Source organism: Microbacterium alcoholitolerans (assembly GCF_050408615.1).
In the GTDB taxonomy this organism is placed as follows: Bacteria; Actinomycetota; Actinomycetes; order Actinomycetales; family Microbacteriaceae; genus Microbacterium.
This window is the reverse complement of sequence record NZ_JBNTKD010000001.1, coordinates 1,018,698-1,072,200: the sequence shown is the minus strand read 5'-3', so window position 1 is coordinate 1,072,200 and position 53,503 is coordinate 1,018,698. Positions and strand designations below refer to the sequence as shown.

Genomic DNA, 53,503 nt, shown 5'->3' with positions numbered 1-53,503 from the left:
CGACCTCGGGGACGATCGCGGGTCGCTGCATGCTGGTCTCGACGTCGGCGGCGACGGCCGCCACATCGATCTCGGGTGCTGGGGTGCGCTCGCCGCGTGGCACGCCGAACACGATGATCGCGACGACCGCGACGGTGGCGAGGAGGGCGGCGATCAGGTTTCGGAACGTCTGGCTCGAGCGATAGACGCGGCTGGACTCCGCTTTGCGGTCAGCGGTCTCCTGCGGAGTCTCGGGGCGTCCTAGGCCGGCGACGACCCGTGCCTGCTTGCTCATTCCTCATCTCCAGCGGATGCCGCATCGCGCGCCGCATCCAGACGGCGCTTCGCGCCGAGCAGCCACTCCTCGCAGCGGGCTGCGAGCGCCTCGCCGCGCTCCCAGAGTGCGAGGGAGTGCTCGAGAGTGGGGGAACCCTGTTCGAGTTCGGCGACAACGCGCACGAGTTCGTCGCGCGCGGCCTCGAACGACAGCGATTCGACGGGGGAGTCGTTGGGCGCGGTCACACCCTTCATCCTATCCGGCCTCCGAGATCTCCCCTTCGGAGCGAGCACGCAGCGACCCGCGGTCGAGCGTTACGGTCAGTGCGGTGCCGGCGGGGGCGTCTGCAGCGTCGGCCAGGATCTGTCCGTCGCGATGCACGATGGCGTAGCCGCGGGCGAGCGTCGCGGCGGGGGAGAGGGCACGCAGCGAGGCGCGCAGCTCTGCGGTCGCGCGCTGTGCGGCATCCAGTCCACGGCTCACGGTGTCGCGACCGCGGGATACCAGCAGCCACACCTCCTGCGCGCGCTCGCCGATGATCGGGTCGGGCGAGAGCAGCACGGGTCGGGAGCGCAATTGCTCGAGCTGGGCGATGTCGTGCGCGACGCGCTGGGTGAGCCGGGTGGTGGCCCGAGCCCGCAGCTGTGCGACGATCGCACGCTGCTCGCCGACGTCCGGGACGACGCGCTTCGCAGCATCCGTGGGGGTCGACGCGCGAAGGTCGGCGACGTCGTCGAGCAGGGGGTGGTCGTTCTCGTGGCCGATCGCGCTGACGACGGGCGTGGATGCCGCCGCGACCGCACGGATGAGCCGCTCGTCGCTGAAGCCGAGCAGCGTCTGCGGGTCGCCGCCGCCGCGGGCGATGATGATGACGTCGACCTCGGGATCGGCATCCAGCCGCTGCAGCGCCGCGACCACCTCGGGAACGCACCGGTCGCCCTGCACGGCGACGTGCTCGGTGCGGAAGCGCACCTGGGGCCATCGCAACTCGGCGTTGCGGTGCACGTCCTTCTCGGCATCCGACTTCTCGCCGGTGATCAGGCCGATGCCGTGCGGCAGGAACGGCAGCGGCTTCTTGCGCGCCGCATCGAACAGACCCTCCTGTCTCAGCTGCGCGCGCAGCTTCTCCAGACGCTCGAGCTGATCGCCGAGTCCCACATGTTTCATCGCCGAGACGATGAAGCTGAAGTCGCCGCCCTTGACGAAGTAATCGGCTTTCACTGCTGCGACCACGTGATCGCCGACCGCCAGGTCGCCGGGGATGCGCGGGCGCACACTCGACCACACCCGTATGGCGATGTGGGCGTCGGAGCGGACGTCCTTCAACCGCGCGAAGACGTTGCCGGCGCGCACGTTCCACGACGTGATCTCGCCCTCGACCCAGACCGTGTTCCAGCGGGCGATGAAGTCGCGGATCGTGCCGTTCAAGCGGGCGACCGAGGTGGGGGCGTCGGGTCGCGAATCTCGCGGAGCGACGGAGTCCGCTGGTGGCGGCTCGCCCGGAACGACGGCGGCTTGGAAGACGGTCATGCGTCCATTGTTCCGGATGCCACGGACGGGCGCGTCGGCGCAGCATCCGACCCGGCCCGCTCGCGGCAGCTGCCCGCCCGCTCCCGGCCCCTGAACAGGCAGGCTCGGTAGACTGGAGGGGTGAGTACACCCGCCATCTCGCTTCCCATGCCGCAGATCCCCGCTCGGCGTCGCGCCGTCGTGCGCACGCCCCTGGAGAACCGTCCTGTTGCGGGTGAGAAGCGAGTGCTGCTGGCCGCGCCGCGAGGCTACTGCGCGGGCGTGGACCGCGCGGTGGTCGCCGTCGAGAAGGCGCTGGAGCGCTACGGCGCCCCGGTGTACGTGCGCAAGCAGATCGTGCACAACATCCACGTCGTCACCGAGCTCGAGCAGAAGGGCGCCATCTTCGTCGAGGAGGTCGACGAGGTTCCCGAGGGCGCGCACATCGTCTTCAGCGCGCACGGCGTCTCGCCGGCTGTCGTCGAGGCGGCATCCGACCGCCAGCTGCACGCGATCGACGCGACCTGCCCGCTGGTGACCAAGGTGCACCGCGAAGCCGTCCGGTTCGCGCGGGACGACTTCGAGATCCTGCTGATCGGCCACGACGGCCACGAAGAGGTCGAGGGCACCGCGGGTCATGCACCCGAGCGCGTCACCATCGTGAACTCGCCCGACGAGGCCGACACCGTGCAGGTCAAGGACCCCTCGAAGGTCGTCTGGCTCTCGCAGACGACGCTCTCGGTCGACGAGACCATGGAGACCGTCAACCGGCTGCGCACGCGTTTCCCCGAACTGCACAACCCGCCGTCGGATGACATCTGCTACGCGACGCAGAACCGTCAGGTCGCCATCAAGAAGGTCGCGAAGGACGCCGATCTCGTGATCGTCGTCGGCTCGGCCAACTCGTCCAACAGCGTGCGCCTGGTCGAGGTCGCCCTCGAGTACGGTGCCAAGGCGGCCTACCGGGTCGACTATGCCGAAGAGGTCAAGCAGGAGTGGCTCGACGGCGTCGAGACCGTCGGCGTCACCAGCGGCGCCTCCGTGCCCGAGGTTCTCGTCGAAGAGGTGCTCGAGGCGCTGAGCGAGGCCGGCTATGCGGACGTCGAAGAGGTGCGCACCGCTGAGGAGGACCTGATGTTCTCGCTGCCGAAGGAGCTCCGACAGGATCCGTCCGGCAAGCGTGACGAACGCGCGCTCGGAGGGCGCGCCGCACGCGCATGAGCACTGACAGGCCGCAGTACGGCGAGTACGCGACGCCCGAGGAGCAGCGGGCCCGGGCCGGTCTGCCGCCGTTGGGATCGGATGCTGCGGCATCCGTCCCGCACGACTCGCATGCGAACCCGAGCGCGCACTCGCCCGCGCTCGTTTCGGCGCCGTCCGCACCCGCAGCGCAACCGGCGAACCGGATCGGACGCCTGATCACGGCGGTGCTGCTCGGCATGGGACTGGTGAACGTGCTCATGTCCGTCCCCGGCTTCCTCGACCTGTCGACGACGCTGAGCGCCTCCATGCAGATGTTGGGCGTCGAGGGCGAATTCACGAACTTCGCCGCCGCGCGGACCTGGGGCGTCGTGTCGGCCATCGTCATGATGGTGGGCTACGCGGCGACCGTCTGGCTGGCGTTCCGCCGGATCAGGACCGGACGCTCAGCGTGGTGGATCCCACTGGTCGGATTCGTCGTGACGATGCTGCTCGTCTCGGTGTGCATCTCGGTGCCGATGATGGGCGATCCGGCTTTCACTCAGAGTCTTCTCACACCGCCGGCGGGGTAGCCCGGGTAGCCTCAAGAGGTGTCAGCAGAGCAGATCGCCTTCCAGGTCACGTACGCATCGATCGATTCCGGTGATGGAGCGGATCCGACTGCAGCGGCCGAGCGCATCCTGCGCTCCGAACGCGTGATGGCGGCGCTGCGCGGGTTCGACGGCGACGAGACGGTCGTGCTGATCCCGGTCACCGAGCAGGGCGACATCGTCGCGCTGGACGCCGAAGGCCGCCTGCGCTTCGACCTCAGCTCGGTGCGGCTGCAGGAGCTGTTCGCCGAGGCGGGGCTCAACCTGAACCTCGGACTCGACGACGACGCGCTCGAGACCGTCGATGCCGAGCTCGACGAGCAGTTCGGTGAGGCTTTCGAGCAGTTGGACGACTCGGCCGCATCGCCGGAGGACCTGGCCGGATTCGGGATGCCCGAGGGAGAGCTCGACGAGGACCTGTTCGCCGCCGAACCGGTGAGCGTCGCGGAGTTCTCGCACCGCGGCCCGTGGGCGGCGAGGCTGACCGCCCAGGTGCTGGGCACCGAGGTCGGATATCTCGAGGCGGGCACGTGGTCGCTGTACAGCTACCGCACCGACGAGCCGCACATGGCTGTCTCCGGCGGCCGCGCTGACGGCCCGATCATCGAGATGAACGTGCCCCAGCACGGCGACGCATGGGTCGAGGTCACCTCGCCCGGCGGACGCTCGGCGATGTTCTGGCCGAACTCCGAGCAGCACACCCGCCCGGTGCTCGACATCGACGCGATCGAGGTGCCCGAGAGCGCAGAGGTGTACCGGCGCATGCTGACAGAGGCCGACGGGACGCGTGATGAGCTGTCGTCGCTCGAGATGGCGGATGCCATCGACATGGACGCCGCGCAGCGCGCGTGCATGCCCGAGGCTCTGGGCGGGACCGTCGGCGAAGGGGAGCGACTGCGCGCCTTCGTCGCCGCCTTCGGCGTGCCGACGTCGCTTGTCGATGCCGGGCTCGATGGCCGGGGCCTGGGACGCACGTTCGCTCCTCGCGGCTGGCCGCGCACGGCCGGAGACTTCCTGCTCGGAGGCCTGGTCGAGACGACGCCGCTCACTCGCCGCGACCGGCCGGTGGCGCGATTCGCGCGCGTCTTGCGCAAGCATCCGATGCTCGGCCTCTCGCTCAGCACGGCTGAGCTCACCGCCGGCGTCGCACTCAGCCGCGGCAGGTCCGGGATCGGTCGCGGTGTCGGCATCCTCCTCGTCATCGACGCGACCGCCGACATCGGCATCTGGCTGGTGCGGATGCTGCGGCGTCGCTGAGGGACGCGGGAGGCGCGTGTGCGCCTGCCGCGGAGATGTGCGCCTGCCGCGGACGAACTGCCGCATCGGACCCGCGCGAAGCGCACATTTCCGCGCGAAGCGGCAGCGTCAGAGCACGGCCGCGAGGAAGTCCTTCGTGCGCTGCTCCCGCGGATCGCTGAAGATCTGATCCGGTGAGCCCTCCTCGACGATGCGGCCGCCGTCGAACATCAGCACCCGGTTCGACACGTCGCGCGCGAATTGCATCTCATGCGTGACGATCAGCATCGTCACATCCGTGTCGCGTGCGATGTCGCGCAGGATGTTCAGCACCTCGCCCACCACCTCAGGGTCGAGGGCGCTGGTCACCTCATCGAGCAGCAGGATCTCGGGCTCCATGGCCAGCGCGCGCGCGATCGCGACGCGCTGCTGCTGTCCACCGGAGAGCTGCGTCGGGTGGGCGTCCGCCTTGTCGGGCAGTCCGACCATCTCGAGCAGCTCGTGCGCACGGGCGACGGCCTGCGCCTTCGGCACCTTGAGCACGTGCACGGGAGCTTCGATGATGTTCTCGAGCACGGTCATGTTCGGGAACAGGTTGAACTGCTGGAACACCATGCCGATGCGCTTGCGCATCTCGTTCTTGTGCTTCTCCTTCAGCTCGACGCGCTTGCCATCCTTCTCATAGTGGGTGAGGGGATTGCCGTCGATGAAGATGTAGCCGTCGTTCGCCTCTTCGAGCGTCATCACCAGGCGAAGGATCGTCGTCTTGCCCGAGCCGCTGGGCCCGATCAGGGTGACGCGATCGCCCTTGCGCACGGTGAAGTCGAGGTCGTGCAGCACGACGTGGTCGCCGAAGCGCTTCTCGACCTTCGCGAACCGGATGGCGGGCACCTCGCCGTCGTTCAGCGTGATGGCACCGGTGTGGGTGTCAGGTTGTGTAGGCAAGGCGCTTCTCCAATCGCCCGATGAGCAGTGAGGTCGGGTAGCTGGCGACGAGGAACAGGATCCCCGCCATGGTGATGGCTTCCATGAACCGGAAGTGCGATCCGCCGTACTCCTGCGCGGCGCGCACCATGTCGGTCACGGTGATGACCGCGAGGAACGGCGTCTCCTTGAACATCGAGATGACGTAGTTGCCGAGCGCCGGCAGCGTGGAGCGCAGCGCCTGCGGGATGATGACGGCGGTCCAGGTGCGTCCGCGCGACATCGACAGGGCGGTGGCGGCTTCCCACTGCCCGCGCGGCACCGCATCGATGCCGGCACGGTACACCTCGGCCATGTAGGTGGCGTAGTGGATGCCGAAGATCAGCACGCCCAGGGTGAGGGGAGGCACCGCAGTCAGCGCGTAGTAGGCGAACAGCAGCTGCACGATCAGCGGCGTCATGCGGATGAAGTTCATCACGAACGTCAGCACGGCGGCGATCGGGCGGGGTGTGCTCTTGCGCGCCAGGGCGATGATCAGGCCGAGCACCGCGGCGATGATGCTGCCGAGCACGGTCACGTAGAGGGTGACGGTGAGGAACGCCCACAGCATGTCGGGGAGCGCCGCGAGGGCGTGATCCCAGTTCCAGATCACTCGATCGTCGTTCACGGGACGTCCCCCTCTGCATCGACGGTCGGCGCTGCGACCGCTTCACGCAGTCGGGTGCCCTGACCCAGCCGGTGCTTGGCACGGGCCTCGAGGGCGTTCATGGCGATGGTCAGGATGTAGGCGAGCACGAAGTAGACGACCAGTCCGAGTGAGTAGGCGAAGACCACGTTCGTGTCGATGCGCAGCTTGTTGAGCTCAGCCGTGAGGTCGACGATCGTGATGAGGTAGACCACGGCCGTGCCCTTGAGCAGCTGGATCAGCAGATTGGTCAGCGAGGGGATCATCAGTGCCCATGCCTGGGGGAAGATGACCCGCCACATGCGCTGCGTGCGCGAGAGGCTGAGCGCCGTCGTGGCCTCCCACTGACCGCGCGAGACCGAGTTGATCGATCCACGCACGACTTCGGCGCCGTAGGCGCCGTAGTTGAGCCCCAGACCAAGGATTCCGACGAGCACCGCGGGCAGCTCGACGTTGAACGGCGGGAGCGGCAGCACGAAGAAGAGGAAGAACAGCTGCACCAGCAGCGAGGTGCCGCGGAACACCTCGATCACGGTGCGGGCGAACCCGCGCAGCAGGACGTTGTCGAACCGGGCCAGCAGGCCCAGTGCGATGGCGATGACGAACGCCAGCAGGGCGCCGCCCACCGTGAGCTGAAGGGTCACAAGCAACCCGTCCAGCAGGTAGGGCAGCGCCCCCTGGAGCGCCTCGATATTCTCGGTCACGTCGGGTGAGAGGTGTCAGCCGAGGTCGCCGGAGCAGAGCTGCGCGGTGGTCAGATCTGCGGGCGGCAGGTTCTCGGCGGTGAAGCCGAACGGCTCGACGAGGTCGAGGTACGCCTGCTCGTCTCCCGTGACCTTCGCGAGCTCTTCGTTGTACGCCTCGAGCAGCTCGCTGTCCTGCTTGCGGAAGACGGTCGCGCCGGCGCCGATCTGCTCGACACCGTCGATGACCTGCACGAAAGCGTCGGTGGTCTCGAGTGTGTCGCTGTCCTGCGTCATCCAGTTCAGCGAGACGGCGGTCAGTGCGAAGGCATCCGCGCGGCCGGCTTCGACGGTCTCGAGACCGGCGGTCGCACTGTCGACCTTGATGACGTCGGTGATGCCGAGGTCTTCGGCATAGCCCTCCTCGATCGCACCGGACTGCACAGCGAGGGTGATGCCGCCCTTCTCTGCGATCGAGTCGAGGTCGGTTAGGCCCTCGGGGTTGCCCTTCGGCACGGCGAGGGTCGTGGTGTACATGATCTCGGGGTCGCTGAACGCGGCCTGCTCGCAGCGGTCGGGAAGGATCGACATGCCTGCGCTGATGACGTCCCAGCGGCCGGCGTTCAGGCCGGGGATGAGCGAGTTCCACTCGACCTCTTCGACCTTGACGTCATCGATTCCGAGGTTGCTGAAGATCTCTTCGTGCATGGCGATGGTGGCGCCGGTGGGCTCGCCGCCCTCGACCCACGAGTACGGACGCTCGGATGCCACGGCGAGGGTGATCGTGCCGGACTTCTGCGCCTTCTCCAGCGTGGACTGGGCGTCTCCGCCGCCACCGCCGCCGTCTCCACCGGCGGTGTTGTCACCGGATGCGCAGCCGGCGAGAGCGAGTGTGAGCACCCCCAGAGTGGCGAGTGCGGTTCGGGTCGTGCGCTTGCTCATGATGCTCCTCTTCGTGACTGTCAGTCGCGCCGGAGTGGGCGGCGACCGCGAAACACGATACGGGACATTGTCTACCCACGTACAATCAGACGTGCAGATTGTCGACAATGAGACAGAACCGTTGCCGAGGAGTCGTGACCGCGAAAGCGGCCCGAAGCGCGCGACAATGAAGTGAGACGCGAAGCGTTCCACGGATGAGGAGACCTGTATGCCACGTGACCTGCCCCGATCCGTCGGCCGGGCCTCAGTGCTGCGCGTGCCGCGCCTGTCGACCGTCGACCTGATCGCGATCGAGCTTCGCAAGGCGATCTTCTCGGGTGCGCTCGCCGTCGGAGCGTCGCTCGGCGAGGTCGAGATCGCCTCGCAGCTCGGAGTCAGCCGCAGCCCCTTGCGTGAGGCCGCCCAGCGGCTCGTGCAGGAGGGCATCCTGGTCGCGATTCCCGGCCGGGGCATGAGCGTCGCGGTGATCGAGGGCGATCAGATCGCGGATGTGTACGAGATGCGGCTCGCCATCGAGGCACAGGCCGCGCGGCGCATCGCGCGCGCGGGAGACGCGCAGGCGCTAGGCCGCATCACTGCGGCCTATGAAGAGCTCGTGGCGGTCAGCGAGGGTGAGGATGCCCGTGCCATCGGCGACGCCGATCTGGAGTTCCACCAGATTCTCGTCGACGCCGCGGGAAGCGACCGCATGACCCGCGCGATGGCGACCCTGGTCATGCAGACCCGCATCGTGAGCTTCAGTGTGGCGGAGGGCTACTCCGTCCGCCGCTCGGTGTCGCCCACCTACCGCGCGCTGCTCGACGCGCTCGCCGTCGGCGACGTCGATGCGGCGGTCACAGCGCTCGAGACGCAGTTCTCGGATGCTGTGTCGCGCCTGCGCGGAGACGCGGACGTCGACACGGTCGAGGTCGACGTCGAGGAGGAGGGCCAGGTCTTCCAGCGCATCGACTCCGCAGCCGCCGACTGAGGTTGTCGAAGACTCAATTCAACGCATTTAGTACATAGAAATGGACTCCTGAGGTATATTTCTGTGTACCGAAGGAGGTGAACGGGGTGGCAGAAGCAATCGACTTGCTCCGCGCTGTAGAACGTGCGCCGTTGCGCACGATGCGACTGAAGGACCTTGACGGGTACACAGAACACCCGTGGCGCGTCGTGAACCAACTCGTCGAGCGCGGTGCGCTCGCTCGACTCACTCATGGGATCTACACAGTGCCACCGGACGGCCGTGACGGTCGCACCTGGAAACCGCCCCTCGAACCGGCCGGTTTGGCTGTAGCCGCGGCGCGCTTCGGTCATCGCAACGTCGCGCTCACCGGGATCGGCGCAGCGCGTCATTGGGCCGCGATCCCGCGCGCGATCGCAATCACCCTGGTCGCTGTTCCAGGGCGAAACTATGTCGAGGTCGCACTGGACGCAGGTGGAATCGTTCGCTTCGTGAAGCGCGACATCGAACGCCTGGACCTCGTTCTCGAACGGACGGCCCTCGGACCAGGTCTGGTGACTACTCCCGCACAGACCCTCTACGACCTCTTGATGCGACCAGGTCAGGGAAGGCTGCAGGACGAAGCGGGCGCCGCCGCTGCCAACTTGGGCAGCCGCGTCACTGCTGAGGAGCTGGCGGCAATCGCCGCGACGGCTGGCCGCTCCAATGCCGCGGTACGTCAGATGATCGACCACCTGAGAGGCCGCGATGACGGGAGGTAGTGAGTTCGGCCGGCAGCAACCGATTGCCGGCGTGCTCGCCGAGGACGAGCAGCAGCAGATCGAAACAGAATTCGGTGTCGGTTCCGAGCAGGTCGTGCGCGATCACATCATCTCTCATGCGCTTGCGGCCATCGCAAGTGGCGGCACGGACGACGTCATCTTCTTCGGTGGCACGGCGCTCTCGCGAACCCACCTGACGACACTTCGCCTCTCGGAGGATATCGACCTTATTGCTCTCGGCAACAGGAGGGCGATCGGGGATCGGATCGAGACCGCAATCACCAGGAATCTCCAACGCGCACTCGGCACAGTGACCTTCACGCCGCACCTTCGCGACACGCGTCACGCGGAGCCTTCCGTGATGCAGGTGGCCGATGCGCGAGTTCAGATACAGCTTGTCTCTTCCGACGGGTATCCCGCGTGGCCGACCGAAGTCGTCGAGATTCAGCAAAGGTACGGCGATGCCGCTCCGGCAAGGCTGAGGGTGCTCACTTCGGCTGCGTTCGTCGCCGCCAAACTCTCTTCGTGGGCAGACCGCCATGCCTCCCGCGATCTTTATGACCTATGGGGCATGGGTGAGAAGGGCATGATCGGACGCGCCGCCGTCGAACTCTTCGCGCGCATGGGATCGTACACGAGCGCCGCGCAGATTTCGTTTGAGCGAGTTCCCGCGGATGCTGAGTGGGAAGCAGCTTTAGGGCATCAGTGCGTCATTCGGATTGGACCTCGCGATGCGGCGAACGAGGTCAAGCGCCGACTCACGTCTGCACTGAAGCTCTGACATCAGACCGTCCCCTCCCAGACGGCCCGCGCCCCGGCATCCCCGGTCAGCACGACGAGTACCAGCGTGACGGCGGCGACGATCAGCGCGATCGTCGCGACGACCACGGTGACCCAGCGGGGCCGACGCGAGTCGGCAGACGAGGCGGACTGCGGCGCGCGCCCCATCCACCACACCAGCACGGATGCCGGCAGCAGCGCGATCGCCCACGGCAGCAGCATGATGGCGAGGGATTCGTGTCTTGTCACGGAAGGCGTGCGGCCAACGACATCGGCCAGTGACTGCCCGGCGAGGATCGTCAGCGGCACGAGCACCGCGACGACCAGGGCGGCGATCGGGAGCGCCAGACCCATCCGCCGGGAGGCAGCCGGCCAGAGCGCGGCAACGGCGAGGGCGAGCGCCGTCAATGGTGTGAGCACCACCGTCGCGTGCACGAGCAGGGGATGCAGCGAAAGGCCGGCCCACTCGAAGTCGAACAGATCCATACTGGAGAAACGATCCCGCGCCTCATTCGGTTCAGACTGAACCGCGGGCATGCGGATCTCGTGTCTCCCATGGAGGCTGATGTGACCGCAGACGACGATGAGCGACTCGCCGCGCTGTACGACGTGCACGCCGCTCCCATCCGGCGCTATGTCATCAGCCTCACCGGAGACCGCGGATCGGCCGACGACGTCGTGCAGGAGACCTTGCTTCGAGCCTGGCGCACCCCGCGGATCCTCGAGCAGGAAGCGTCCACGACGCGCGCCTGGTTCTTCACCGTCGCGCGGCACATCGTCATCGACGAGGCGCGCAGCGCTCGCCGACGGCACGAGAACCCGGTGGCAGAGCTGCCGGAGCGCCCGGTTGATGATCAGACCGACCGGCTGTTCGACAAGATGCTGATATCCGACGCGCTCGCCGCGATCAGTGAGGAGCATCGGGCCGTGATCGTCGCGGCGCACTTCGGCGGACACAGCGTCGCCGAGATCGCGGACGAGCTCGGAATCCCGAGCGGCACGGTGAAATCGCGGATGCACTACGCGCTGAGGGCCCTGCGGCTGGCGCTGCAGGAGAGAGGGGTGACCCGGTGAACGATCAGCACGAGGGATTCGCGACGTGGGACGCCGCGTACGCGCTCGGGGCGCTGTCAGCATCCGATCGAGCGCAGTACGAGGCGCACCTCGCCGAGTGTGCGCAGTGCCGGGCGGCGGTGGCCGAACTGACGCCGACCGTCGGCCTGCTGTCTCGGCTGAACGCCGAGGACGTGGCATCCGACCGCGACGACGCCGGGATCGCACTCGCCGGCGCGAAGCTGATCGACATCGCCCGCGCTCGTCGTCGCACCCACCGTCGCCGCACCTGGACGGCCATCGGCGTTGCGGCGGCGATCGCGATCTCCACGCCGGTGGGCGTCGTCACGTTCGCGCCGCGTCCCGCCGTGTCGGTGGCGATGGAGCAGGTCGTTCCCGTGCCGGTGGATGCTGAAGTCGATCTGACCACGGTGGCGTGGGGCACCCGGATCGACATGGCCTGCGATTACGGGGCGGACGCGCCGGATGAGGGCTGGACATACGTCCTCGCGGTGGTCGGGATCGACGGCGCCGAGACCGACCTGTCGACGTGGCGGGTCGAACCCGGCCGCACCGCGCGGCTGTCAGCCGGGACGGCGCTCGCGATCTCCGACATCCGCGCCGTCGAGATCCGCGCGGAGAGCGGTGAGGTGCTGCTGCGCACTGAACTCGGGTGAACCCGGCGCTCAGGCATCTCGTGTCACAGACAGCGCTCCTCCTCGGGGCGCAGAGGAAGGGGCGCGATCATGCGCAGAACACTGGCGGCCGCGGCGCTCGTCCTCGGCCTGATCCTCACCGGCTGCGGGCCGGGCGGTTCGCCGGAGCCGGCATCCGATGACCCCGGCACGAGCGACAGCGGGGGCATGTACGGCGGCGGAAGCGGCACTGCAGCATCCGAACTCAAACTGGCCGACACCGAGCTCGGTGAGGTCGTCGTCACCGGCGACGGCATGACCGCGTACATGTTCGACAACGACACGCAGGGCGGAGATACCAGTTCGTGCACCGGCGCCTGCCTGCAGAACTGGCCGCCGATCATCGCCACGGGCGACGCACCGGCGGGTGAGGGCATCACCGGCGAGCTCGGCACGATCGAGACGCCTGACGGCGAGATGCAGGTCACGCTGAACGGCTGGCCGCTGTATGTGTTCGCCGGCGACAGCGCGGCAGGAGATGTGACCGGCCAAGGCGTCAACGACGTGTGGTGGGTGGTGGACGCCACCGGCGAGCCGGTGCGCGAGTGATGCGTCGAGGCGCCGCCGGACAGCATCCGACGGCGCCTCGATGGTGCCTGATCACTGACGCGCCGGAGCGAGCACGGCGTGTCGGGTCTGCGACACGCCGTGCGGTTGAGACTGCATCAGTGGTTGCGAACGGACGGGACGAGCCCGAACCGCTCTCAGCTCTTCGACTGGCCGTACGAGCCGAGCTGCTTGGTCGACTCGACGACGCGAGCCGCCATGGCGGTCTCGGCGATCTTGCCCCAGGCGCGCGGGTCGTACTGCTTCTTGTTGCCCACCTCGCCGTCGACCTTGAGCACGCCGTCGTAGTTCTTGAACATGTAGTCGGCGATGGCACGCGTGTACGCGTACTGGGTGTCGGTGTCGATGTTCATCTTGATGACGCCGTTGGCGACCGCGAGTGCGATCTCCTCGTCGCTCGAGCCCGATCCGCCGTGGAAGACGAGGTCGAGCGGCTTCGGGCCGGTGCTGTACTTCGCCGCGACCTCGGCCTGGATCTCACCGAGCAGCTCGGGGCGCAGCTTGACTCCACCCGGCTTGTACACGCCGTGCACGTTGCCGAAGGTGAGGGCGGCGATGTAGCGGCCCTGTTCGCCGAGGCCCAGAGCCTGCACGGCCTGGTCGACGTCGGCGAAAGTCGTGTAGAGCGCGTCGTTCGAGCCCTCGTGCTGGACGCCGTCCTCCTCGCCTCCGACGACGCCGATCTCGACCTCGAGAATCGCGTTGATCGCCTTCATGCGGGGCAGCAGCTCCTTGGCGATCTCGATGTTCTCGTCCAGCGGCACGGCCGAGCCGTCCCACATGTGCGACTGGAAGATCGGGTTGCGACCAGCCTTGACCTCTTCTTCAGAAGCCGCGATCAGCGGCTCGACGAAGCCGCCGAGGGCGTCCTTCGGGCAGTGGTCGGTGTGCAGCGCGACGGTTACGGGATAGTTCTTGGCGACCTCGGTCGCGTAGCGTGCGAAAGCAAGTGCACCGGTGGCGCGAGCCTTGACGGTGTGGCCGGCGAAGTAGTCGGCGCCGCCGGTCGTGACCTGGATGATGCCGTCCGAGCCGGCCTCGGTCAGACCCTGCAGGACGGAGTTGATCGTCTGCGAGCTGGAGACGTTGAACGCGGGGTACGCGAAGCCGCCGGCCTTCGCGCGGTCGAGCATGTCGGCGTACTGTTCCGGAGTGGCGATAGGCATGGATTCTCCTGCTTCTGAAGTGCGGGGGTCAGGCTCAACTTTAGCGGCGCAGAGGAGAGATCTTTCGGCTGTTGCAGGTCTCCGCGCATGATTCTTGAGGAGCCGTTAAGAACATCCGTTCCTTCATCGCCGAATGGCGAAAAGTCGGCGATTTCGTTGCATCCGATCGCTATGCTGACCGCATGGTGAGCCTCACAGCCGATCTCAGTCCCCTCCGCCCCGACCGCAACCTCGCACTGGAACTCGTGCGCGCCACCGAGGCTGCGGCGATCCGCGCGGTGCCGTTCATCGGTCGAGGCGACAAGGAAGCGGCCGACGGCGCCGCAGTCGATGCGATGCGCGCCTTCCTCGGCACGGTCGACTTCCAGGGCCGCGTCGTGATCGGCGAGGGCGAGAAGGACAACGCGCCCATGCTGTTCAACGGCGAAGTCGTCGGCACCGGCCGCGGACCGGAGTGCGACATCGCCGTCGACCCGATCGACGGCACGTCGCTCACCGCCGCCGGTCGGCAGAACGCGCTGTCGGTGCTCGCCGTCTCCGACCGCGGCTCGATGCTCGACGCCTCCAGTGTCTTCTACATGGACAAGCTCGTCACCGGCCCCGCCGGCGTCGGCGTCGTCGACATCCGCCTGCCGATCGGCGAGAACATCCGCCGTCTCGCCAAGGCGCTTGAGAAGCCCATCGATGAGATGGTGGTGTCGGTGCTGAACCGCCCGCGTCACGAGCAGCTCATCAAAGAGATCCGGGATGCCGGTGCCGGCACGCGCCTCATGAGCGACGGCGACGTCGCCGGTGGCATCAACGCCGCGCGCCACAACGCCCGCACCGACATGTGCGTCGGCGTCGGAGGCAGCCCTGAGGGCATCGTCACCGCGTGCGCGATCAAGGCGCTGGGCGGCCACATCCAGGGAGTTCTCTGGCCTCGCGACGACGAGGAGCGCCAGCGGGGCATCGATGCCGGACTCGACATCGACAAGGTGTATGAAGCGGACGATCTGGTCACCGGGAACAATACGATCTTCGTCGCCACCGGCGTCACCGACGGGCAGCTGGTGCGCGGGGTGCGGCGCGAGGGTGGCTACCTGTACACCGAGAGCATCGTGCTGCGCGGTGCGTCCGGCACGATGCGCCGCATCACCTCCGACCACCTCGTGTCGAAGTGGCTCTGACCGGCTGAATGCCGCGATTCTCAGCCCGGCCTGGCAGAATGTAGGACGTCCGGCGCGTCAGGTGCGCCGGCATGGCCAGGAACAGGAGAGCTCGGAATGTCGTCGAACGAGCAGTCTGACACGCCGAGTTCCGCAGCGCCCGGCCGGGTGCGGCACGTGACCACCAAGACCGGCCGCATCCTGCGCGTGACCGACGAGCAGCTCGCTGCCGCGGCCGCTCAGCAGGCTGCCGCGGCAGCGCAGCCGACATTCGACCCGGCACGCCGCACTGATGTGCTTTTCCGCGTGCGCCGCGACGAGGGCCACGAGCTCAGCTCGTGGTGGATGATCGGCGCGTTCCTCGTCACCTCCGGTGTCGTGATCGCGCTGCTGTCGTGGGTGCCCGGCGGAGCGTGATCGGCCAGTCAGCCTGATCGGCCCGTCAGCCTGATCGACCCCAGCTCAGTACGAATCGAGCACGGCGCGCATCTCGCTCAGCCCGAACTGGTCGGCGACCTGCTTCGCGGTGTGCGCACCGGCATCCTGATCGGCACCGGCGTCGAGCAGCATCCGCAGCAGCGGTTCGTTGCGTCGGAACACCGCGCACGACACCGCGGTCTGACCGTTCGCGTTCACAGCATCCATGTCGGCGCCGCGTGCCAGCAGGTCGGCGACCGTCTCGTCGTGCTCGGCGTAGGTGGCGACGATGAGCAGGGTGTCCTGTCGCGGATTGCGCACGTCGATGGGCACGCCGGCGTCGATCATCTCGCCCAGAGGTGCGGTGCGGCCCTGGCGGGCCAGGTCGAAGGTTCCCTCGATGACCTCGAGGCTCACGTCGTTCGTCACCTCACCATTGTGACCGACCGAAGCCGATCGCGGAGCGCGACCTCGATCAGGCGACGGCGCGCTGCGGCTCGGATGCCAGCGGTGCGGTCAGCATGACGCCGAGCGCGGCGCCCAGGGCATCCACATCCGCCGTCGCGGTGCGGCGAGCGGCGTCGATGATGATCTGCGCGCATGCGCGGGCATCCGCCAGCGCATCGTGGTGCGCGAATTCGCCGAACCCTGCCGCGGCAGCGGCCTTCGGTAGACGGTACGAGTCGAGGTCGTAAGTCTTTCGAGCAACGGCGAGCGAGCAGAGCGAGCGGTACGGGGGAGCGGCGATGCCGGTCACCTCGCATGAACGGCGCAGCACGTTCAGGTCGAACCCGGCGTTGTGGGCGACGAGGACGTCGGTGCCGGCGAACGCGCACAGCCGGTCGATCTGCTGTGACCAGGTCGCGGCGTCTGCGACCTCATGGGGATGGATGCCGTGGATCTTGATGTTCCACATGTTGAACTCGTCGTGTCCCGCGGGCGGGCGGATCAGCCAGCCGGTCTGCGCGGTGACCTTTCCGTCGCGCACCCGGACCAGTCCGACGGAGCAGGCGGAGGCGGGACTGGAATTCGCCGTCTCGAAGTCGATCGCGGTGAAATCCAAAGGCACGATGCCAGTCTCATTCGACGGGCGCTCGACACGGGTCAGGCGCGCCGTATTGTGAACGCATGAGCGATGCGCGAGCGATGTCCTTCGGTGCGGCGGCAGATCACTACGAGGCAGCACGGCCGGACTATCCGTTCGAGGCGGTCGCCTGGATGCTCGAGAAGCTGCCGCACGGGTCGCGGCGCATCGCCGACGTCGGCGCGGGCACCGGAAAGCTCACGAGGGTGCTCGTGGAGGCGCCGGATGCCGAGGTCGTCGCGATCGATCCGGATGCCGCGATGCTGGCCAAGCTGCGCGAGACGGTGCCCGGCGTGCCGACCTTCGTCGGCACCGCAGAGGCGCTGCCCCTGCCTGATGCCAGTGTCGACGCCATCGTGCTCGGGCAGGCCTGGCACTGGGTGGATGCTGCCGCGGCATCCGCAGAGATCGGGCGCGCCCTGCGCGCCGGCGGCACGCTGGGACTCATCTGGAACACCCGCGACAACCGAGTCGACTGGGTGCGCCGGCTCACCGAGATCATGCACTCGAGCGCCGCAGAGGAGTTGCTGGATCAGGCAGGTCCGGTCGTCACCGAACCGTTCGGCGCGCTCGAGGCGGAACGCTGGGAGTGGGGGCGACCGATGACGCGCGAGCAGCTGCATACGATGGCCGACTCGCGCAGCCACCTGATCGCCGCGGACAAGGGGACGCGCGCCGAGATCGATGCGGGCATGGACGCGCTGTTCGACGAGCTGGGCGTGCACGGCGAAGGGACCATCGATGTTCCCTACGTGACACGCGCGTTCCGAGCACGTCGCGCGGGCTGACATCGACGGTCAGCCCGGCGGGAGGATCTCCTTCTCGAGATCCCTGACCTCGCTGATCGCACCGCCGTCGGCGACGTCGACGCAGCCGTCATCCCGGCTCAGCGCGAGCGTCAGCTCGTCCGCGCCGTGGACTTCGTCGCCGATCTTGAATCCGCCTGTCTTCACATCGAGGGTGAGGCCGTCGCGGCTGAACCTTCCGGACGGCTGGTCGCCGCCGAGGCTGTCCTTCTCCTGCACCCAGCCGCTCGAGGTCAGGCCTTCCGAGAGGCGGGCGTACTGTTCCGCGGGGTCGTCGCCGGTCGCGGTGATCCGCACCTCGTAGGAGAGACCGGGAGCCGGCTCGCTGCGGCAGGTCTCCACGACGCTGCGCGCGCCGGCATCCGTGAATCCCGCCTCGGCGAGGACACCGAACAGCTCATGCGTCGCCTCGTCGATCGCGGCGGCATGCTGCTCGAGCGTCGTCCGCGCGTCGGCAGGAGCAGCTGAGCAGCCGCCGAAGAGCAGTGCGAGAAGTCCCATGACTCCAATGATGAGGGTCTTTCGCATCATCCCACCCCCGTGTCGGAGAGCGACTGCTCGTTCGCGGTGGGCTCGCGGTCCTTCTCGGGGTCGACGGCGAGCCGCCACCAGGGGTCGTGGGAGTGCGCGGCGCCGTTCACATCGTCACCCTGACCGTCGACGATGCGACCGAGATTGTAGAGCGATTCGCTGTCACGGTCGTAGTACTTGCTGTGGTCTTCGATGCTGCGGCCTCCGAACCCGCCGCGATCGGTCGCCTCTGCCTGGAAGCGCTGTGCATCGAAGTCCTCCGACGATGGATCGACGCCCAGACCCGCTTCGAGCCAGTCCTTCCGGGCCCAGCCCTCGTCGCCCAGGAACGCGACCAGGTCGTGGCTGTTCCGTCCGACGTACACATGGTCCCTGCCGACGCTGAAGTCGGAGGCACTGGTCGCGGGGCCGGCCCCCGGACTGCCGATCAGCGCCACGTCGTCGACGGCGAGGTCGTGGTCGGTCGCGGCGTACGCCGTCGTGGTCGACCCGTAGCTGTGGCCGATCGCGGTCATGTGCGCGGGGTCGTCGGCGCGCGAGGCGCGCAGCCCGTCTACTGCTGTCGCGAGGCGCTCGCCGCCGTCTTTCGCCCGCCCCTCGGTCATCGTGTCCCAGTCGACCGGCCCCTCGGGTGTGTCGTAGCCGAGCCAGAACATCGTCGCCACGCTCGACCCGTCCCCGTTGTAGCGCGCGCTCTCATACAGGTCTGCGGCGTCCTGCGCGTATGCGGGAGCATCCGTCATCTCGGTCGTGATGCCGGGGATCTGGATGGACACGTCGGCGGCCGTGTCCAGGTCTCCCACCGCGATCGCCACGCGGCCGTCGCCGCCGAACGCGTCGGGGTCGTAGAGCCAGAGCGTGCCGCCGGGGCGATCGTCGGTGCCCGGCATGACGTAGTCGTCGGCGGTCGTGAGAGCCTGATGCGTGGCTCGGGCGTTCTCGAGCCGCTGCTCGTCATGTGCCATGAGCACGCCGTCCGCCTCCTTCTGCGCCAGTTCGGCGAGATCGCTCTCCAGCAGCTGTCGATTCGCGTCGTCACGTGCCCAGGCGGGCAGCCCGTCCGCGCCGCCGAGCAGATCGGGATAGGCCGCGAGCATCGCGTCCTGCTCGGTCTGCGTCAGTCCCGCCCACCATCTGGACATCGCCGCGGGGCCGTCGGCGACCTTCGGCATCCCGGCGAACGCGACAAGTGCAGCGTCGCCAATGCCGCCGGTGGGCCCGCCGGCCTCGGCCGCGGTGTCTGCGCTGGTGAAGAGCTGTACGAGGAACTCCTCGTTCTCAGCGGTGCGACGCTGGAAGGCCGCGATGGTCTCGAAGATCGCGTCGTGGCGTCCGGTCAGTTCTCGGACGCGCGCCTGGAGCTCGAGCAGGTCGGCGTCGCCGGCATCATTCGCCGCTGCGATGAGTGCGAAGCGCTCACGGGAGTACGAGGTGATCTCGCCATTGATCGTCGTGTGCTCGCTCCGCAGGCCGCGCAGCTGCTCGGCATACACGTCCACGCCCCGCGCGACACGCTTGAGAGTCTCGCCCATCGGATCGTGAGTGCGCGCGAAGCGTGCCGCGTGGGTGGAATACGCGGTCGCGGCGGGTCCCCACCAGAACGGCGTGGGGGCGGAGAGCGCGGCGGCTTCGTCGGCGAATTCAGAGATGCGAGCGGCACCCTGCAGCAGGACGGATGCCAGATATTCGGCGCCGGACGGCTCGCCGTCCGGGCGCTCGATGTGCTCGATGGCGGCAGGGATGCGGATCGTGGTCATGGCATCTCGCTGCCCAGCACGGCCATGCGTCGCGCGATCTCGGCATCGAGGTTCCCGTATGACGCGCCCGTTGCACTGATCTCGTCGCCGTAGACGTCCGCGGCGACGGAGGCCGTGCGGGCCGTGCGCTCCCACAGGTCGAGGAAGCTCCGGGCGGCACCGCGGGCGACAGGCGGAAGACCACTGACGGATGCCGATGCCAGCTGATTCGTCGCGGTGCGCATCTGAGACGCCTGCGTCGTCCAGCGGGGCACGAGAAGGTCGGCGGCGGCCGCGCTGTAGAACACCTCGTCGCTCATGTCCGCCCTCCGGTCAGCTGCTGAGCTCGCGGGACACCGACCGGTATGCCCGCAGACGTGAGGCGCGCGAACAGCCGCCTCGCCTCCGGTGCGTAGCCGATCAGCAGGTGCTCGTCGCCGAGGTCGCCGTCGCTGGCGTCGCCGTCGCGATCCGCGGTGATGCGGGGCATTCCGGTGGGCGGTGCGAACACGCGCCAGCGGTCGGCGATCAGCGGTTCGGGTACTCCGTTCAGATGCTCCAAGCCGGAGGCGCCGTCGACGTCGTCGATGGTGAGCGTGGCCGTGTGGCGCACGGCGTCGCGTGTCGGTCCAGGAATCCACCGGGTGGTGCACTTGGGGGTGCTCTGTGGCATCCGGTGTCCGATGATCTCGGCCCACACGGCGTGAGCCTGGGCGAGGTGCGCCTCGGCGAACGGCTCGGGAGCGCGCAGCGGCCCGCCGGATTCGGCCGGCCGGGGCGGCGCCGGCGGCAGCACGACGATGTCGAGATCCGGATGCCGGCGTCGCACGACCGACCAGAACGGGTCACTGTCGACATGGCCTGACACACGGACTCCTCTGCTCGGACACGCTCATCGTAGGACGCGCCGAGCAGGCAGGTCGAGGGGAGCTCTACCCATGCCCGCGTATCGGTGATCGGCGCTGGGAGCCATGGCGAGGATGACCAGCACGGCAGCCAGGATCGCCATGCCGATCCACCCCAGCGGGTCCAGGCGCTCGCCGACGATGACGACCGCGAGCAGCGTCGCGACCGCCGGCTCGAGCAGGGTCACGGTTGTCGCCGTAGTGGCGGTCACCTTCGTGAGGCCGTATCCGAACAGCACGTATCCGAGGAACATCGGCACCAGTGCCATGTACAGTGCGACAGACACGCTGGCGGGTGATGCGAGCAGCGGCGCGCCGGTGATCAGCAGCACCGGCATCAGGAGCAGTCCGCCCAGGCCGAACACCGCGCCCATCGCCGCGCCGCGCGGCACGTCTCGCCGCATCAGCCGGTGCGCCGCCCAGGAGTACACGGCGTAGGTGGCGCCGGCGACAAGTCCCAGCCCGATGCCGGCGAGCGTCGACAGGACGGTCTCGGTGCCGGCATCCATCGTCGATGCGCACAGCAGCACGCTTCCCGCCACACCGAGGGCGGCGGCCGCCGCCCACCATCGGCTGAGCCGGCGTCGATCTATGAGGCGTTCGAGGACCCCGGATGCCAGGGGAGCGGATGCCAGTGACACGACCGACCCGACGGCGACGCCGGCCAGGTGCATCGAGGTGTAGAAGGCCAGCGGATACAGCGCGACCGAGAGTCCGCCCACGATGATGGTGGGCAGCTGCGCGCGCAGGAGTCCGGCGTGGCGGCGCAGACTGCCGGCGCCGATCACGGCCTGCAGCAGGCCGCCGATGCCGAGAGCGGCGGCGCCGATGGCGAGCGGCCCGGCTGTCGCGAACGTCGCGGCGGTGCCGGTCGTGCCCCACAGGATGGCGGTGACGGTGATGGCGGCGAGTCCGGCCAGGCGCCCACGCCGTCTGGCATCCGCCGTGACGGCGCTCAGGTTCTCACCGACTCTGCTCCACTCCTCAAGTATCACGGGCGGGGCGGAGCGGCGGCAATGCCCCGGTAGACTGGGTGCCCGTGGCTCTCACTATCGGAATCGTCGGCCTGCCCAACGTCGGCAAGTCCACCCTTTTCAACGCGCTGACCAAGAACGACGTGCTCGCGGCGAACTATCCGTTCGCGACGATCGAGCCGAACATCGGCGTCGTCAATCTGCCCGACGAGCGCCTCGGCGTGCTCGCCGGGATCTTCGGCAGCGAGCGCATTCTGCCGGCAACGGTGTCGTTCGTCGACATCGCCGGCATCGTGCGCGGCGCGAGCGAGGGGGAGGGGCTGGGCAACCAGTTCCTCGCGAACATCCGCGAGGCGGATGCCATCGCGCAGGTCGTTCGCGGCTTCGTCGACGAGGACGTCGTCCACGTCGACGGTGTGATCGATCCGAAGAACGACATGGAGACGATCAACGCAGAGCTGATGCTCGCCGACCTCCAGACCATCGAGAAGGCCCTTCCGAGGTACGAGAAGGAGACCAAGCGCAAGACGATCGACGGTGCAGTTCTCGAGGCGGCGAACGCGGCGAAGGATGCCCTCGAGCGCGGCGAGCTGCTCTCGACGTCCGGCATCGATCTGGCGCCGGTGCGCGAGCTCGGCCTGCTGACGGCCAAGCCGTACATCTATGTCTTCAACGTCGACGAGTCGGTGCTGACGGATGCCGCGCGCAAGGCCGAGCTGGAGGCGCTGGTCGCGCCGGCGAAGGCCGTCTTCCTCGACGCGAAGATCGAGTCGGAGCTCATCGACCTCGATCCCGAGGACGCGCAGGAACTGCTAGAGGCGACCGGCCAGACCGAGTCGGGCCTCGACCAGCTCGCCCGCATCGGCTTCAAGACCCTCGGTCTGCAGACCTATCTCACCGCCGGGCCCAAGGAGTCGCGCGCCTGGACGATCCCGCAGGGGGCCAAGGCGCCGCAGGCGGCCGGCGTGATCCACACCGACTTCGAGAAGGGCTTCATCAAGGCCGAGGTCATCTCGTTCGACGACCTCGTCGAGGCCGGCTCTGTCGCCGAAGCGCGCTCGAAGGGCAAGGCGCGCCTGGAGGGCAAGGACTACGTCATGCAGGACGGCGACGTGGTGGAGTTCCGGTTCAACGTGTGACCTCACCCGGTCGTTGAGCGACACTTCGACTCGCTGCGCTCGCTCAGTGCAGGTCTCCGCGAGACGAAACGCGGCGGTCTGGGGTTGATGCCCTGGGTCCACCACCGCGTGTGGCCATCGTTCATTTCTTCGAGAGGCACGACTGGGTGACCGTCAACCAGCGGCTGTTCCTTGACTGGCTCCTTGAACATCCAGGATCCGTAGCGTATACGCAGGCACGGGTGTGGCTGCCTTCGCGGCGGTGGATGGCGGGACCGCCAACGCTGACGTAGCGCCGTGGAGTTCCGGTTTAACGTCTGGCGTTATTAACGTATGGCGTTATATGATCGTCGTGTGATCAGGTCGTTCGGTAGCAAGGAAACCGAGCGTCTATGGCGTCGTGATCGCGTGCCGTCGATCGATCCTCGGATCCATTCGGTGGCGTTGCGCAAGCTTCGTCAGGTGGGATCCGCCGGGTCGTTGGACGATCTCAGGGTGCCGCCAGGAAATCGGCTCGAAGCGCTGAAAGGCGATCGGGCAGGTCAGCACAGCATCAGGATCAATGACCAGTGGCGCATCTGCTTCGTGTGGACGGACGCCGGACCAGAGGAGGTGGAGATCGTTGACTGCCACTGACAAGATTCCCCCGATTCACCCGGGCGAGGTTCTCATGGAGGACTTCATCAGTGGGTTCGAGATCACGCAGAACCGACTTGCCGTCGCAATCGGAGTGCCGCCGCGGCGGATCAACGAGATCGTGCACGGCAAGCGGGGGATCACGGCAGACACGGCGCTTCGCCTGGCGAAGTACTTCGGCACCTCGGCGGAGTTCTGGATCAATCTGCAGAGTCACTACGAGCTCGACCGCGCAGAGGATCTCGCCGGGGAGCAGATCGCTTCGATCACGCCGCTGAAGGTCGCGTGAGCGAGAGCCCGGAACGTCGACTCGTCCGGAAGGTTGTCGGCTACGTCGTGCGCAACCGGCAGCTGCTCGTCTTCACGCATGATGCGATCCCGCTCGAAGTCGCCGGCGTCCAGGTGCCTGCGGGGACGATCGAGCAGGGTGAGGCGCCCGAAGCGGCGGTTGTGCGTGAAGTCCTTGAGGAGACCGGTCTGGCTGCGCGAGTCACTGCAGCGCTCGGTGTCGAGCGATACGACGTGTGGCCCTCGAAGCCGGAGACGCACGAGCGACACTTCTTTCAGCTTTCTCCGCTGGAAGACAGTCTGCTGGAACGGTGGACTGCCGGTGAAGGAGTCCCGTCTGACGGCGGTGAGGTCCAAAAGTGGACGTGCTACTGGATGCCGCTCGAACAGGCCCATGTGCTTTGCGCTGGCTTCGGCGCACGACTCGGGGAGATCGTTCTCGAAGAACCCTGACGCCATGAAGCTCTTCTCAGGCGGGTTCACCATCCCGCTGATGTTCTAGGTCACAGCCGATCCCTTGCGTGCACGCTGACGTGCCGTAACCTGGAGGTGGCGGTTCTTGCCGCCTGTGGCACTTCCACATGTCGACCATGTGAATCTTCGCGGAGAGACCTGAACAGCTCAGGACATGTCCGGGTTGGGGTGCGGCGCATGATTGCGCCGACTTCATATCGCTGATGCGCCGCATCGGCCACGAGAGGACATGACATGACTTCGAAGGACGACAAGAACCTTGCCCAGGTGCTCGACAAGATCTCAGGGATGGACGACCCCCGTCGGTCGGTCGTGCAGCGGGTGCACGACATCATCATGGCGGCCGCACCTGCTCTGAAACCGCGCATCTGGTACGGGATGCCCGCCTATGCCGTGTCAGGCAGCGCGCCGGCGCTGGTCACGCTGCGGAACGACGAACGTCTGAACCTCGCCATCACAGAGAAGGCCGAGTTCGCGCCCGCAGGCGGTGCCGACGGCGCGCTGATGCCGGCTGCATGGTATTTCGAAACCGTGGATGAGGCCACCGAGAAGCGGATATCCGAGATCGTTCGATCCGTGCTCACCTGATTCCGACGCGCGGTCAGTCTCGGCCGATCGGCTCGATCGTGAATTCGTCGCGACCGGGAAGGCGCACATGGTCGCCTTCGAACGGCATGTAGTCGATGGAATGCAGTCTCTGTGACGCTGAGGTCTTCGCCGACAGCGCGTTCGTCTCGAGAGGGCATCCGCACAGCCTATTGCTCGGACGAGCCGGGCCGCTTTCGCCCGGCCTTGGTCTCTGCACGGCGCCGCTTGTCTTCGAGGCGCCGTCGTCGTGACCCCCTGGTGGGACCGGTGGGTCTTCGCGAGACGGCCGGTGCGACGGCTTCTCGGAGAATCTCGGCGAGCCGCTGCCGCGCGGCCATGCGGTTCTGCCGCTGCGAGCGGTGCTCGGCGGCGGTGATCGTGAGCACCGTCCCGACCAGGCGCGCATCGAGTCGACGGATGATGCGCATGCGCTGCACGTCGTCCAGCGCTGTTGTGCTGCCGAGATCGATGCTCAGCTGCACGCGGGAGTCCGTCGTGTTCACTCCCTGACCGCCTGGGCCGGATGCGCGGGAGAACTGCTCGATCAGCTCTGCAGCCGGCACACGCAGGCCCAGAGGCGCGCCCGGGCCGGCGGGCACGCGCAGATCCTCCATGTGTCAAGTGTGCCGCACGGTGCACGCCGCGATAGCTTGAGATGGTGAAGTACACGTCTCTCGGTTCCAGTGGCCTGGTCGTCTCCGCGCTCGGGATCGGATGCAACGCCTTCGGCCGTCGCATCGACCAGAATCAGACGACCGCCGTCATCGACGCCGCATTCGATGCGGGCGTGACGTTCTTCGACACTGCGGATGTCTACGGCACGGGCGAGTCGGAGATCATGCTCGGGCGGGCGCTGGGCGCCCCCCGCGACGAGGCGGTCATCGCGACGAAGTTCGGCATGGACATGGGGGAGACCTACGCCGGTGCCCGTGAGAACCGCGCCAGCCGCGGCTACATCGTGCGCGCCGTGGAGGGTTCGCTGCGTCGCCTGGGGACGGACCACATCGATCTGTACCAGCTCCACACGCCCGATCGCATCACGCCGATCGACGAGACGCTGGATGCCCTGAGCGACCTCGTGCGCTCAGGAAAGGTGCGGTACATCGGATGCTCGAACCTGTCGGCCTGGGAGGTGGCGGATGCTGTGCACATGGCATCCGCCACAGGAAGCGCGTCGTTCATCTCCGCCCAGAACGAGTACTCGCTCTACAACCGCAGCGCCGAAGTCGAGCTGGTTCCGGCACTCGAGCATTTCGGCATGAGCCTGCTGCCCTACTTCCCGCTGGCCTACGGGCTGCTCACCGGCAAGTACGCGGAAGCGGACGAGCCGCCCGCGGGCTCGCGGCTGGCGAAGGAGACGGCGCGCTTCGAGGGGGCGCGCTGGGACATCATCGAGGGCTTCCGTGCGCTTGCGAAAGAGAGCGGACGCTCGATGCTCGACTTGGCATTGGGCGGTCTGCGTGCCCAACCCGCCGTCGACACGGTCATCGCCGGAGCGACGCGCCCTGAACAGGTCGCAGCCAACGCCCGCGCCGTGGCGTGGGAGCCTACGCCCGAGGAACTGGCGAGGATCGATGCGATCGTGGCGCCCGGCTCGGGAACCGGCCACACGACGTTCGCCCCGTCGCGTCCCTGACCTGCTCCTGCATCTCGTCCAGCGACCGTCGAATGTACGTGCCCTGCAATGTAGGTGCACTGCGTTACGCTCGGGGCCACAATCACCGCCGGAGGTGTCGACGTGTCTTCTTCCACCCATCACTCCATCAACTCGGATGACCTCGATGCCACGGTGACCGCCGTGACGAGCGCAGGCGGAACCATCGTGGCCGGCCCCTATCCGTTCCCCGGTGGACGACGATTCGAGTTCACCGACCCCAGCGGGAATCGGCTCGGGGTGTACGCGGAGGTCTGACCGGGCATTCGGTGCAGCGGTCAGAAAAGCCGACGCATCTGCTGCGGCCAGCCGCACGCCTCAGCGATCTTTCCCGCCCACATCTTGGCTTCTTCTTCGTCGGCGACGTCCACGATGGTGAGGCCGCCGATGTACTGCTCACCGGGGGCCACAGATCCGGTTCCTGTCACGAGGGCGCCGCTCGTGGCGTCTGCGCTGAAGGCGCTGTCGATGTCTTCATCCACGCCTCCGGCGCAGACATACGCGCCCGCCGCTTTGATCTCATCGACCACGGCGTTGGCCAGCGGTCCGCGTGACGCGAACCACTCCTCGGGGTGGTCTCCGACCCACTGCTGGTTGAAATAGATGATGTACTGCGCCATGGTTGCTCCTCGCTGAGCGGCGGTGGTCCGAGGCTCATCCCGGATGCTACGCCGCATGCATCCGACGTTCCAGGGTTAGAAGAGCGGTCGTGGCACGCTGGGGTGATGAAGCGACTTCTGGTGATCCACCACGCTCCGACCCGCAGCGTTCGCGATCTGCGCGATGCTGCCGTCGACGGAGCGAATGATCCCGCCATCGAGGGGGTGGAGACGCGCTCGGTTCCCGCACTCGCCTGGGCGAGTGGCGACGAGGACGAGACAGCCATCGTCCAGGCGGATGGCTTCCTCTTCGTCACGCCCGCGAATTTCGGCTACATGAGCGGAGCGCTCAAGCACGTCTTCGACAGCACATTCCTCAAGATCGGCGGGGCGCTGCAGGAGGACGGCGCGCCCGGCGAAGCCGGGCGAGCTGCCAGGCGTCGTCCTTACGGTCTGATCGTCCATGGCAGATACGACACCACCGGGGCGGTGCGGTCGGTGGAGGGGATCGTGCGCGCGCTGGGCTGGCGGCCTGGTGCCGCACCTGTCGAAGTGCTCGGCGATGTCCACCATGGGCACCGCGCTTCGGCGAGGGAACTCGGCGCCACTGTGGCGGCGCTGCTCATGCAGTGAGACGGTTCGGGTCGCACCGACGTCGCGCGGAATCGGTCTCGCCTCGGTCCGCAGTTACAGGGATGCGTCGGTGAGTGCGGCGGCGTAGTTGCGCATCGAGCGCTGGTAACGGGGGAGCGCGTCGATCTGCGCCTCGATGGCGACGCGCAGCGCCTCATCCTTGCGCCCCGCGCTGTGCAGAGCGAGAGCCAGCACGACACGCGGTGCGGAGCCCGTCGACTCGTGGACCGGAGCGGCCTGCAGTACGGCGATGGCCTCATCGAGTCGACCGAGGTTGCGCAGGGTCGACCCGTACTGCACGGCGAGCTGCGCATGGCGTGCCTCATCGAGTCCGAGTTCGAGCGCACGTTCATACTCCGCGCCGGCTTCCGCCTCGAACCCCATCGAGTCGTACATGCCGGCGAGCTCGAACGCCGCGCGGCCGTCAGACGCCGGGCATGTCGCAGCCAGTTCACGCATCGCCGCGACGCCGCGGTCGCGATCGAGCGAGTCGAATCGCTTCCAGAGGTCCGCGATAGAGGCTTCCCATGCGTGCAGACCTGCGTTCACAAGGATCATCCTGCCAGCTCCGTTAGCCTGGCAGAATGCGCCGATTCGCCGTTCTTCCCCTGCTCGCCATCGGACTCCTCGCCGGATGCTCGCAGGTGGCGCAGCTTGCCGGAGAAGCGACCGGCGTCGACGTCGAGCAGGTCTGCAGCTCGGTGGACGGCGCGTACAGCCAGTACCAGGGGATGCTGGATCAGGGTGACGCCAGCGCCGAGCAGATCGCAGAGGCGCGCGACGGTCTGGTGAGCACGCTCGACGGTGCCGCCGACGATCTCGACGGCCCGGCCGGCGATCTCATCCGCTCCAGCGCTCAGCGACTGGCCGAGACCTCGGCGCCCGACGTGCCTGAGGCGATCGAGGCGATAGAGCAGCTGAAGGACTCACTCGAACCCTTCTGCAGCTGAGTCGATTCACCGCGCGTCGCCAAGACTGCGGTCAGGACAGGGCCGCGGTGAGGACAGGGCTGCGGTGAGGACAGGGCTGCGGTGAGGACAAGGCCGCGGTCATGAGAACGCGCGAGCCGAGTGGCCCAAGCGCGAAGCAAGTGCGATCGCCTCCGGGCCGTTCGCGCGCGGCACGACGACGAGCGGATAGGCGTCGTCGTCCTCCTCGAGATGGACGATTCTCAGATCGTGCGCCGCCAGGATGCCGTCGGCGACGACGATCGCCGTGATCAGATCGCCCTCCACATCGCCGACCCGATCGAGATCGACACCCGCCCGGAAGACCCGCGGGATCTCCGTCAGCGCGTCAGCCAGCTCGACCCCGGAATCGTCCGGGTCGAGGTAGGCGAGGGCGCCGGCATCGTCGAGACCGTCGATGAGCGCCATCCACGGATCGGCATCGTCGTTCGAATCGGCGGCGGCGCGCTCGACATCAGGCTGAAGCATCGGATCGTCGTCGAGCAGTTCGCACAGGCGAGCCCAGTCGCTCTTCGCGGTCTCATCCCCGGCATCCGCGTTCTCTGATCGCATCGTTCAACCTTCGCACGCCGGCACCGCCCGATCAGCATCCGACCCGCCGCATCCGCGCGCCTTATGTCGGCGGCACGCCGTACTCTCTCGTCATGGCCACACTCGCTGACCTCCGCCGCATCGCCGCCGCTCTCCCCGGCAGCGAGGAGCGTGCGATGACCGGCGGTGCCGCGTGGTTCGTGCGGAACAAGCTGTATGCCTGGGAATGCCACCCGTGGCCGAGCATCCCGGCAGACATGCGCGAGATCATCGCGTCAGAGCTGGTCGTCGGAGTCAAGGTCGCCGAGCCGCTGGAAGCCCGTGCGCTCGTGCAGATGAGCCCGGACGTGTTCCTGCGCGAGACGACGCGCTGGAGCGAGCCGAAGGTGGCGTTCCGCATGGCCGCGATCGATGACGATCATCTCGCCGAGCTGGTCACCGAGGCCTGGCGCGTGCAGGCCCCGAGATACCTGCGTCGTGGATTCGACGACATTCCGACGGCGGGATGAACTTGTCGGCGGGCGGCGTCGTTGCATACGGTGTTGAAGGCAGCACACGCGCCGCGCACTCCACAGGAAAGAGCATCCGACCGTGACCCAGAAGACGATCTTCGAACCCGAAGGACGAGCCGTCCCGTTCGTGGACGAGGGGGAGGGGCCGGTCACGCTCGTGCTCGTCACGAACCGCGACCTCGAAGCCGACGGTCTCGGCGTGATCTCGCACTACCTCGCCGAAGAGGCCGGCTTCCGCGTCGTGCGCGTCGGCACGCGGGCCGCAGCCGACGGCGTGAGCGTGCAGGAGCGTGCAACGGATGCTGTCGCCGTGCTCGACCACCTCGACATCGCCGACACGTGGGTCGGCGGCCACGGTCACGGCAGCACCATCGCCCGCGTGTTCGCGGCCGAGCACACCGACCGCGTCAACGGCCTGCTCATGCTCGGCGTCGAAGACGAGCAGATCCCGCTCGCCCCGGGCATCCCGGTGCTGATCATCCAGGCCGAGAACGACGATGTCACGCCGGCGGCGCCCGCCGAGGCGCTGCAGGCGACCGCCCCCGAGCGCGCCAGCATCACCCGCATCCCGGGCGCGGACCACTACTTCCCGGCCACGCATCCGATCGAGACCGCCGTCGTGATCGAGGAGTACCTCGACTGGGACTGACCTGTCGGCGACGTCCGATTCTTCTATGATCTCGACATGAGCCCGATCCGCCATGCGGTCGCCCACCTGCCGCCGGGGTATTTCGCCGCGGTCATGGGCACGGGCATCGTCTCGATCGGACTGCACGACGTCGGCATCCGATCACTGTCGCTGATCCTGATGTGGATCGCGGTCGTGCTCTACATCATGCTCTGGGCGCTCTACATCTGGCGGGCGATCGAGTTTCGTCAGCACGTCGTCGCGGACCTGCGCGACCCCGAGCTCGCCTTCGCGTTCTTCACCATCGTCGCCGCCACCGATGTGCTCGGCGTGCGGCTGGCGAAGGAGGGAATGATCGCCGTCGCCACGCCGCTGTTCCTGCTCGCCGGTGCACTCTGGTTCGTGTTCGGATACCTGCTGCCATGGCAGGTGCTGATGACACGAGACGGCAAGCCGATCCTCGCCCGCGCCAACGGCACCTGGTTCATCTGGGCGGTCGCCAGTCAGTCGCTGGCCATCGGCATGACGCAGCTGCGTCCGTACGTCGACGCGGCCGCGGCGCCTTGGGTCGGGATGCTGGCCGTGCTCGCCTGGTCGGTCGGGGTGATCCTGTACGCGGCGATGGCGATGCTCGTGCTGCTGCGCGTCGTGCACTTCGGCGTCACCCCGCAGCAGTTCGACCCGGCGTACTGGGTGGCCATGGGCGCCCTGGCGATCGCCGTGGTCGCCGGAGCGGGAATCGTCGAGATGGGACACTCGCCGATGGTCGACGCGGTACGCCCGCTGATCGCCGCCACCGTGGTGATCTTCTGGGTGTTCTGCGTGTGGCTGATCCCACTGCTGATCGGTGCCGGCGTCTGGCGGCACCTGCTGCACCGGGTGCCGCTGCGCTACGTGGCCACGCTGTGGTCGATGGTGTTCCCGATCGGCATGTTCGCCGCGGCATCCATCTCACTCGGCGCCGCCGACGAACTGCCGGCCGCCGGTCTGGTCGGGCAGGTGGCGCTGGTGGTGGCGGTCATCGTCTGGGCACTCGTGTTCGTCGCGATGCTGCATCGGGCATCCCGCGTGGTGTGGGACACGCTGCGGTCGCAGCACGAGCCGGTGCGCACGAACGTGTGACGGCTGGCCAGGCCGAGCAGCTCAGGAAGCGGTCGTGCCTTCTTCGCGCAGGCGGGGCTCGACGCGATGCTCGGGCCGGAGGCCGGCCTTGTCGGCATAGAACGCTCGGATGCGGTCCATGTCGGCGACCACATCTCCGGTCAGCTCGAACGTCGGGCCGAGACCGGTCGTCATCGTGGTGCGATCGACGTAGCCGAGAGTCACGGGCATCCCGGTCTCACGGGCGATGCGGTAGAAGCCGGACTTCCAGTGCGTGTGTCCGCGACGCGTGCCGTCGGGAGTGACGACGAGGCCGAACACCGCGCCGGCGCGCGCTCGATCGACGACGTCGTCGACGACGCGGCTCGGGTCGTCGCGGTCGACCGGGATGCCCCCGAGCATGCGCATGAGCGGGCCCGTCCAACCGGCGAACAGGCTCTTCTTGCCCAGCCAGTGGAAGTTCATGCCCAGCCGCCATGCGATCGCCAGCATCAGCACGAAATCCCAGTTCGAGGTGTGCGGTGCGCCGATCAGCACAGTAGGGCGGGCGGGGGCGGGCTCGGTCTTGAGGGTCCAGCGGCTGAACGCCCAGTACACGCGCGCGAGAAGGCGTCGAAGCATTCCTCAACGCTAGGTGACGATGCATGCGCCGGCCGGCATACGGACGCAGAAGAGCCGCCGCCCCGAGGAGGGACGACGGCTCTCGAAACTCGACGCTCAGGCCGGCTGCGGCAGCAGGGTGAACGACACCGCGCCCTGATCGTCGACGGCGGCATCGAGCACCTTGTCGTCGAGGGCTTCGGCCGCGGACTTCTCAAGGAAGACGTGAATCGCGTCGTCACCGGCGATCGCATCGCCGGGTTCGGGTGTCGGGACGACCGTCACCGCGAATCGCGGTTCGGCCTCGGTGCCCGACGAATGGATGCGCAGACCGGCATCCGGCGTCGTGCTCTGCTGGGCGACGATGGTCGCCGCGATCGTGTTGGCGTTCTCGGTCAGGGTGAGCATCGCGCTCTCCTTCCGGTAGCGGACACCACGCCGTACGGCGCGATGCCCCGGCCACGATTCCGCACCTGCTCTGCTCGTTCAACCCCAGCGCGTCGACTCTGAGGGGTTTCCCACCTCGTGCTTGCGGACCTCCCAGGCCTCGCGGCCGATCGAGAAGTCGAGATGCGGCATGACGACGCCGCGGTAGTGCTTCACGAACCGGCCACGCACCGTCATCCCCAGCCTGATCGCCACGTTCATCGATGCGAGATTCGTGTCGCGGATCTGCGCGTGCACGGAATCCGCCTGCATGGTGTCGAACGCATGCTGCACGCACCGCGCCGCCGCCTCGGTCGCGTACCCGCGCCCCCACGCATCCTTCCGGAACAGGTAGCCGACCTCGATCACGTCTTCGCCCGAGCCGCTCTGGCGAGTGAGGCCGCACTGGCCGATAACCTCGCCGTCGGCGAGAGCCTCCACCGCCCACAGACCGAAGCCGTCGTCGCGATAGCGCATCTGCTGACGTGACAGCCAGTCCTGCGTCTCCTCATCGTCGAGGGGGCCTTCATACGCGACCATGACCTCGGGGTCCCGGAGAATGCGCTTCAGCGCCGGCAGATCGTCTGCGGTCAGCTCGCGCAGTCGAAGCCGACTCGTCTCGATGATCACCGGATCGTCGTCTCCCGGTGCTCGGAAGCGCGTAGACCGATCGGCAGCATGATCCACAGCACGACGATGGCGACGACGCCGACCCCGCCGGCGATGAGCGCGAACGCACGGCTGAACGTGAAGTCAATGATCAGCACGGTCACACCGACCGTGAGCGCGGCGATGACGATGAGGTTCGCCTTGACGATCCGATTGGCGACCCGAACCAGAACCGGCTTGCGACCTCTCGCGAACAGCAGGCGGTGCATCCCCACGGGCGTGAGCGCCAGCACGGTGGCGGTCGCCGCCAGGAGCACGAGCGTGATGTACAGCATCCGCTGCTCTGTGGTGAGATCGGTGAACAGCGGCTGGAACGCGACCGCCAGCAGGAAGCCGGTGAGGATCTGCGTGCCGGTCTGCATCACCCGCAGCTCCTGCATCAGCTCCTCCCAGTTCCGGTCCGCGCGCTCGTCGGCGGTCTCGTCGCGGCCGTCGGACTTCGCATCGCCTGCAGTGCTGGTCATGGAACCGCACGGTACACCCGCCGCAGTTCCGAGGGGAAGTCGAGCGCGGAGCCACCGCCCACTGAGGCGCGTACCATCGAGGTATGAGTGACGCGCAGAAGGTTCAAGGCGAAGCCGCGCTCGCCGAATTCCCCGGCCTGTCGCTGCTGGGCGACGACACAGCCATGGGTGTGTGCGCCGACGGCGTGTGCACCGTGCCGACGAACCACCACGCCGACCCCGTGCAGTCGAAGCGGGACTGACCTCCGCGTCAGTGCCCGGCGTGCGCCGGGGCCTCGTCGCCCTCATCCTCCGGCTTGCGGATGAGGAACGCACCGACGATCGTCACGGTCGCGATGACCGCGCCGACGGTCACGGCCGCACGGGTTCCCGCTGCGACCGCTGCCGGAACCTCGGTGCCGCCGCCAGAATCGACGATCGCGGTGAACACGGTCATCATGACCGCGATGCCGGCGGCGCCTGAGACCTGCTGGATCGTGCCGATCACGGCGCTGCCGTAGGAGTAGAACTTCGGCTTCAGCGACGCCAGCGCCGCGGTGAACAGCGGCGTGAACGACAGCGCGAGCCCGATCGAGAGCAGCGTCTGCGCGATCAGCACCAGCCACACCGAGCTGCCCGTGTCGAGAGCCGTGAAGAGCCACAGCATCGCCGAGGCGAGGATCGATCCGGGGATCAGCAGGATGCGCGTGCCGCGGCTGTCGTAGATCCGCCCGATCACCGGACCGAGAAGACCCATCGCCAGGGCGCCGGGAAGCACGATCAGGCCCGCAGACGTCGCATCCATCTCGAGGGCGTCCTGCAGAAAGAGGGGAATGACGGTGATGCTGCCGAAGAACGCCAGTGACAGCAGGAACATCTGCGCCATCGCGAGCGAGAAGTCCTTCGACAGGAAGATGCGAAGATCCAGCAGCGCATCATCCTTCTTCTGCAGCACGATCTGGCGCCACAGGAACAGCGCGAGACCAACGACGCCGACGACCAGGGCGATCACCAGGGGAGCGGGGTTCGCGCCGTTGGAGAGCCCGCCGATCTGGCTCAGGCCGTAGACGAGGCCGCCGAAGCCGAACGCGGAGAGCACGATCGAGAGCACATCGATCGGGGCATTCATGGTCTCGCCGACGTTGGTCAGCCAGCGCCATCCGATGAAGATCGCGACCAGGGCGATCGGCAGCACGACCACGAAGATCGCGCGCCAGCCGAAGTGATCCAGCAGGAAGCCCGACATCGTGGGGCCGATCGCAGGAGCCAGCGACATCACGACGCTGACCCGGCCCATGATGCGCCCGCGGGATGCGGGCGGCACGAGGTTCATCACGGTCGTCATGAGCAGCGGCATCATGATCGCGGTCCCCGACGCCTGCACGATGCGCGCGCCGAGCAGCATCGGGAAGCCGATGGCGAAGATCGCCAGCAGCGTTCCCGCCGAGAACAGGGTCAGCGCGGCGAGGAACATCTGACGCGTCGTGAAGCGGCGCAGCAGGAAACCGGTGGTCGGGATCACGACCGCCATGGTCAGCATGAACGCGCTCGTCACCCACTGCGCGGCGATCGGGGTGATGTGCAGATCGGCGATCAGGTGCGGGATCGCCATGCCCATCGTCGTCTCGTTGAGGATCGCGACGAACGCAGCCGTCAGCAGCACCCAGATGACCGCCATGTCCTTGCGCGGGATCGTGGCGGAGTTCGCGGCCGTGGGGATGGACCCGGTGTGGACGGCAGACATGGGTCTCCTCAGGAGTCGATGGCGGGATTGGCGCGAGTCCGAGAGTCGGATGCGAATGATCAGCCGTCTACCGTAACCTGTGCCGTTCCGATCGCATTCCCCCGGAGCGAGGTTTTTCCGGACGGCGCGCCTTCGCGCCGCGAGCGGCCCATTAGCCTGAGGGAATGAGTATGGGTGGCGGGCGCGGCGGCGGATTCCGCGGGGTCGACGAGCAGGCGCAGCGTCGCCTGAACGCCAGCGCGCCGAAGGTGGCGGGTCTCGGACGCCGAGTGGTCACGCTCTTCACGCCGTATCGCGGGCGGCTGCTGATCACGGCGCTGCTGGTCATCGTCGGCGCGGGTCTGGCCGTCATCCCCCCGCTGCTCGTGCAGCGCGTCTTCGACGACGCGCTCTTCCCGCTGGAAGGCAGTGGTCCGCACATCCGGCTGCTGATCATCCTGGTCAGCGTCATGATCGGGCTGTTCCTGATGTCGGCGGCACTGGGCGTCGCCCAGACCTGGCTGACCTCGACTGTCGGCAATCACGTCACGGGCGATCTGCGGGTGCGGCTGTTCGAGCACCTGCAGGCAATGGAGCTCGGATTCTTCACCCGCACCAAGACCGGGGTTATCCAGTCGCGGCTGCAGAACGACGTCGGCGGAGTGTCCGGCGTGCTCACGAACACCGTCACCAGCATCCTCGGCAACACCGTCACCGTCATCGCCTCGCTGGTCGCGATGATCCTCATCGACTGGCGCCTGACGATCATCGCGGTGATCATGATGCCGATCCTGGTGCTCATCCAGCGCAGGGTCGGCCAGGTCCGGGCGCGGATCGCCGCCGAGACGCAGGAATCGCTCTCGGAGCTGACCAGCATCACGCAGGAGACGCTGAGCGTCTCCGGCATCCTGCTGTCGAAGTCGTTCAACCGCCAGCGAACCGAGTCGGTGCGGTACCAGAACGAGAACCGCAACCAGGTGCGGCTGCAGGTCAAGCGCGCGATGAGCGGCCAGGGCTTCTTCGCCGTCGTCCAGGTGCTGATGTCGAGTGTGCCCGCGGTCATCTACCTGGTCGCCGGGTTCTTCCTCACCGGCGGGGCCCCGGACATCACCGCGGGCGCGATCGTCGCCTTCACGACCGTGCAGGCGCGGTTGCTGATGCCGCTGATGGGGCTGATGCGCGTCGCGCTTGATCTGCAGACGTCGGCGGCGCTGTTCGCTCGCATCTTCGAATACCTCGACATGGTCCCGCAGATCGGTGACGCCCCTGACGCGATCGATGCCGTCGACGCGCCGGGTCCGCGCGGTCGCATCGAGTTCGACGAGGTCGTCTTCCGCTACCCGGATGCGGGACCCGAGACCCGCCCGACCCTCGACGGCGTCTCGTTCGTCGCCGACCCCGGCATGCACGTCGCCTTCGTCGGACCCTCTGGTGCCGGCAAGACGACCATCCTGTACCTCGCCCCGCGACTGTATGAAGCCGCGGCGGGCACGGTGCGCTTCTCCGGTGCGGACGTGCGCACGCTGACGCAGGCGACGATCATCGACCAGATCGGGATCGTCTCGCAGGAGACGTACCTGTTCCACGCCAGCATCCGGGAGAACCTCCGCTATGCGAAGCCGGACGCCACGGACGAGCAGCTCGAGCGCGCGTGCCGCGCGGCCAACATCCATCACGTCATCGCGAGCTTCGACGCCGGATACGACACGATCGTCGGCGAGCGGGGGTACCGCCTCTCGGGAGGGGAGAAGCAGCGGATCGCGATCGCGCGGGTGCTGCTGAAGGATCCGCCGGTGCTGCTGCTGGATGAGGCGACGTCGGCCCTGGACACGGTGTCGGAGCGCGTGGTGCAGGAGGCGCTGGATGCCGCGGCGCAGGGACGCACCACGCTGTCCATCGCGCACCGGCTCTCGACCGTGATCGCTGCCGACATGATCCATGTCGTCGAAGCCGGGCGGATCGTCGAGTCCGGCACGCACAGCGAACTGCTCGCGAAGCGCGGGCTGTACGCGACGCTGGCGGCCCAGCAGCTCGAGGCCTCGCGGGTGATCCAGGATCGGCCCTCCTGACGGCGGGATCGCGTCGGACGGAAGACTATCCCGTCAGTGCACGGACAGGCCGCCGTCGACGAACAGCGACTGCCCGGTGACGTAGCCGGATGAGCGCCCGGCGAGGAACACCGCGATGCCGCCGAAGTCCTCCGGCAGACCGTTGCGGCCGACCATGGTGCGCTCGGCAAGCTCACGCACCTTCTCGGTGTCGTCCTGCAGACGGGCGTTCAGCGGCGTCAGCACGAAGCCGGGAACCAGTGTGTTCGCGGTGACTCCGCGTGCCGACCAGGCCTCGGCCTGCGACCTGGTCAGCGATTCCAGCCCACCCTTCGAGACGCCGTACACGCCGCTGGTCACGAAGGCGCGGTGCGCCTGCTGCGAGGAGATGTGGATCAGGCGGCCGAAGCCGCGCTCGAGCATGGCGGGTGCGAAGCGCCGGCTCAGCAGGAACGGCGCCTCGAGGTTCACCGACATGGTGGCATCCCAGACGTCCATGTCGATCTCATCGAACGGCGGACGCAGGTTGATGCCGGCGGAGTTCACCAGGATGTCGGGCTCGCCGAACGGCTCGGCCGCGGCATCCCCGACCTCGCGAATGCCGTCGCGCGTGCTGAGATCGCCCACGACGCCGGCCGCGCGGCCGCCGGCCGCACCGATCTCGGCGACGACCCTCTCGATGCGCGTCGCGTCGCGCGCGAGGATGACGACGGATGCCCCCGCCGCGCCAAGCGCGAGCGCGATGGCCCTCCCGATGCCGGAGGACCCGCCGGTGACGACCGCGGTCAGTCCGCGCAGGGAAAAGAGCGAGTCGATATTCATGGGTCGGCCTTTCGGATCACCAGCGGAGGGCGTCGGCGAATGTGCGGTCGGGGTGGGCGGTCGCGAACTCCGGCAGAGCCCCGAGGGCATCCTCGAAGGATGCCAGAGCCGCCCGGTACGCCGGATCGGGATGCTGCGCCGCGATGAGCTGCAGCGGCGGGATATCCATGGCCAGGATCAGGCCGATGCGGGCACGGACGGCCTCGGACGCCCCAGCGGCGGCAAGCACGTCGATGCCACCCAGCAGAGCTGCGAGATAGTCGTGCAGCACGGGCAGCTGCGCCCTGCTCTGCGTGATCGACGTGCCATCGGCCCGCACCCGCCAGTGCACGGCCACGTCCGGGATGACGTCGAACGCCCGAGCCTCGGTGTACATACGCTGTGCGACGACCTGGTCTTCGTAGGCGACGTTCTCGGGGAAGCGCCGCTCGTCCCAGAACTCGGTGCGGCTGAGCTTGGACCAGGCCACGATGTTCGCCGAAGCCGCCGGATGATCGGCCAGCGTCACTCCGAGGCGGCGCGGGGACGTGGCATCCGACACCCACGGCTGCACGCGGCCGTGGCGGTAGGCGCCATCGACAAGCCGCGTGCGCACATAGGCGGCGGCGACGAAGTCGCTGCCGGACTCGTCGAGTGCGCGCAGCCAGGTGGCGAGGGCGTGCCGGGTGAGTTCGTCGTCCGCATCCAGGAAGCCGACGAACAGGGTGCCGACGCGCTCCAGTCCCACGTTGCGGGCAGCTCCCAGACCGCGCGCCTCATTGTGATGGATGACCTCGAACCGGTCGTCCGCTGCGGCAGCCGCGGCGAACACGGCACCGGTGTCATCGACCGACCCGTCGTCGATCAGCAGGGCCCGCCAGCGCTGTTCGCTCTGTCCGCGCAGCGACGCGATCGCGGCCGGGGCGAATGCCGCGATATCGCGCCCGGGAACGATCAGGGTCACCAGAGGATCGGAGCCGGGCACGAGCATGAGTCTACGGCGCGGGCATGAGCCTACGGCGCTCCTCAGCGCGCGATGGCGCAGGATTTCCGAAGAGCCGCGGGGTTCCCGATGTCGGCGGGCCGGCGTACCCTCAACCAATGGTCTCGCTGACGGAAGACAGAGTGGACTGGCTGCTGGATTCGGATCCGGCGCTGCGGTGGCAGGTCGAGCGCGATCTGCTCGGGCTGCCGGAGGAGCATTGGCGCGCGACCCGGGCGAAGGTCGCGAGCGAAGGATTCGGCGCTGCGATTCTCGCCCGGCAGGACGCCGACGGGCAGTGGGCCGGCGGCGCGTACTTCCCTTCGTGGGACTTCGACGGCGAGGGCGCCAGCGCGCGAGATCCGGAGGATCAGCCCTGGATTGCCACGACCTGGGCGCTGAAGGACCTGCGAGAACTCGGCCTGGACGCCACGATGCTCGCCGGCACAGCGGAGAAGATCGCCGCGAACTCCCGATGGGAGTACGAGGACCTGCCGTACTGGGACGGAGAGGTCGACGTGTGCATCAACGCGTTCACACTCGCCACGGGAAGCTGGCTCGGTGCCGATGTCTCTCGGCTCCTCACGTGGTTCCCCGAGCATCGCCTGGCCGACGGTGGCTGGAACTGCGAGGCGGAGGAGGGCGACTCGGCGCGCTCGTCGTTCCATTCCACCCTCAACGCGGTGGTCGAGATGCTGTCGTACGAGCGGCTGACCGGAGACGAGTCCCTGCGCGAAGTGCGGCATTCCGGCGAGGAGTACCTGCTCAGCCGGGGCCTGATGCGGAGGCTGTCGACAGGTGAGATCGTGGGTCCCTTCGTGACCGATTTCATCGCCCCGAACAGGTGGCAGTACAGCGCGCTCGCCGCGCTCGACCACTTCCGGCAGGTCACCCTGCTCGAGGGGACCGCACCCGACCCGCGAATGGGCGAGGCGATCGAGGCCGTGCGCGCCGCCCGGCAGCCTGACGGCACCTGGCTGCAGGGCGACCTGCCCGGCGGGGCCGTCTGGGTTAACATCGACGCACCACAGGGCGAGCCGTCCAAGTGGCTGACTCTCATCGGCACGCGGGTGCTCGATTGGTGGGACGCCGCGCAGACAGCGTGAGTCGGCGGAGATTCTGCGCAGCTACGGCGAGACGACGGCCGCGACAGCGGCGGCGACCAGGGATGCCAGGTGCGTGGCCGATCCTGCGGGCAGCGGCGTGCGAGCGAACGTGAAGCGCACGGATGTCTGCGCGGTGGTGGCGGGGATGCCCAGCGCGAGCAGTACGGGCGAGGGCTCGTCACTCCCGGCGGCGCACGCCGATCCGCTGGACGAGATCACCCCGCGGCGCTCCAGTTCGAGCAGCACCGCCTCGCCGCTGGTGCCGGCGAACGTGAAGCTCGCCAGGTTCGGCAGGCGGTGATCCGCCGAGCCGGTGAGGGATGCCTGAGGCACAGCCTCCCGCACCGCCGCGATGAACTCGCTGGTCTGCGCGGCTACGGCCCCGGCGTGCTGAGCGCGCTCGACAGCCACGAGGTCGAGCGCAGTGGCCAGACCCACCGCACCTGCGACGTTCTCGGTGCCGCTGCGCCGGCCGCGCTCCTGGCCGCCGCCGTGCAGCAGCGGCTCCAGCGGAACCCTGGAGCGCACCCCGAGCGCGCCGATGCCCTTGGGTGTGCCGAGCTTGTGTCCGGCGATCGAGATGGCATCGGCCCCGAGAGCGTCCAACGGCAGCCAGCCCGCCGACTGCACGGCGTCCACGTGCACGGGCACGCCGCGCTCCTGCGCTACGGCGATGAGCGACTCGGCGTCCTGCACCGTGCCGACCTCATTGTTGGCGTGGCCGAAGGTGACGAGCGCGGCATCCTTCGATTCCAGCGCTTCGGCCAGGTCCTTCGGCGATGCTCGGCCGTGGGCGTCCACCGGCAGGATCGTCACGCTCACGTCGTGGAAGCGGTGCAGGTACGCGGCCGACTCCAGGAGCGACTCGTGCTCGATCGGCGTGGTGACGATCGAGCGGCGCGCCGGACCCTCGGCGCCCGATGCGTGTGGCAGCGCCGCCAGCACGATGCCCTTCACGGCGAGGTTGTTCGACTCGGTGCCGCCCGAGGTGAAGATCACGTCGTTCGCGCGCATCCCGAGCGCGGCGGCGACCCGGCCCCGCGCCCACTCCAGCGCCTCCGCGGCCGCCTCACCGACCCTGTGATGACTCGACGGGTTGCCGAACACGCCGGTCAGGTAGGGGCGCATCGCCTCCAGCACCTCCGGGCGCACCGGCGAGGTCGCGGCGTGGTCGAGATACAGCACGTCAGCCGATTCGCAGGTCGAGTCCGAGATCGAGGGCGCGCGCGGAGTGCGTCAGCGCACCGACCGATATCACCTGCACCCCGGTCTCGGCGATCGCCCGCACCGTTTCGAGATTCACTCCGCCGGAGGCCTCGGCCACCGCACGTCCGGCCAGCAGCGCGACACCGGTGCGCAGGTCATCGAGTGAGAAGTTGTCGAGCAGCACGGTGTCGGCACCGCCGTCGAGCACTGCGGCGATCTGATCGATCCGGTCGACCTCCACCACCACGTGCGTGGTGTGGGGCAGCGAGCCCAGGGCCGACCGCAGCGCGGTCGCGAGGTCCTGCCCGCTGGAACGCAGCACCGCGAGGTGGTTGTCCTTGGCCATCACAGCATCCGACAGCGAACGGCGGTGGTTGCTGCCGCCGCCCGAGACGACCGCGTGCCGCTCGAACTCGCGCAGCCCCGGCGTCGTCTTGCGGGTGTCGGCGATGCGCACGCCGGTGCCGGAGACGGCATCCACGTATTGCGCGGTGAGCGTTGCGATGCCGCTCATCCGCTGCGTGAAGTTCAGCGCGACCCGCTCGGCCGTGAGCAGACTGCGCGCGGATCCCGTGACCGAAGCGAGCACGTCACCCGCGGTGAACCGGTCACCGTCGGCGAAGTGCAGATCCACGCGCACCGCCGGATCGGTGAGCGCGAATGCGGCGGAGAACACGTCCCCGCCGCTGAGCACACCGTCCTCACGGGCGACGAGATCGGCGGTGGCGGTGGCGTCCTCAGGCAGCAGCGCGATGCTCGTGATGTCGCCCCAGGGCGCATCCTCCTCAAGGGCTGCGCGCACGGTGCGCTCGAGGGTGGCCGGGGTGATCATGACGCTCCGATCAGGGCAGGAGAGGGGTGCCGGGTGGAAGTGAGGTGGTGCGAGCCGAGCGATTCCGTGCGGGCGAGGGCGGCGGATGCCACGGCACGCGCAAGAGTCAGCAGATTCGCATCCTCGTGCGCCGCGACGGTCGATCCGGTTGGCGGGCGCCACCGGTGCAGCTGCGCGACAGCATCCGAGAGTCCGTCGGGATCGCGCAGCAGCCCGACCTGTTCCCACATCAGCTGCTGCAGCTCGGAGCGGGTGAAGGGCGTCGTGACGTTCAGGTCGCAACCGTTGCCGCTATCGGCGCCGGATAGCGGCAACGAGTGCGACCTGGACACCTGCCACGAGGCGGCGGAGAGGGATTCGGCGGCGCGCGCGCCGAAGACGGCACCCTCGAGCAGGGAATTGGATGCCAGACGGTTCGCACCGTGGACTCCGGTGCGCGCGGTCTCGCCGACCGCCCACAGGCCCGGCAGCGACGTGCGACCGTCGAGATCGGTCGCGATGCCGCCCATCAGATAGTGCGCGGCGGGCGTGATGGGAACCGGATGCCGCGACCAGTCGAGCCCGCGCCGACGCAGCTGCGCGTCGATCGTCGGGAAGCGCTGCGCCAGTGCGGACGGGCCCAGCGCCGTGGCGTCCAGACGCACAGGAGCACCGTGCGCGGCGGCGACGCGCGCCACCGCCCGCGCCACGACGTCGCGGGGCGCGAGTTCGGCATCCGGGTGCTCGTCGAGCATGAACCGGTGACCGTCGGCATCCACCAGCACCGCTCCGGCGCCCCGGACGGCCTCCGAGATGAGGAACGCATCGGCGTCGGCATCGGCGTCGGCGAGGTCTGCGCTGTCGAGGACAGTGGGATGGAACTGCACGAACTCCAGGTCGGCGACTGCGGCTCCGGCGCGCAGCGCCATCGCGATGCCGTCGCCGGTCACCTCGGGCGGATTCGTCGTGTGCGCGAACAGCCGCCCCGCCCCTCCCGTGGCGAGCACGACCGCATCCGCCGCATGAGTGCCGGCGTCGAGTGATCGGATGCCCCGTGCGCGCCCGCTGTCGAGCAGCAGGTCCGTCGCGAAGACGTGTTCGCGCACCTCGATCCTCGACTCGCGCACGCGGGCGATCAGCGCGGCCGAGATGGCGGCGCCCGTGGCATCCCCGCCGGCATGCGCGATCCGCGGCAGGCGATGCGCCGCCTCGAGCCCTCGCGCGATGTCACCGTCGTGCGTGCGATCGAAGGGCACGCCCGCGGCGATCAGGTCCGCGATCGCCGACTCGGCCCCGTCGACGAGAGCGCCGATCGCCGGCGGGGCGCCGTGGCCGGAGCCCGCGTGCATCGTGTCGAGCGCGTGCAGCGCAGGGGAGTCGCCAGGGCCGTACGCCCCGGAGATGCCGCCTTGCGCGAGCGGAGTGCAGCCGTCGCCGATGGCGCCCTTGACGATCAGCTCGACGTCGTGACCCAGCGCCTCGGCGCGCAGCGCGGTGGTGAGACCCGCGATGCCGGCTCCGACGACGAGGACCTTCATCGGGGCTTCGCCGCCAGCATCCGCTCCAGCGCCACCCTGGCCGGAGCTGCGACGTCGTCGGACACCTGGATCCGATTCGGCACCCGGCCGGCCACGAGCTCCTCCAGCACCCAGGCGAGGTAGCCGGGATGGATGCGGTACATGGTCGAGCACGGGCAGACCACGGGGTCGAGGCAGAAGATCTCGTGCTGAGGATGTTGTGCGGCAAGGCGCCGCACCAGGTTGATCTCCGTGCCGATCGCGAAGGTCGTGGGCTCGGTGGCCGCGGCGATGGCGCGGCGGATGTGATCCGTCGATCCTGCCTCGTCTGCGGCGTCGACGACCTCCATCGGGCATTCCGGGTGCACGATCACGCGCACACCCGGGTGCTCCGCGCGGGCCTGATCGATCTGGTCGACGCTGAATCGGCGGTGCACCGAGCAGAATCCGTGCCAGAGGATGACCTGCGACGCGGCGAGCTCTGCGGCGCTGGAACCGCCCAGCGGGCGCCGCGGGTTCCACATCGGCATCCGATCCAGCGGCACGCCCATGGCCTTGGCGGTGTTGCGGCCGAGGTGCTGGTCGGGGAAGAACAGCACGCGGCGTCCGCGCTCGAATGCCCACTCCAGCACCGTGGCCGCGTTCGACGAGGTGCAGACGATGCCGCCGTGCCGGCCGACGAAGCCCTTGATGGCGGCGGAGGAGTTCATGTAGGTGACCGGGATCACCGGCACGCGCCCGTCGGCATCCGGCTCGTCGAGCGGCCCGAGGACGTCGGCGAGCTGTTCCCAGCAGTCCTCGACCTGATCGATGTCGGCCATGTCGGCCATCGAGCAGCCCGCGGCGAGGTTCGGCAGGATCACCGACTGCCCGGGCTTGGAGAGCAGATCGGCGGTCTCGGCCATGAAGTGCACGCCGCAGAAGACGATCGCCTCGGCATCGGGATGCTCGAGCGCGGCGTTCGCGAGCTGGAACGAGTCGCCCACGTAGTCGGCGTGACGCACGACCTCTTCCCGCTGGTAGAAATGCCCGAGCACGACGACGCGGTCGCCGAGCGTCGCCTTCGCGGCGCGGATGCGGTCGTGCAGCTCGGCCTCATCGGCCTCGCGGTACTCGGCGGGGAGCTCGCCCTGACGCGGCGCACCGGTGGGGATCACGTCTCCCATCGACGAGCCGGGACCGTAGCCCGGCCGGATGTCGAAGTCCCACGGCCCCGCCGCGAGATCGGTGGTGCAGGTGGAGTCCGTGGAGCTGCCGGCGATGATCGCCTGGATGGCGTGGTCGACGGACGGGTCGGTCAGGGTGGACATCGGACGCCGCCTTCTGGTCACTTCGACACTTACTGTGCAGGAACAGATTATGTCGATCTGACCATAACTGCAATCGCAGTCACGGGAGGGCCGTCACGCGTCGGCGAGATAGCGGTACAGCCGGGCCGGTCGGTGCTTCCCGGTGCGGAAGGACTCCGTCGGCACGAGCTCGTCCGATCCCTCCAGCAGGCGACGGAAGTTCGATGGGTCCAGGCGCTGACCGAGGACCGCCTCGTACACCTCGCGCAGCTCGGTCAGCGTGAATTCATCCGGCAGCAGGCCCGCCGCGATCCGGCTGTAGCCGACCTTGTTGCGCAGCCGCCACAGGGCGTACTCCGCGATGCGGTTGTGGTCGAAGGCGAGTCGCGGGATCGCGTCGACGTCGAACCACTCGACGTTCTCCGGCGCGCCGGCGGCCGCACGCTGCGCGTCGACCAGATCCGAGCGCAGCAGCGCCCAGTAGACGATCGCGATGGCGCGGGTCGGCGCCCGATCCACGTCGCCGAAGGTGTACAGCTGCTCGAGATAGCTCGGCGTGAGCGCCGTGGTCTCGGCGAGGGTGCGGGATGCGGCGGTGTCGAGGTCCTCGTCCGGGTCCAGCCATCCGCCAGGCAGCGCCCACTGGCCCAGATGCGGCGCTCGCGTGCGCCGCACGAGCGGCAGCATCAGACGGTCGCCCTCTGCTGAGCTGCGCAGCGAGAAGATCACCGTCGAGACGGCCACGCGGATCGCGTCGCCGTCCTCTGTCATGCCTGTCGCCACATCGACGAGCCTACGGGGTTGCTGTGCACCGCTATGCTGGGATGGCCAACTGAACAGCCAATTCAACAATGGCCGTACGACGTGTGCGGGAGAGTCCGGTGAACGTGACCGGGCACCGAAGGAGCAAGCCTCCCCGCCAATCTCTCAGGTATCCATACCGCGCATGTCCGGCCGCTCTGGAAAGTGATTTCGAGCGAAGCTCGATTTCCGCCGACGGTGAAAGCCCCCACTCCCTTCTCGAAGGGCGGGCGAAGCTCTCAGGCCCGATGACAGAGGGGGAGTTCCGAGGATGACGCCGGCGTCGTCCTGCCCGATCCTGACCGGGAGAACTCCATGACCGAACCACGCTATACGCCCCTCCGCAAGAACCACGAGGCGCTCGGCGCATCATTCACCGACTTCGGTGGCTGGCAGATGCCGGTGCGCTACACGTCCGATCTGGCTGAGCACCACGCCGTGCGGGCCGCCGCCGGGATCTTCGACATCTCGCACATGGCCGAGTTCACCGTGCGCGGCGCGGCTGCCGCCGAGTACCTCGACTACGCGCTCGCCGGCCGGCTGTCCGCGATGTCGGCAGGCAAGGCGAAGTACTCGCTGCTGCTCGCCGAGGACGGCGGCATCATCGACGACGTGATCGTCTACCGTCTGGATGACGCCGACTTCCTGATCATCTCGAACGCGGGAAACCGGGATGCCGTGCGCGAGGCGCTGCGGGAGCGCGTCGATGCGTTCGACGTCGAAGTGGAGGATGTCTCCGACGACTTCGGGTTGATCGCGGTTCAGGGGCCGGTCTCCGAGGCCATCCTCGCCGCGACCGAGGCGATCGAGGACGTCACCGTCCCGTGGGCGGAGCAGAAGTACTACGCGTGGGCTCGCGCCACCTACAACGGCAAGCCCCTGCTGCTCGCCCGCACCGGATACACCGGCGAGGACGGCTTCGAGCTGCTGGTGGACGCTGCCGACGTGGCTGCACTGTGGGATGACATCCTGACCGCCGGCGCCGCTCACGGCCTGGTTCCCGCCGGCCTCGCGGCCCGCGACAGCCTGCGCCTGGAGGCGGGCATGCCGCTGTACGGAAACGAACTCTCGCGTGACATCCGTCCCGCACAGGCAGGCCTGGGCCGCGTCGTGGTCACAGACAAGGAGCGCTTCGTCGGCAAGGACGCTTCGGCATCGGTCCCTGAGCCGGCCGAAGGGCGCGTGCTCATCGGCCTCACCGCCGAGGGGCGTCGCGCGGGACGCGCGGGCTACCCGGTGGTGCTCGAAGATGGCACCGCCGTGGGAGAGATCACCAGCGGCGCGCTGAGCCCCACCCTCGGGCATCCGATCGCGATGGCCTACGTCGATCCGTCGGTGGCCGAGGACGGAACCGCACTTTTCCTTGATGTCCGGGGCACCAAGATCCCCGCTACCCGTACCGCACTGCCTTTCTACCGGAGGAAGAAATGACCGATCTGAACGCCCTCAAGTACAGCGAAGAGCACGAGTGGGTCGCCGTCGACGGCGCCACCGCGACCATCGGCATCACCGACTTCGCCGCCGATGCCCTCGGCGACATCGTGTTCGTCGAACTGCCCGAGGTCGGCACCGAGATCGCCCGGGGCGATGTCTTCGGCGAGGCCGAGTCGACCAAGTCGGTCTCGGAGCTCTACGCCCCGGTCACCGGGAAGGTCGTCGAGATCAACGACGCCGTGGTGGACGACCCGGCGCTGGTGAACTCCTCGCCGTTCGAGGACGCCTGGCTGATCAGGGTCGAGGTCGAGGACGGCGCAGTCGACGGTCTGCTCGACCGTGACGGCTACGTCGCGATCACGGGGGCATGAGAGTGACCTCATTCGCCGACCGCCACATCGGGATCACCTCCGAGGCGCAGCGGCACATGCTCGACGCGCTCGGCGTGCACGGGGATGACCCCGTCGAGGTGCTGATGCGTCAGGCCGTGCCCGACTCGATCTACACCGCGGCGACGGAGCAGTCGAGCATCCCCGCAGCCGCCAGCGAAGCCGAGGCGCTCGCCGAGCTGCGCGCACTCGCGAACCGCAACACTGTCAACCGCGCCATGATCGGGCTCGGGTACCACGGCACGTTCACGCCCAGCGTGATCCAGCGGAACGTGCTCGAGAACCCGTCCTGGTACACCGCGTACACGCCGTACCAGCCCGAGATCTCGCAGGGCCGCCTGGAGGCGCTGATCAACTTCCAGACGATGGTCTCCGACCTCGCCGGGCTGACGACGGCGAACTCGTCGATGCTCGACGAGTCGACCGCTGTCGCCGAGGCGATGCTGCTGGCGCGCCGCGCATCCAAGTCGAAGTCGAATGTGTTCGTCGTCGACGCCGATGCGCTGCCCCAGACGAAGGCGCTGCTCGCAACCAGGGCCGAGGCCGTGGGAGTCGAGCTCGTCGAGCGCGATCTGGCGGGCGGTGAGGAGCTGCCCGAAGAACTCTTCGGCGTGCTCGTGCAGTACCCCGGGGCCTCCGGTCGCGTGTGGGACCCGTCGGCGGTGTTCGACGCGGCGCACGTCGCCAACGGCATCGCCATCGCCGCGGCAGACCTGCTCGCGCTCACCCTGCTGCGCTCGCCGGGCTCACTCGGCGCGGACGTCGCCGTCGGGACCACGCAGCGCTTCGGCGTGCCGATGGCCTTCGGCGGTCCGCACGCGGGCTACATGTCGGTCCGCGCGGGACTCGAGCGGCAGCTGCCCGGTCGCCTCGTCGGCGTCTCGCAGGACGCCGTGGGCTATCCCGCCTACCGTCTCGCGCTGCAGACGCGCGAGCAGCACATCCGCCGTGAGAAGGCGACCTCGAACATCTGCACCGCTCAGGTGCTGCTGGCGGTCATGGCATCCATGTACGCGGTCTATCACGGGCCGGACGGGCTGCGCGCCATCGCTCAGCAGGTGGCAACCCGCGCTCGTCTGCTGAAGACCGAGCTCGACAAGGCCGGTGTCGAAGTCGTGCACGACGCGTTCTTCGACACCGTGCAGGTGCGCACAGCGGATGCCGCCGGCGTCGTCGCGCGCGCGCATGAGGCCGGCTTCCTGCTGCGCCTCGTCGACGCGGAGACGGTCGCCGTGTCGGTCGACGAGACGACCACGGTCGCAGAGGTGCTGCGCGTGGCGAATCTGCTCGGGGCGTCGGGGGGCGCCTTCGGGTTCGTCGGAGGCGTGACTGCACTGCCGGAGGCGCTGCTGCGCGAAGACGAGTACCTCACGCATCCGGTCTTCCACGTGCACCGCTCTGAGACCGCCATGATGCGCTACCTCAAGCAGCTCGCCGACCGCGACTACGCGCTCGATCGCGGCATGATCCCGCTGGGCTCGTGCACGATGAAGCTCAACGCCGCGACCGAGATGGCAGCGATCACGTGGCCCGAGTTCGCGCAGCTGCACCCCTTCGCCCCGCGTGAGGATGTCGACGGCTCGCTCGCCATGATCGACCAGCTCGAGGGGTGGCTCGCCGAGGTCACCGGCTACGACGCGGTCTCGCTGCAGCCCAACGCGGGCTCCCAGGGCGAGCTGGCGGGTCTGCTGGCGATCCGCGGGTATCACCACGCGGGCGGCGACGCGCACCGCACGGTCTGCCTCATTCCGTCGTCGGCGCATGGCACGAACGCGGCCTCCGCGGTCCTGGCCGGCATGAAGGTCGTCGTCGTCGCCACCGATGAGCTGGGCAACGTCGATCTCGACGACCTGCACGCCAAGATCGCGCAGCACGCGGAGAACCTGTCAGCGCTGATGATCACGTATCCCTCCACGCATGGCGTGTACGAGGAGCAGGTGACCACGATCACCGCTGCGGTGCACGAGGCCGGGGGCCAGGTGTACGTCGACGGCGCGAACCTCAACGCGCTGCTGGGCTACGCCCGCTTCGGCGACCTGGGCGGCGACGTCTCGCACCTGAACCTGCACAAGACGTTCGCCATCCCGCACGGCGGCGGCGGCCCCGGCGTCGGCCCGGTCGCGGCCAAGGCGCACCTCGCGCCGTACCTGCCGGGTCACCCACAGGCGCAGAGCGCCGTGCACTCCGGTGGGCATGTGTTCGAGGGCGGACCCGTCTCGGGAGCTCCCTACGGATCGGCCGGTGTGCTGCCGATCTCGTGGGCGTACGTGCGGATGATGGGCCCCGAGGGTCTGCGCGACGCGACCGCCGCGGCGGTGTTGTCGGCGAATTACATCGCGGCGCGCCTGGCCGAGCACTACCCGGTGCTGTACAGCGGCGAGCAGGGTCGGGTCGCGCACGAGTGCATCCTCGACCTGCGCCCCCTGAAGGACGCCACGGGCATCACCGTCGACGACGTCGCCAAGCGCCTCATCGACTACGGCTTCCACGCGCCGACCATGTCGTTCCCGGTGGCCGGGACGCTGATGGTGGAGCCCACCGAGTCCGAGGACCTCGGCGAGGTCGATCGGTTCATCGAGGCGATGATCCAGATCAAGGCAGAGGCGGATGCCGTCGCGGCGGGCACCTGGCCCGCCGACGACAACCCGCTGGTGAACGCTCCGCACACGGCCGAGAGCCTGATCGCGGGGGAGTGGCAGCACGCCTATCCGCGCGAGGTGGCCGCTTATCCGGTGCGCTCGCTGATCGCCGCCAAGTACTGGCCGCCGGTGCGCCGGATCGACCAGGCGTACGGTGACCGCAACCTGGTGTGCGCCTGCCCGCCCATCGAGGCGTTCGCGTAGCCGACGCTCTCCCACACCCCCGCTGCCGCGAATCCGCAGTGGGGGTGTCGTCGTCGCGTCGAAAAGCGGCAACTCAGTAACGGTTCATTAACGCCGGGCGCGGTTCCGGGCATCCGCGCGATACCCTCGATCTATTGCGGTGCGACGCGGATGTCGCACCTTTGTACCTGTCCACAGGAGGACATTGCGATGAAGCGAAACAAGATCACCCTCATCGGGGTCGGTCTGCTCACGGCCGGCGCACTGGTGCTGAGCGGGTGCGCAGGCAGCGAAGACAACCCCGACACCGGCGACACCGGCGAGGGCGCGGGCGACCCCAACGCCATCATCACGGCGAACGGCTCCGAGCCGCAGAACCCCCTGATCCCCACCAACACCAACGAGACCGGTGGCGGCAAGATCCTCGACTCCATCTTCGCGGGCCTGATCGGCTACGCGGCCGACGGCTCGGTCTTCAACGACGTCGCCGAGGAGATCACGGTCGACGACCCGCAGAACCTCACCGTCAAGATCCGTGAGGGACTCACCTTCACCGACGGCGAAGAGGTCACGGCGGACAACTTCATCAAGGCCTGGAACTACGGAGCCCTGGCTTCGAACGAGCAGCTCTCCAGCTACTTCTTCGAGGACATCGAGGGCTTCAGCTACGACGCGGACTCCGAGCTGACCGGCCTCGAGCAGGTGGACGAGTACACGTTCACCATCGCGCTCAACAAGCCGGCATCCGACTTCGCGCAGCGTCTGGGATACTCGGCGTACTACCCGCTCCCCGACGTGGCGTTCGACGACATCGAGGCCTTCGGCGAGAACCCGATCGGCAACGGCCCGTACATGCTCGACGGTGAGGGCGCGTGGCAGCACGACGTCGGCATCAACCTGGTCGTCAACCCCGACTACGACGGTCCGCGCACACCTGCCAACGGCGGTCTGAACATCAAGTTCTACGCCTCGCAGGACGCCGCGTACGCCGATCTGCTCGGCGACGAGCTGGACGTGCTCGACGCGATCCCGGACTCCGCCTTCGCGACGTTCGAGTCCGACCTGGGCGACCGCGCGGTCAACCAGCCCGCGGCCATCTTCCAGTCGTTCACCATCCCCGAGCGCCTCGAGCACTTCGGAGGCGAAGAGGGCAACCTGCGTCGTCAGGCGCTGTCGATGTCGATCAACCGCGAGGAGATCACCGACGTGATCTTCCAGGGCACCCGCACCCCGGCCAGCGACTTCACCTCGCCGGTCATCGACGGCTGGTCCGACTCGCTCGCCGGTGCCGAGGTCCTCGAGTACAACCCCGAGAAGGCCAAGGAGCTGTGGGCCGAGGCTGACGCCATGAGCCCGTGGAGCGGCGAGTTCCAGCTTGCGTACAACGCAGACGGAGGCCACCAGGCCTGGGTCGACGCGACCGTGAACTCGATCAAGAACACGCTCGGCATCGAGGCATCGGGTGCTCCGTACCCGACCTTCGCCGAGCTGCGCGGCAAGGTCACCGACCGCACGATCGAGACCGCGTTCCGCACCGGTTGGCAGGCCGACTACCCCGGTCTGTACAACTTCCTCGGGCCGCTCTACGCGACCAACGCGGGCTCGAACGACGGCGACTACTCCAGTGAGGAGTTCGACTCCCTGCTCTCGGAGGGCATCTCGTCCACGGATCCCGATGAGGCGAACTCGCTGTTCCAGCAGGCGCAGGAAGTCCTCCTGAAGGACCTCCCGGCCATGCCGCTGTGGTACTCGAACGTCGTCGGAGGCTACTCCACGACCGTCGACAACGTGCAGTTCGGCTGGAACTCCGTGCCGCTGTACGACGAGATCACCAAGATCGGCTGATCAGGATCACATGAAGAGGCGGTGGTGAGCTCCACCACCGCCTCTTCAATGTGTGCCCCTACCCGAAGGGAGGTCGAGGGTGGCCTTTTACATCCTCAGACGGATCCTGCAGGCGATCCCGGTGTTCTTCGGCGCCACCCTGCTGATCTATTTCATGGTCTTCGCGATGCCGGGCGATCCGATCGCCGCACTGTTCGGAGACCGACCGCCGAACCCCGCTCTGCTCGAGAGGCTGCGCGCGCAGTACCATCTCGATGAGCCGTTCATCGTGCAGTACTTCTACTACATCGCCGGCATCTTCCGGCTCGACTTCGGGATCAGCTTCTCGGGCCAGCCGGTCAGCGAGATCCTCGCCCGGACCTTCCCCGTCACGCTGCGTCTGGCGGTCATGTCGGTCGCGATCGCGTTCGTCCTCGCCATCGTGATCGGCCTGTTCTCGGCACTGAACAAGAACGGCATCTTCGACAACTCGATGCTCGTGATCGCGCTGATCTTCGTCGCCCTGCCAATCTTCGTCCTCGCCTTCCTGGCGCAGTACTTCCTCGCGGTGCAATGGGGGTGGTTCCGTCCGACGGTCGGCGCGAACAACGACTGGGGTGATCTCTGGCTCCCGGCGATCGTGCTGGGCCTGAGCGTCTACGCCACCAGCATGCGCCTGACGCGCGCCTCCACGATCGAGACGCTCGGTCAGGACTGGGTGCGGACCGCGTACAGCAAAGGTCTGCCGCGTCGCCGCGTCATCCCCGTGCACGTCCTGCGCAACTCGCTGATCCCGATGGTCACCGACCTCGGCACGGTCTTCGGCGTGCTCATGGTCGGCGCGACCGTCACAGAGGGCATCTTCAACGTGCCCGGCGTCGGCAACACGCTCTACCAGGCGATCATCCGCGGTGAGAACCCGACGGTCGTCTCATTCGTCACGGTGTTCGTCGTCGTGTACGTGTTCATCAACATCATCGTGGACCTGATCTACGGCCTGCTCGACCCGAGGATCCGCTATGTCTCGACCTGATCCCAACCTGGAGCACTACGTCGCTCCCGCGGAGACCTCCACCATCAAGGTGGATGCCGTCCATATCGACGAGAAGCGCAGCAACCTGTGGCTCGACGCCTGGCGTGACCTGCGTCGCCGCCCGATGTTCTGGGTCTCGGCGTTCTTCGTGCTGCTGATCATCATCGTGTCGCTGTGGCCGTCGCTGTTCACCAATGTGGCGCCCAACAACGGCTGCGAGCTCGCGAACAGCAACGGCGGGCCGGAGGCCGGGCA

At 68.1% G+C, this 53,503-nt stretch carries 65 protein-coding genes and 2 riboswitches (2 of these 67 only partly in view); of the genes, 33 read left to right on the top strand and 32 right to left on the bottom strand.

Annotated features, from left to right (window positions below; all coding sequences use genetic code 11):
* The 3 genes in view from ACQUSX_RS05190 to xseA are tightly spaced (at most 10 nt apart) and all read right to left on the bottom strand, a layout consistent with a single transcriptional unit that may run on beyond the window.
* Positions 1–274, bottom strand: the beginning of a protein-coding gene (locus ACQUSX_RS05190) for a DUF4245 family protein (protein ID WP_428905893.1). The gene continues 368 nt to the left of window position 1, outside the view; the window shows 274 of its 642 coding nt (coding positions 1–274); its start codon is at positions 272–274; its stop codon lies beyond the left edge, outside the window.
* Positions 271–501, bottom strand: a complete 231-nt coding sequence (locus ACQUSX_RS05185) for an exodeoxyribonuclease VII small subunit (RefSeq protein WP_428905892.1) — start codon at positions 499–501, stop codon at positions 271–273. The genes ACQUSX_RS05190 and ACQUSX_RS05185 overlap by 4 nt, the downstream gene beginning before the upstream one ends.
* Positions 502–511: 10 nt before the next feature.
* The gene (gene xseA / locus ACQUSX_RS05180; protein ID WP_428905891.1) at positions 512–1,786 is read right to left on the bottom strand and encodes an exodeoxyribonuclease VII large subunit; all 1,275 of its coding nucleotides are present in this window, start codon (positions 1,784–1,786) and stop codon (positions 512–514) included.
* Positions 1,787–1,933: 147 nt separating this feature from the next.
* Here xseA and ACQUSX_RS05175 point away from each other — a divergent pair, with 147 nt between their 5' ends.
* Genes ACQUSX_RS05175 through ACQUSX_RS05165 form a run of 3 tightly spaced genes read left to right on the top strand, consistent with a single transcriptional unit; the run spans position 1,934 to position 4,812 of the window.
* On the top strand, positions 1,934–2,986 hold the full coding sequence (locus tag ACQUSX_RS05175) for a 4-hydroxy-3-methylbut-2-enyl diphosphate reductase (RefSeq protein WP_428907593.1): 1,053 nt from the start codon (positions 1,934–1,936) through the stop codon (positions 2,984–2,986).
* Positions 2,983–3,537 (top strand): DUF6264 family protein, encoded by a 555-nt coding sequence (locus ACQUSX_RS05170; RefSeq protein ID WP_428905890.1) that lies wholly within the window; start codon positions 2,983–2,985, stop codon positions 3,535–3,537. Before ACQUSX_RS05175 ends, ACQUSX_RS05170 begins: the two co-directional genes overlap by 4 nt.
* A gap of 18 nt (positions 3,538–3,555) precedes the next feature.
* A complete protein-coding gene (locus tag ACQUSX_RS05165; protein WP_428905889.1) occupies positions 3,556–4,812 on the top strand; it encodes a hypothetical protein in 1,257 nt (418 codons plus the stop codon).
* Positions 4,813–4,920: 108 nt separating this feature from the next.
* Here the strand turns inward: ACQUSX_RS05165 and ehuA are convergent, their stop codons facing one another.
* The 4 genes from ehuA to ACQUSX_RS05145 are packed head-to-tail and all read right to left on the bottom strand — an operon-like array spanning position 4,921 to position 8,025.
* A complete protein-coding gene (ehuA, locus tag ACQUSX_RS05160; protein ID WP_428905888.1) occupies positions 4,921–5,736 on the bottom strand; it encodes an ectoine/hydroxyectoine ABC transporter ATP-binding protein EhuA in 816 nt (271 codons plus the stop codon).
* A complete protein-coding gene (ehuD, locus tag ACQUSX_RS05155) occupies positions 5,720–6,382 on the bottom strand; it encodes an ectoine/hydroxyectoine ABC transporter permease subunit EhuD (RefSeq protein WP_428905887.1) in 663 nt (220 codons plus the stop codon). Before ehuD ends, ehuA begins: the two co-directional genes overlap by 17 nt.
* A complete protein-coding gene (gene ehuC / locus ACQUSX_RS05150; protein WP_428905886.1) occupies positions 6,379–7,104 on the bottom strand; it encodes an ectoine/hydroxyectoine ABC transporter permease subunit EhuC in 726 nt (241 codons plus the stop codon). The genes ehuD and ehuC overlap by 4 nt, the downstream gene beginning before the upstream one ends.
* A 15-nt stretch (positions 7,105–7,119) precedes the next feature.
* The gene (locus ACQUSX_RS05145; protein ID WP_428905885.1) at positions 7,120–8,025 is read right to left on the bottom strand and encodes a transporter substrate-binding domain-containing protein; all 906 of its coding nucleotides are present in this window, start codon (positions 8,023–8,025) and stop codon (positions 7,120–7,122) included.
* Positions 8,026–8,233: 208 nt separating this feature from the next.
* Between ACQUSX_RS05145 and ACQUSX_RS05140 the strand changes: the two genes are divergently transcribed.
* The 3 genes from ACQUSX_RS05140 (at position 8,234) to ACQUSX_RS05130 (ending at position 10,513) form a co-directional block, all read left to right on the top strand.
* The gene (locus tag ACQUSX_RS05140; protein WP_428905884.1) at positions 8,234–8,992 is read left to right on the top strand and encodes a GntR family transcriptional regulator; all 759 of its coding nucleotides are present in this window, start codon (positions 8,234–8,236) and stop codon (positions 8,990–8,992) included.
* 86 nt (positions 8,993–9,078) lie between these two features.
* Positions 9,079–9,732, top strand: coding sequence for a hypothetical protein (locus ACQUSX_RS05135; RefSeq protein ID WP_428929952.1), 654 nt, complete (start codon positions 9,079–9,081; stop codon positions 9,730–9,732).
* On the top strand, positions 9,719–10,513 hold the full coding sequence (locus ACQUSX_RS05130; RefSeq protein ID WP_428905882.1) for a nucleotidyl transferase AbiEii/AbiGii toxin family protein: 795 nt from the start codon (positions 9,719–9,721) through the stop codon (positions 10,511–10,513). The genes ACQUSX_RS05135 and ACQUSX_RS05130 overlap by 14 nt, the downstream gene beginning before the upstream one ends.
* A gap of 2 nt (positions 10,514–10,515) precedes the next feature.
* On the opposite strand, the gene ACQUSX_RS05125 is transcribed toward ACQUSX_RS05130, so the two are convergent.
* Positions 10,516–10,998 carry a DUF2231 domain-containing protein gene (locus ACQUSX_RS05125; protein ID WP_428905881.1) on the bottom strand — a complete coding sequence of 161 codons (483 nt, stop codon included), beginning with the start codon at positions 10,996–10,998 and terminating at the stop codon, positions 10,516–10,518.
* Between the two features lie 81 nt (positions 10,999–11,079).
* Between ACQUSX_RS05125 and ACQUSX_RS05120 the strand changes: the two genes are divergently transcribed.
* The 3 genes from ACQUSX_RS05120 (at position 11,080) to ACQUSX_RS05110 (ending at position 12,809) form a co-directional block, all read left to right on the top strand.
* Positions 11,080–11,586: a sigma-70 family RNA polymerase sigma factor gene (locus tag ACQUSX_RS05120; RefSeq protein ID WP_428905880.1), complete on the top strand. Its 507-nt coding sequence runs from the start codon at positions 11,080–11,082 to the stop codon at positions 11,584–11,586.
* The gene (locus ACQUSX_RS05115) at positions 11,583–12,242 is read left to right on the top strand and encodes an anti-sigma factor family protein (protein WP_428929951.1); all 660 of its coding nucleotides are present in this window, start codon (positions 11,583–11,585) and stop codon (positions 12,240–12,242) included. The genes ACQUSX_RS05120 and ACQUSX_RS05115 overlap by 4 nt, the downstream gene beginning before the upstream one ends.
* 69 nt (positions 12,243–12,311) lie before the next feature.
* Positions 12,312–12,809 (top strand): COG4315 family predicted lipoprotein, encoded by a 498-nt coding sequence (locus ACQUSX_RS05110; RefSeq protein WP_428905878.1) that lies wholly within the window; start codon positions 12,312–12,314, stop codon positions 12,807–12,809.
* A 155-nt stretch (positions 12,810–12,964) separates the two neighbouring features.
* Here the strand turns inward: ACQUSX_RS05110 and fbaA are convergent, their stop codons facing one another.
* On the bottom strand, positions 12,965–13,993 hold the full coding sequence (gene fbaA / locus ACQUSX_RS05105) for a class II fructose-bisphosphate aldolase (protein WP_428905877.1): 1,029 nt from the start codon (positions 13,991–13,993) through the stop codon (positions 12,965–12,967).
* A 182-nt stretch (positions 13,994–14,175) separates the two neighbouring features.
* On the opposite strand from fbaA, the gene glpX reads away from it, so the two are divergent.
* Positions 14,176–15,162: a class II fructose-bisphosphatase gene (gene glpX / locus ACQUSX_RS05100; protein ID WP_428905876.1), complete on the top strand. Its 987-nt coding sequence runs from the start codon at positions 14,176–14,178 to the stop codon at positions 15,160–15,162.
* A 96-nt stretch (positions 15,163–15,258) separates the two neighbouring features.
* Positions 15,259–15,558 carry a hypothetical protein gene (locus ACQUSX_RS05095; protein WP_428905875.1) on the top strand — a complete coding sequence of 100 codons (300 nt, stop codon included), beginning with the start codon at positions 15,259–15,261 and terminating at the stop codon, positions 15,556–15,558.
* 45 nt (positions 15,559–15,603) lie between these two features.
* Here the strand turns inward: ACQUSX_RS05095 and ACQUSX_RS05090 are convergent, their stop codons facing one another.
* On the bottom strand, positions 15,604–15,987 hold the full coding sequence (locus tag ACQUSX_RS05090; protein WP_428905874.1) for an ankyrin repeat domain-containing protein: 384 nt from the start codon (positions 15,985–15,987) through the stop codon (positions 15,604–15,606).
* A 46-nt stretch (positions 15,988–16,033) separates the two neighbouring features.
* Positions 16,034–16,627 (bottom strand): 3'-5' exonuclease, encoded by a 594-nt coding sequence (locus tag ACQUSX_RS05085; protein WP_428905873.1) that lies wholly within the window; start codon positions 16,625–16,627, stop codon positions 16,034–16,036.
* A gap of 59 nt (positions 16,628–16,686) precedes the next feature.
* On the opposite strand from ACQUSX_RS05085, the gene ACQUSX_RS05080 reads away from it, so the two are divergent.
* The gene (locus ACQUSX_RS05080; protein ID WP_428905872.1) at positions 16,687–17,430 is read left to right on the top strand and encodes a class I SAM-dependent methyltransferase; all 744 of its coding nucleotides are present in this window, start codon (positions 16,687–16,689) and stop codon (positions 17,428–17,430) included.
* 9 nt (positions 17,431–17,439) lie between these two features.
* Here the strand turns inward: ACQUSX_RS05080 and ACQUSX_RS05075 are convergent, their stop codons facing one another.
* From ACQUSX_RS05075 to ACQUSX_RS05055, 5 genes are read right to left on the bottom strand one after another with little or no spacing between them, the layout of a single operon-like run.
* Positions 17,440–17,949 carry a hypothetical protein gene (locus ACQUSX_RS05075; RefSeq protein ID WP_428905871.1) on the bottom strand — a complete coding sequence of 170 codons (510 nt, stop codon included), beginning with the start codon at positions 17,947–17,949 and terminating at the stop codon, positions 17,440–17,442.
* A 26-nt stretch (positions 17,950–17,975) separates the two neighbouring features.
* The gene (locus ACQUSX_RS05070) at positions 17,976–19,736 is read right to left on the bottom strand and encodes an alpha/beta hydrolase (protein ID WP_428905870.1); all 1,761 of its coding nucleotides are present in this window, start codon (positions 19,734–19,736) and stop codon (positions 17,976–17,978) included.
* The gene (locus tag ACQUSX_RS05065) at positions 19,733–20,035 is read right to left on the bottom strand and encodes a hypothetical protein (protein ID WP_428905869.1); all 303 of its coding nucleotides are present in this window, start codon (positions 20,033–20,035) and stop codon (positions 19,733–19,735) included. Before ACQUSX_RS05065 ends, ACQUSX_RS05070 begins: the two co-directional genes overlap by 4 nt.
* A complete protein-coding gene (locus ACQUSX_RS05060; protein WP_428905868.1) occupies positions 20,032–20,583 on the bottom strand; it encodes a hypothetical protein in 552 nt (183 codons plus the stop codon). Before ACQUSX_RS05060 ends, ACQUSX_RS05065 begins: the two co-directional genes overlap by 4 nt.
* A 24-nt stretch (positions 20,584–20,607) precedes the next feature.
* Positions 20,608–21,579 carry an EamA family transporter gene (locus tag ACQUSX_RS05055; RefSeq protein ID WP_428907592.1) on the bottom strand — a complete coding sequence of 324 codons (972 nt, stop codon included), beginning with the start codon at positions 21,577–21,579 and terminating at the stop codon, positions 20,608–20,610.
* Positions 21,580–21,659: 80 nt separating this feature from the next.
* Here ACQUSX_RS05055 and ychF point away from each other — a divergent pair, with 80 nt between their 5' ends.
* The 5 genes from ychF (at position 21,660) to ACQUSX_RS05030 (ending at position 24,698) form a co-directional block, all read left to right on the top strand.
* Positions 21,660–22,733, top strand: a complete 1,074-nt coding sequence (gene ychF, locus ACQUSX_RS05050; RefSeq protein WP_428905867.1) for a redox-regulated ATPase YchF — start codon at positions 21,660–21,662, stop codon at positions 22,731–22,733.
* Positions 22,734–23,066: 333 nt separating this feature from the next.
* Positions 23,067–23,348 (top strand): type II toxin-antitoxin system RelE/ParE family toxin, encoded by a 282-nt coding sequence (locus ACQUSX_RS05045; RefSeq protein WP_428905866.1) that lies wholly within the window; start codon positions 23,067–23,069, stop codon positions 23,346–23,348.
* A complete protein-coding gene (locus ACQUSX_RS05040; RefSeq protein ID WP_428905865.1) occupies positions 23,335–23,637 on the top strand; it encodes a HigA family addiction module antitoxin in 303 nt (100 codons plus the stop codon). Before ACQUSX_RS05045 ends, ACQUSX_RS05040 begins: the two co-directional genes overlap by 14 nt.
* Positions 23,634–24,089, top strand: a complete 456-nt coding sequence (locus tag ACQUSX_RS05035) for an NUDIX hydrolase (RefSeq protein ID WP_428905864.1) — start codon at positions 23,634–23,636, stop codon at positions 24,087–24,089. The genes ACQUSX_RS05040 and ACQUSX_RS05035 overlap by 4 nt, the downstream gene beginning before the upstream one ends.
* A 255-nt stretch (positions 24,090–24,344) precedes the next feature.
* Positions 24,345–24,698 (top strand): DUF1801 domain-containing protein, encoded by a 354-nt coding sequence (locus ACQUSX_RS05030; protein WP_428905863.1) that lies wholly within the window; start codon positions 24,345–24,347, stop codon positions 24,696–24,698.
* A 167-nt stretch (positions 24,699–24,865) separates the two neighbouring features.
* On the opposite strand, the gene arfB is transcribed toward ACQUSX_RS05030, so the two are convergent.
* Positions 24,866–25,312 carry an alternative ribosome rescue aminoacyl-tRNA hydrolase ArfB gene (gene arfB / locus ACQUSX_RS05025; RefSeq protein WP_428905862.1) on the bottom strand — a complete coding sequence of 149 codons (447 nt, stop codon included), beginning with the start codon at positions 25,310–25,312 and terminating at the stop codon, positions 24,866–24,868.
* A gap of 44 nt (positions 25,313–25,356) precedes the next feature.
* On the opposite strand from arfB, the gene ACQUSX_RS05020 reads away from it, so the two are divergent.
* Positions 25,357–26,334: an aldo/keto reductase gene (locus ACQUSX_RS05020; protein WP_428929950.1), complete on the top strand. Its 978-nt coding sequence runs from the start codon at positions 25,357–25,359 to the stop codon at positions 26,332–26,334.
* Between the two features lie 102 nt (positions 26,335–26,436).
* Entirely contained in the window at positions 26,437–26,610 is a 174-nt protein-coding gene (locus ACQUSX_RS05015) for a VOC family protein (protein ID WP_428905860.1), read from the top strand.
* Positions 26,611–26,630: 20 nt separating this feature from the next.
* Here ACQUSX_RS05015 and ACQUSX_RS05010 read toward each other — a convergent pair whose 3' ends face one another.
* Positions 26,631–26,972 carry a YciI family protein gene (locus ACQUSX_RS05010; RefSeq protein ID WP_428905859.1) on the bottom strand — a complete coding sequence of 114 codons (342 nt, stop codon included), beginning with the start codon at positions 26,970–26,972 and terminating at the stop codon, positions 26,631–26,633.
* A gap of 105 nt (positions 26,973–27,077) precedes the next feature.
* Here ACQUSX_RS05010 and ACQUSX_RS05005 point away from each other — a divergent pair, with 105 nt between their 5' ends.
* Positions 27,078–27,584, top strand: coding sequence for a flavodoxin family protein (locus ACQUSX_RS05005; protein ID WP_428905858.1), 507 nt, complete (start codon positions 27,078–27,080; stop codon positions 27,582–27,584).
* Between the two features lie 54 nt (positions 27,585–27,638).
* Here ACQUSX_RS05005 and ACQUSX_RS05000 read toward each other — a convergent pair whose 3' ends face one another.
* Positions 27,639–28,142 carry a tetratricopeptide repeat protein gene (locus tag ACQUSX_RS05000; RefSeq protein ID WP_428905857.1) on the bottom strand — a complete coding sequence of 168 codons (504 nt, stop codon included), beginning with the start codon at positions 28,140–28,142 and terminating at the stop codon, positions 27,639–27,641.
* 26 nt (positions 28,143–28,168) lie between these two features.
* On the opposite strand from ACQUSX_RS05000, the gene ACQUSX_RS04995 reads away from it, so the two are divergent.
* Complete coding sequence (locus tag ACQUSX_RS04995) at positions 28,169–28,534, top strand: hypothetical protein (RefSeq protein WP_428905856.1); 366 nt, start codon at positions 28,169–28,171, stop codon at positions 28,532–28,534.
* Positions 28,535–28,633: 99 nt separating this feature from the next.
* On the opposite strand, the gene ACQUSX_RS04990 is transcribed toward ACQUSX_RS04995, so the two are convergent.
* On the bottom strand, positions 28,634–29,104 hold the full coding sequence (locus ACQUSX_RS04990; RefSeq protein ID WP_428905855.1) for a DUF6630 family protein: 471 nt from the start codon (positions 29,102–29,104) through the stop codon (positions 28,634–28,636).
* A 92-nt stretch (positions 29,105–29,196) separates the two neighbouring features.
* Between ACQUSX_RS04990 and ACQUSX_RS04985 the strand changes: the two genes are divergently transcribed.
* The 3 genes from ACQUSX_RS04985 (at position 29,197) to ACQUSX_RS04975 (ending at position 31,345) form a co-directional block, all read left to right on the top strand.
* Positions 29,197–29,592: an MmcQ/YjbR family DNA-binding protein gene (locus ACQUSX_RS04985; protein ID WP_428905854.1), complete on the top strand. Its 396-nt coding sequence runs from the start codon at positions 29,197–29,199 to the stop codon at positions 29,590–29,592.
* A gap of 82 nt (positions 29,593–29,674) precedes the next feature.
* Complete coding sequence (locus tag ACQUSX_RS04980; protein ID WP_428905853.1) at positions 29,675–30,244, top strand: alpha/beta fold hydrolase; 570 nt, start codon at positions 29,675–29,677, stop codon at positions 30,242–30,244.
* A gap of 36 nt (positions 30,245–30,280) precedes the next feature.
* Positions 30,281–31,345, top strand: a complete 1,065-nt coding sequence (locus ACQUSX_RS04975) for a tellurite resistance/C4-dicarboxylate transporter family protein (RefSeq protein ID WP_428905852.1) — start codon at positions 30,281–30,283, stop codon at positions 31,343–31,345.
* Between the two features lie 21 nt (positions 31,346–31,366).
* On the opposite strand, the gene ACQUSX_RS04970 is transcribed toward ACQUSX_RS04975, so the two are convergent.
* The 4 genes from ACQUSX_RS04970 to ACQUSX_RS04955 all read right to left on the bottom strand — a co-directional run bounded on the left by ACQUSX_RS04970 (position 31,367) and on the right by ACQUSX_RS04955 (position 33,483).
* Entirely contained in the window at positions 31,367–31,945 is a 579-nt protein-coding gene (locus ACQUSX_RS04970; RefSeq protein WP_428905851.1) for a 1-acyl-sn-glycerol-3-phosphate acyltransferase, read from the bottom strand.
* A 96-nt stretch (positions 31,946–32,041) separates the two neighbouring features.
* Positions 32,042–32,332, bottom strand: a complete 291-nt coding sequence (locus ACQUSX_RS04965; protein WP_428905850.1) for a Fe-S cluster assembly protein HesB — start codon at positions 32,330–32,332, stop codon at positions 32,042–32,044.
* Positions 32,333–32,410: 78 nt separating this feature from the next.
* Positions 32,411–33,037 carry a GNAT family N-acetyltransferase gene (locus ACQUSX_RS04960; RefSeq protein ID WP_428929949.1) on the bottom strand — a complete coding sequence of 209 codons (627 nt, stop codon included), beginning with the start codon at positions 33,035–33,037 and terminating at the stop codon, positions 32,411–32,413.
* A complete protein-coding gene (locus ACQUSX_RS04955; RefSeq protein WP_428905848.1) occupies positions 32,977–33,483 on the bottom strand; it encodes a DUF6328 family protein in 507 nt (168 codons plus the stop codon). The genes ACQUSX_RS04960 and ACQUSX_RS04955 overlap by 61 nt, the downstream gene beginning before the upstream one ends.
* Before the next feature lie 83 nt (positions 33,484–33,566).
* On the opposite strand from ACQUSX_RS04955, the gene ACQUSX_RS04950 reads away from it, so the two are divergent.
* Positions 33,567–33,725 (top strand): hypothetical protein, encoded by a 159-nt coding sequence (locus ACQUSX_RS04950; RefSeq protein ID WP_428905847.1) that lies wholly within the window; start codon positions 33,567–33,569, stop codon positions 33,723–33,725.
* Positions 33,726–33,733: 8 nt separating this feature from the next.
* On the opposite strand, the gene ACQUSX_RS04945 is transcribed toward ACQUSX_RS04950, so the two are convergent.
* Entirely contained in the window at positions 33,734–35,206 is a 1,473-nt protein-coding gene (locus ACQUSX_RS04945; protein ID WP_428905846.1) for a DHA2 family efflux MFS transporter permease subunit, read from the bottom strand.
* Between the two features lie 164 nt (positions 35,207–35,370).
* Here ACQUSX_RS04945 and ACQUSX_RS04940 point away from each other — a divergent pair, with 164 nt between their 5' ends.
* Positions 35,371–37,254: an ABC transporter ATP-binding protein gene (locus ACQUSX_RS04940; RefSeq protein ID WP_428905845.1), complete on the top strand. Its 1,884-nt coding sequence runs from the start codon at positions 35,371–35,373 to the stop codon at positions 37,252–37,254.
* A gap of 33 nt (positions 37,255–37,287) precedes the next feature.
* On the opposite strand, the gene ACQUSX_RS04935 is transcribed toward ACQUSX_RS04940, so the two are convergent.
* A complete protein-coding gene (locus ACQUSX_RS04935; protein ID WP_428905844.1) occupies positions 37,288–38,055 on the bottom strand; it encodes an SDR family NAD(P)-dependent oxidoreductase in 768 nt (255 codons plus the stop codon).
* Positions 38,056–38,071: 16 nt separating this feature from the next.
* Entirely contained in the window at positions 38,072–39,019 is a 948-nt protein-coding gene (locus ACQUSX_RS04930) for a glycosyltransferase family 2 protein (RefSeq protein WP_428905843.1), read from the bottom strand.
* 116 nt (positions 39,020–39,135) lie between these two features.
* Between ACQUSX_RS04930 and ACQUSX_RS04925 the strand changes: the two genes are divergently transcribed.
* Complete coding sequence (locus ACQUSX_RS04925; protein ID WP_428905842.1) at positions 39,136–40,122, top strand: squalene cyclase; 987 nt, start codon at positions 39,136–39,138, stop codon at positions 40,120–40,122.
* A 21-nt stretch (positions 40,123–40,143) separates the two neighbouring features.
* Here the strand turns inward: ACQUSX_RS04925 and ACQUSX_RS04920 are convergent, their stop codons facing one another.
* The 5 genes from ACQUSX_RS04920 to ACQUSX_RS04900 form a co-directional block, all read right to left on the bottom strand.
* Positions 40,144–41,307: a cysteine desulfurase family protein gene (locus tag ACQUSX_RS04920; protein ID WP_428905841.1), complete on the bottom strand. Its 1,164-nt coding sequence runs from the start codon at positions 41,305–41,307 to the stop codon at positions 40,144–40,146.
* A 1-nt stretch (position 41,308) separates the two neighbouring features.
* Complete coding sequence (nadC, locus tag ACQUSX_RS04915; RefSeq protein ID WP_428905840.1) at positions 41,309–42,160, bottom strand: carboxylating nicotinate-nucleotide diphosphorylase; 852 nt, start codon at positions 42,158–42,160, stop codon at positions 41,309–41,311.
* Positions 42,157–43,677 (bottom strand): L-aspartate oxidase, encoded by a 1,521-nt coding sequence (gene nadB, locus ACQUSX_RS04910; RefSeq protein ID WP_428905839.1) that lies wholly within the window; start codon positions 43,675–43,677, stop codon positions 42,157–42,159. Before nadB ends, nadC begins: the two co-directional genes overlap by 4 nt.
* Entirely contained in the window at positions 43,674–44,966 is a 1,293-nt protein-coding gene (gene nadA, locus ACQUSX_RS04905) for a quinolinate synthase NadA (protein ID WP_428905838.1), read from the bottom strand. The genes nadB and nadA overlap by 4 nt, the downstream gene beginning before the upstream one ends.
* Before the next feature lie 93 nt (positions 44,967–45,059).
* Complete coding sequence (locus ACQUSX_RS04900; RefSeq protein ID WP_428907591.1) at positions 45,060–45,716, bottom strand: NUDIX hydrolase; 657 nt, start codon at positions 45,714–45,716, stop codon at positions 45,060–45,062.
* An 88-nt stretch (positions 45,717–45,804) separates the two neighbouring features.
* A riboswitch (glycine riboswitch) is annotated at positions 45,805–45,898 on the top strand.
* 1 nt (position 45,899) lies between these two features.
* Positions 45,900–46,008: riboswitch (glycine riboswitch) on the top strand.
* A 53-nt stretch (positions 46,009–46,061) separates the two neighbouring features.
* Between ACQUSX_RS04900 and gcvT the strand changes: the two genes are divergently transcribed.
* From gcvT to ACQUSX_RS04870, 6 genes are all read left to right on the top strand, one after another.
* The gene (gcvT, locus tag ACQUSX_RS04895) at positions 46,062–47,177 is read left to right on the top strand and encodes a glycine cleavage system aminomethyltransferase GcvT (RefSeq protein WP_428905837.1); all 1,116 of its coding nucleotides are present in this window, start codon (positions 46,062–46,064) and stop codon (positions 47,175–47,177) included.
* Positions 47,174–47,551, top strand: coding sequence for a glycine cleavage system protein GcvH (gene gcvH / locus ACQUSX_RS04890; protein ID WP_428905836.1), 378 nt, complete (start codon positions 47,174–47,176; stop codon positions 47,549–47,551). Before gcvT ends, gcvH begins: the two co-directional genes overlap by 4 nt.
* The gene (gcvP, locus tag ACQUSX_RS04885) at positions 47,548–50,412 is read left to right on the top strand and encodes an aminomethyl-transferring glycine dehydrogenase (RefSeq protein WP_428905835.1); all 2,865 of its coding nucleotides are present in this window, start codon (positions 47,548–47,550) and stop codon (positions 50,410–50,412) included. Before gcvH ends, gcvP begins: the two co-directional genes overlap by 4 nt.
* 189 nt (positions 50,413–50,601) lie before the next feature.
* Entirely contained in the window at positions 50,602–52,236 is a 1,635-nt protein-coding gene (locus ACQUSX_RS04880) for a peptide ABC transporter substrate-binding protein (RefSeq protein ID WP_428905834.1), read from the top strand.
* 79 nt (positions 52,237–52,315) lie between these two features.
* Complete coding sequence (locus ACQUSX_RS04875; protein WP_428905833.1) at positions 52,316–53,248, top strand: ABC transporter permease; 933 nt, start codon at positions 52,316–52,318, stop codon at positions 53,246–53,248.
* Positions 53,235–53,503, top strand: partial view of an ABC transporter permease gene (locus ACQUSX_RS04870; RefSeq protein ID WP_428905832.1) — the start only. Its footprint extends 676 nt past the window's final position; 269 of the gene's 945 nt are visible here — the first part of the coding sequence; its start codon is at positions 53,235–53,237; its stop codon lies beyond the right edge, outside the window. Before ACQUSX_RS04875 ends, ACQUSX_RS04870 begins: the two co-directional genes overlap by 14 nt.

Coding starts and splice junctions, on each gene's coding strand:
- xseA (WP_428905891.1), bottom strand. CDS start 1,786: ATGACCGTCTTCCAAGCCGCCGTCGTTCCGGGCGAGCCGCCACCAGCG.
- ACQUSX_RS05175 (WP_428907593.1), top strand. CDS start 1,934: ATGCCGCAGATCCCCGCTCGGCGTCGCGCCGTCGTGCGCACGCCCCTG.
- ACQUSX_RS05170 (WP_428905890.1), top strand. CDS start 2,983: ATGAGCACTGACAGGCCGCAGTACGGCGAGTACGCGACGCCCGAGGAG.
- ACQUSX_RS05145 (WP_428905885.1), bottom strand. CDS start 8,025: ATGAGCAAGCGCACGACCCGAACCGCACTCGCCACTCTGGGGGTGCTC.
- ACQUSX_RS05140 (WP_428905884.1), top strand. CDS start 8,234: ATGCCACGTGACCTGCCCCGATCCGTCGGCCGGGCCTCAGTGCTGCGC.
- ACQUSX_RS05130 (WP_428905882.1), top strand. CDS start 9,719: ATGACGGGAGGTAGTGAGTTCGGCCGGCAGCAACCGATTGCCGGCGTG.
- ACQUSX_RS05125 (WP_428905881.1), bottom strand. CDS start 10,998: ATGGATCTGTTCGACTTCGAGTGGGCCGGCCTTTCGCTGCATCCCCTG.
- ACQUSX_RS05110 (WP_428905878.1), top strand. CDS start 12,312: ATGCGCAGAACACTGGCGGCCGCGGCGCTCGTCCTCGGCCTGATCCTC.
- fbaA (WP_428905877.1), bottom strand. CDS start 13,993: ATGCCTATCGCCACTCCGGAACAGTACGCCGACATGCTCGACCGCGCG.
- glpX (WP_428905876.1), top strand. CDS start 14,176: ATGGTGAGCCTCACAGCCGATCTCAGTCCCCTCCGCCCCGACCGCAAC.
- ACQUSX_RS05095 (WP_428905875.1), top strand. CDS start 15,259: ATGTCGTCGAACGAGCAGTCTGACACGCCGAGTTCCGCAGCGCCCGGC.
- ACQUSX_RS05080 (WP_428905872.1), top strand. CDS start 16,687: ATGAGCGATGCGCGAGCGATGTCCTTCGGTGCGGCGGCAGATCACTAC.
- ACQUSX_RS05075 (WP_428905871.1), bottom strand. CDS start 17,949: ATGGGACTTCTCGCACTGCTCTTCGGCGGCTGCTCAGCTGCTCCTGCC.
- ACQUSX_RS05070 (WP_428905870.1), bottom strand. CDS start 19,736: ATGACCACGATCCGCATCCCTGCCGCCATCGAGCACATCGAGCGCCCG.
- ACQUSX_RS05065 (WP_428905869.1), bottom strand. CDS start 20,035: ATGAGCGACGAGGTGTTCTACAGCGCGGCCGCCGCCGACCTTCTCGTG.
- ACQUSX_RS05030 (WP_428905863.1), top strand. CDS start 24,345: ATGACTTCGAAGGACGACAAGAACCTTGCCCAGGTGCTCGACAAGATC.
- arfB (WP_428905862.1), bottom strand. CDS start 25,312: ATGGAGGATCTGCGCGTGCCCGCCGGCCCGGGCGCGCCTCTGGGCCTG.
- ACQUSX_RS05010 (WP_428905859.1), bottom strand. CDS start 26,972: ATGGCGCAGTACATCATCTATTTCAACCAGCAGTGGGTCGGAGACCAC.
- ACQUSX_RS05005 (WP_428905858.1), top strand. CDS start 27,078: ATGAAGCGACTTCTGGTGATCCACCACGCTCCGACCCGCAGCGTTCGC.
- ACQUSX_RS05000 (WP_428905857.1), bottom strand. CDS start 28,142: ATGATCCTTGTGAACGCAGGTCTGCACGCATGGGAAGCCTCTATCGCG.
- ACQUSX_RS04995 (WP_428905856.1), top strand. CDS start 28,169: ATGCGCCGATTCGCCGTTCTTCCCCTGCTCGCCATCGGACTCCTCGCC.
- ACQUSX_RS04990 (WP_428905855.1), bottom strand. CDS start 29,104: ATGCGATCAGAGAACGCGGATGCCGGGGATGAGACCGCGAAGAGCGAC.
- ACQUSX_RS04985 (WP_428905854.1), top strand. CDS start 29,197: ATGGCCACACTCGCTGACCTCCGCCGCATCGCCGCCGCTCTCCCCGGC.
- ACQUSX_RS04975 (WP_428905852.1), top strand. CDS start 30,281: ATGAGCCCGATCCGCCATGCGGTCGCCCACCTGCCGCCGGGGTATTTC.
- ACQUSX_RS04970 (WP_428905851.1), bottom strand. CDS start 31,945: ATGCTTCGACGCCTTCTCGCGCGCGTGTACTGGGCGTTCAGCCGCTGG.
- ACQUSX_RS04965 (WP_428905850.1), bottom strand. CDS start 32,332: ATGCTCACCCTGACCGAGAACGCCAACACGATCGCGGCGACCATCGTC.
- ACQUSX_RS04955 (WP_428905848.1), bottom strand. CDS start 33,483: ATGACCAGCACTGCAGGCGATGCGAAGTCCGACGGCCGCGACGAGACC.
- ACQUSX_RS04950 (WP_428905847.1), top strand. CDS start 33,567: ATGAGTGACGCGCAGAAGGTTCAAGGCGAAGCCGCGCTCGCCGAATTC.
- ACQUSX_RS04945 (WP_428905846.1), bottom strand. CDS start 35,206: ATGTCTGCCGTCCACACCGGGTCCATCCCCACGGCCGCGAACTCCGCC.
- ACQUSX_RS04940 (WP_428905845.1), top strand. CDS start 35,371: ATGAGTATGGGTGGCGGGCGCGGCGGCGGATTCCGCGGGGTCGACGAG.
- ACQUSX_RS04935 (WP_428905844.1), bottom strand. CDS start 38,055: ATGAATATCGACTCGCTCTTTTCCCTGCGCGGACTGACCGCGGTCGTC.
- ACQUSX_RS04925 (WP_428905842.1), top strand. CDS start 39,136: ATGGTCTCGCTGACGGAAGACAGAGTGGACTGGCTGCTGGATTCGGAT.
- nadC (WP_428905840.1), bottom strand. CDS start 42,160: ATGATCACCCCGGCCACCCTCGAGCGCACCGTGCGCGCAGCCCTTGAG.
- nadB (WP_428905839.1), bottom strand. CDS start 43,677: ATGAAGGTCCTCGTCGTCGGAGCCGGCATCGCGGGTCTCACCACCGCG.
- nadA (WP_428905838.1), bottom strand. CDS start 44,966: ATGTCCACCCTGACCGACCCGTCCGTCGACCACGCCATCCAGGCGATC.
- ACQUSX_RS04900 (WP_428907591.1), bottom strand. CDS start 45,716: ATGACAGAGGACGGCGACGCGATCCGCGTGGCCGTCTCGACGGTGATC.
- gcvT (WP_428905837.1), top strand. CDS start 46,062: ATGACCGAACCACGCTATACGCCCCTCCGCAAGAACCACGAGGCGCTC.
- gcvH (WP_428905836.1), top strand. CDS start 47,174: ATGACCGATCTGAACGCCCTCAAGTACAGCGAAGAGCACGAGTGGGTC.
- gcvP (WP_428905835.1), top strand. CDS start 47,548: ATGAGAGTGACCTCATTCGCCGACCGCCACATCGGGATCACCTCCGAG.
- ACQUSX_RS04880 (WP_428905834.1), top strand. CDS start 50,602: ATGAAGCGAAACAAGATCACCCTCATCGGGGTCGGTCTGCTCACGGCC.